The 57,671-nt window shown below is 35.2% G+C and carries 45 protein-coding genes (2 of these 45 running past the window's edge); 17 read left to right on the forward strand and 28 right to left on the reverse strand.

Translation table 11 applies throughout. The features are described 5' to 3' along the window. Together ACQUQZ_RS04290 and ACQUQZ_RS04295 are read left to right on the forward strand one after the other, a co-directional pair. On the forward strand, positions 1-1,635 hold the 3' portion of the coding sequence (locus ACQUQZ_RS04290) for an NPCBM/NEW2 domain-containing protein (RefSeq protein WP_435353517.1). The gene continues 1,578 nt to the left of window position 1, outside the view; only the last 1,635 of its 3,213 coding nucleotides appear in the window; its start codon lies off the left edge, out of view; it ends in the stop codon at positions 1,633-1,635. Between the two features lie 52 nt (positions 1,636-1,687). Continuing rightward, complete coding sequence (locus tag ACQUQZ_RS04295) at positions 1,688-2,557, forward strand: hypothetical protein (RefSeq protein ID WP_435353518.1); 870 nt, start codon at positions 1,688-1,690, stop codon at positions 2,555-2,557. A gap of 65 nt (positions 2,558-2,622) precedes the next feature. On the opposite strand, the gene ACQUQZ_RS04300 is transcribed toward ACQUQZ_RS04295, so the two are convergent. Continuing rightward, positions 2,623-3,096 carry a flavin reductase family protein gene (locus ACQUQZ_RS04300; RefSeq protein ID WP_435353519.1) on the reverse strand — a complete coding sequence of 158 codons (474 nt, stop codon included), beginning with the start codon at positions 3,094-3,096 and terminating at the stop codon, positions 2,623-2,625. Between the two features lie 169 nt (positions 3,097-3,265). On the opposite strand from ACQUQZ_RS04300, the gene ACQUQZ_RS04305 reads away from it, so the two are divergent. Continuing rightward, positions 3,266-3,625, forward strand: a complete 360-nt coding sequence (locus ACQUQZ_RS04305; RefSeq protein WP_435353520.1) for a DoxX family protein — start codon at positions 3,266-3,268, stop codon at positions 3,623-3,625. A 238-nt stretch (positions 3,626-3,863) separates the two neighbouring features. Here ACQUQZ_RS04305 and ACQUQZ_RS04310 read toward each other — a convergent pair whose 3' ends face one another. The 6 genes from ACQUQZ_RS04310 to ACQUQZ_RS04335 form a co-directional block, all read right to left on the reverse strand. Next, positions 3,864-4,691 carry a hypothetical protein gene (locus tag ACQUQZ_RS04310; RefSeq protein WP_435353521.1) on the reverse strand — a complete coding sequence of 276 codons (828 nt, stop codon included), beginning with the start codon at positions 4,689-4,691 and terminating at the stop codon, positions 3,864-3,866. Positions 4,692-4,765: 74 nt separating this feature from the next. Beyond that, positions 4,766-5,623 carry a hypothetical protein gene (locus tag ACQUQZ_RS04315; protein ID WP_435353522.1) on the reverse strand — a complete coding sequence of 286 codons (858 nt, stop codon included), beginning with the start codon at positions 5,621-5,623 and terminating at the stop codon, positions 4,766-4,768. A 43-nt stretch (positions 5,624-5,666) separates the two neighbouring features. Beyond that, on the reverse strand, positions 5,667-6,500 hold the full coding sequence (locus ACQUQZ_RS04320) for a HEAT repeat domain-containing protein (protein WP_435353523.1): 834 nt from the start codon (positions 6,498-6,500) through the stop codon (positions 5,667-5,669). Then, positions 6,478-7,020 (reverse strand): RNA polymerase sigma factor, encoded by a 543-nt coding sequence (locus ACQUQZ_RS04325; protein WP_435353524.1) that lies wholly within the window; start codon positions 7,018-7,020, stop codon positions 6,478-6,480. Before ACQUQZ_RS04325 ends, ACQUQZ_RS04320 begins: the two co-directional genes overlap by 23 nt. Positions 7,021-7,208: 188 nt before the next feature. Next, positions 7,209-8,027 (reverse strand): anti-sigma factor, encoded by an 819-nt coding sequence (locus ACQUQZ_RS04330; protein WP_435353525.1) that lies wholly within the window; start codon positions 8,025-8,027, stop codon positions 7,209-7,211. Between the two features lie 63 nt (positions 8,028-8,090). Continuing rightward, positions 8,091-8,669: an RNA polymerase sigma factor gene (locus tag ACQUQZ_RS04335; RefSeq protein ID WP_435353526.1), complete on the reverse strand. Its 579-nt coding sequence runs from the start codon at positions 8,667-8,669 to the stop codon at positions 8,091-8,093. A 282-nt stretch (positions 8,670-8,951) separates the two neighbouring features. Between ACQUQZ_RS04335 and ACQUQZ_RS04340 the strand changes: the two genes are divergently transcribed. The 5 genes from ACQUQZ_RS04340 to ACQUQZ_RS04360 all read left to right on the forward strand — a co-directional run bounded on the left by ACQUQZ_RS04340 (position 8,952) and on the right by ACQUQZ_RS04360 (position 15,547). After that, complete coding sequence (locus tag ACQUQZ_RS04340) at positions 8,952-9,992, forward strand: agmatine deiminase family protein (RefSeq protein ID WP_435353527.1); 1,041 nt, start codon at positions 8,952-8,954, stop codon at positions 9,990-9,992. Positions 9,993-10,041: 49 nt separating this feature from the next. After that, positions 10,042-10,398 carry a n-acetylglutamate synthase gene (locus tag ACQUQZ_RS04345; protein WP_435353528.1) on the forward strand — a complete coding sequence of 119 codons (357 nt, stop codon included), beginning with the start codon at positions 10,042-10,044 and terminating at the stop codon, positions 10,396-10,398. A gap of 232 nt (positions 10,399-10,630) precedes the next feature. Continuing rightward, the gene (locus ACQUQZ_RS04350) at positions 10,631-13,036 is read left to right on the forward strand and encodes a peptidylprolyl isomerase (RefSeq protein WP_435353529.1); all 2,406 of its coding nucleotides are present in this window, start codon (positions 10,631-10,633) and stop codon (positions 13,034-13,036) included. A 141-nt stretch (positions 13,037-13,177) separates the two neighbouring features. Further along, entirely contained in the window at positions 13,178-14,515 is a 1,338-nt protein-coding gene (locus tag ACQUQZ_RS04355; protein ID WP_435353530.1) for a foldase protein PrsA, read from the forward strand. Positions 14,516-14,575: 60 nt separating this feature from the next. Then, on the forward strand, positions 14,576-15,547 hold the full coding sequence (locus ACQUQZ_RS04360; RefSeq protein ID WP_435353531.1) for an AAA family ATPase: 972 nt from the start codon (positions 14,576-14,578) through the stop codon (positions 15,545-15,547). Positions 15,548-15,622: 75 nt separating this feature from the next. On the opposite strand, the gene ACQUQZ_RS04365 is transcribed toward ACQUQZ_RS04360, so the two are convergent. Both ACQUQZ_RS04365 and ACQUQZ_RS04370 read right to left on the reverse strand, forming a co-directional pair. Further along, complete coding sequence (locus tag ACQUQZ_RS04365; protein ID WP_435353532.1) at positions 15,623-16,504, reverse strand: Ppx/GppA phosphatase family protein; 882 nt, start codon at positions 16,502-16,504, stop codon at positions 15,623-15,625. Between the two features lie 181 nt (positions 16,505-16,685). Further along, positions 16,686-18,305: a sodium:solute symporter family transporter gene (locus ACQUQZ_RS04370; protein WP_435353533.1), complete on the reverse strand. Its 1,620-nt coding sequence runs from the start codon at positions 18,303-18,305 to the stop codon at positions 16,686-16,688. A gap of 368 nt (positions 18,306-18,673) precedes the next feature. Here ACQUQZ_RS04370 and ACQUQZ_RS04375 point away from each other — a divergent pair, with 368 nt between their 5' ends. Together ACQUQZ_RS04375 and ACQUQZ_RS04380 are read left to right on the forward strand one after the other, a co-directional pair. Continuing rightward, on the forward strand, positions 18,674-19,924 hold the full coding sequence (locus tag ACQUQZ_RS04375; RefSeq protein WP_435353534.1) for a sensor histidine kinase: 1,251 nt from the start codon (positions 18,674-18,676) through the stop codon (positions 19,922-19,924). A gap of 145 nt (positions 19,925-20,069) precedes the next feature. Beyond that, the gene (locus tag ACQUQZ_RS04380; protein WP_435353535.1) at positions 20,070-20,750 is read left to right on the forward strand and encodes a response regulator transcription factor; all 681 of its coding nucleotides are present in this window, start codon (positions 20,070-20,072) and stop codon (positions 20,748-20,750) included. Between the two features lie 76 nt (positions 20,751-20,826). On the opposite strand, the gene ACQUQZ_RS04385 is transcribed toward ACQUQZ_RS04380, so the two are convergent. Next, complete coding sequence (locus tag ACQUQZ_RS04385; protein ID WP_435353536.1) at positions 20,827-21,285, reverse strand: Lrp/AsnC family transcriptional regulator; 459 nt, start codon at positions 21,283-21,285, stop codon at positions 20,827-20,829. Positions 21,286-21,561: 276 nt separating this feature from the next. On the opposite strand from ACQUQZ_RS04385, the gene ald reads away from it, so the two are divergent. From ald to ACQUQZ_RS04420, 7 genes are all read left to right on the forward strand, one after another. After that, positions 21,562-22,674, forward strand: coding sequence for an alanine dehydrogenase (gene ald, locus ACQUQZ_RS04390; RefSeq protein ID WP_435353537.1), 1,113 nt, complete (start codon positions 21,562-21,564; stop codon positions 22,672-22,674). 118 nt (positions 22,675-22,792) lie between these two features. Continuing rightward, on the forward strand, positions 22,793-23,422 hold the full coding sequence (locus ACQUQZ_RS04395; protein WP_435353538.1) for a ribonuclease H1 domain-containing protein: 630 nt from the start codon (positions 22,793-22,795) through the stop codon (positions 23,420-23,422). 87 nt (positions 23,423-23,509) lie between these two features. Further along, positions 23,510-24,220, forward strand: a complete 711-nt coding sequence (locus ACQUQZ_RS04400) for a tRNA1(Val) (adenine(37)-N6)-methyltransferase (RefSeq protein WP_435353539.1) — start codon at positions 23,510-23,512, stop codon at positions 24,218-24,220. 108 nt (positions 24,221-24,328) lie between these two features. After that, positions 24,329-25,288, forward strand: coding sequence for a glycosyltransferase family 2 protein (locus tag ACQUQZ_RS04405; RefSeq protein WP_435353540.1), 960 nt, complete (start codon positions 24,329-24,331; stop codon positions 25,286-25,288). Between the two features lie 150 nt (positions 25,289-25,438). After that, positions 25,439-27,757, forward strand: coding sequence for a penicillin-binding protein 1A (locus ACQUQZ_RS04410; protein ID WP_435353541.1), 2,319 nt, complete (start codon positions 25,439-25,441; stop codon positions 27,755-27,757). 3 nt (positions 27,758-27,760) lie between these two features. Then, complete coding sequence (locus ACQUQZ_RS04415; protein WP_435353542.1) at positions 27,761-28,942, forward strand: MFS transporter; 1,182 nt, start codon at positions 27,761-27,763, stop codon at positions 28,940-28,942. A gap of 64 nt (positions 28,943-29,006) precedes the next feature. Next, positions 29,007-29,918 carry a YihY/virulence factor BrkB family protein gene (locus ACQUQZ_RS04420; protein ID WP_435353543.1) on the forward strand — a complete coding sequence of 304 codons (912 nt, stop codon included), beginning with the start codon at positions 29,007-29,009 and terminating at the stop codon, positions 29,916-29,918. A 158-nt stretch (positions 29,919-30,076) separates the two neighbouring features. Here the strand turns inward: ACQUQZ_RS04420 and dapA are convergent, their stop codons facing one another. From dapA to ACQUQZ_RS04510, 18 genes are all read right to left on the reverse strand, one after another. Continuing rightward, positions 30,077-30,961, reverse strand: a complete 885-nt coding sequence (dapA, locus tag ACQUQZ_RS04425) for a 4-hydroxy-tetrahydrodipicolinate synthase (RefSeq protein WP_435353544.1) — start codon at positions 30,959-30,961, stop codon at positions 30,077-30,079. 153 nt (positions 30,962-31,114) lie between these two features. After that, positions 31,115-32,389 carry a serine hydrolase domain-containing protein gene (locus ACQUQZ_RS04430; protein ID WP_435353545.1) on the reverse strand — a complete coding sequence of 425 codons (1,275 nt, stop codon included), beginning with the start codon at positions 32,387-32,389 and terminating at the stop codon, positions 31,115-31,117. Positions 32,390-32,528: 139 nt separating this feature from the next. Continuing rightward, complete coding sequence (locus tag ACQUQZ_RS04435; protein ID WP_435353546.1) at positions 32,529-32,960, reverse strand: nuclear transport factor 2 family protein; 432 nt, start codon at positions 32,958-32,960, stop codon at positions 32,529-32,531. A 74-nt stretch (positions 32,961-33,034) separates the two neighbouring features. Beyond that, complete coding sequence (locus ACQUQZ_RS04440; RefSeq protein ID WP_435353547.1) at positions 33,035-34,327, reverse strand: MFS transporter; 1,293 nt, start codon at positions 34,325-34,327, stop codon at positions 33,035-33,037. A gap of 134 nt (positions 34,328-34,461) precedes the next feature. After that, positions 34,462-35,862 carry a glucuronate isomerase gene (uxaC, locus tag ACQUQZ_RS04445; RefSeq protein WP_435353548.1) on the reverse strand — a complete coding sequence of 467 codons (1,401 nt, stop codon included), beginning with the start codon at positions 35,860-35,862 and terminating at the stop codon, positions 34,462-34,464. Positions 35,863-36,132: 270 nt separating this feature from the next. Further along, entirely contained in the window at positions 36,133-38,052 is a 1,920-nt protein-coding gene (locus ACQUQZ_RS04450; protein WP_435353549.1) for a glycoside hydrolase family 88 protein, read from the reverse strand. Positions 38,053-38,164: 112 nt separating this feature from the next. Further along, on the reverse strand, positions 38,165-39,517 hold the full coding sequence (locus ACQUQZ_RS04455; RefSeq protein WP_435353550.1) for a glycoside hydrolase family 88/105 protein: 1,353 nt from the start codon (positions 39,515-39,517) through the stop codon (positions 38,165-38,167). Positions 39,518-39,528: 11 nt separating this feature from the next. Further along, positions 39,529-39,843: an L-rhamnose mutarotase gene (gene rhaM / locus ACQUQZ_RS04460; RefSeq protein WP_435353551.1), complete on the reverse strand. Its 315-nt coding sequence runs from the start codon at positions 39,841-39,843 to the stop codon at positions 39,529-39,531. An 82-nt stretch (positions 39,844-39,925) separates the two neighbouring features. Beyond that, positions 39,926-42,343 (reverse strand): hypothetical protein, encoded by a 2,418-nt coding sequence (locus ACQUQZ_RS04465; RefSeq protein WP_435353552.1) that lies wholly within the window; start codon positions 42,341-42,343, stop codon positions 39,926-39,928. Positions 42,344-42,350: 7 nt separating this feature from the next. Next, on the reverse strand, positions 42,351-43,520 hold the full coding sequence (locus tag ACQUQZ_RS04470) for a DUF4249 domain-containing protein (protein ID WP_435353553.1): 1,170 nt from the start codon (positions 43,518-43,520) through the stop codon (positions 42,351-42,353). Positions 43,521-43,524: 4 nt separating this feature from the next. Next, positions 43,525-46,296 (reverse strand): TonB-dependent receptor, encoded by a 2,772-nt coding sequence (locus ACQUQZ_RS04475; RefSeq protein WP_435353554.1) that lies wholly within the window; start codon positions 46,294-46,296, stop codon positions 43,525-43,527. A gap of 1 nt (position 46,297) precedes the next feature. Then, positions 46,298-47,065: a hypothetical protein gene (locus tag ACQUQZ_RS04480; RefSeq protein WP_435353555.1), complete on the reverse strand. Its 768-nt coding sequence runs from the start codon at positions 47,063-47,065 to the stop codon at positions 46,298-46,300. A 7-nt stretch (positions 47,066-47,072) separates the two neighbouring features. Next, on the reverse strand, positions 47,073-48,761 hold the full coding sequence (locus ACQUQZ_RS04485) for a GH39 family glycosyl hydrolase (RefSeq protein WP_435353556.1): 1,689 nt from the start codon (positions 48,759-48,761) through the stop codon (positions 47,073-47,075). A gap of 46 nt (positions 48,762-48,807) precedes the next feature. Further along, positions 48,808-49,269: an IS200/IS605 family transposase gene (gene tnpA / locus ACQUQZ_RS04490; RefSeq protein ID WP_435353557.1), complete on the reverse strand. Its 462-nt coding sequence runs from the start codon at positions 49,267-49,269 to the stop codon at positions 48,808-48,810. A 544-nt stretch (positions 49,270-49,813) separates the two neighbouring features. Further along, the gene (locus tag ACQUQZ_RS04495) at positions 49,814-50,746 is read right to left on the reverse strand and encodes a glycoside hydrolase family 43 protein (RefSeq protein ID WP_435353558.1); all 933 of its coding nucleotides are present in this window, start codon (positions 50,744-50,746) and stop codon (positions 49,814-49,816) included. Between the two features lie 70 nt (positions 50,747-50,816). Next, on the reverse strand, positions 50,817-52,679 hold the full coding sequence (locus tag ACQUQZ_RS04500; protein ID WP_435353559.1) for a glycoside hydrolase family 44 protein: 1,863 nt from the start codon (positions 52,677-52,679) through the stop codon (positions 50,817-50,819). 226 nt (positions 52,680-52,905) lie between these two features. Next, positions 52,906-56,013 carry a VPS10 domain-containing protein gene (locus tag ACQUQZ_RS04505; RefSeq protein ID WP_435353560.1) on the reverse strand — a complete coding sequence of 1,036 codons (3,108 nt, stop codon included), beginning with the start codon at positions 56,011-56,013 and terminating at the stop codon, positions 52,906-52,908. 61 nt (positions 56,014-56,074) lie between these two features. Further along, on the reverse strand, positions 56,075-57,671 hold the 3' portion of the coding sequence (locus ACQUQZ_RS04510; RefSeq protein WP_435353561.1) for a S9 family peptidase. The gene runs 458 nt beyond the window's last position; only the last 1,597 of its 2,055 coding nucleotides appear in the window; the start codon falls outside the window, past its right edge — the gene reads right to left on this strand; it ends in the stop codon at positions 56,075-56,077.

Here is a 57,671-nt window from a genome sequence, read left to right on the forward strand (position 1 = left end):
CCTCAGATATATGAAGTTTTCTTGACTGTAACTGACCAAGAAGGACTGTCAAATACTACATCCACAGTTATTTCTTTAAATAATACCCCGCCGATTATTCACTCTACAAGCGTCGATAGTGTTAATGTTTTTTCTAATAATAATAATGATTTAATAAGTTTATCAGCACAAGTATCTGACAATGAAGAACTTACCAATCACCTTACTTATAGATGGATGGTTCGTTTATACCACGATGAACACTCGCATCCACAGCTAGATGTAACAAGAGCTACATCACAAGTAAGTCTTGGGCAAGTACCATGTGATGGACATTTATACTTTTATCGAGTTACATTAATTGTCTCAGATTCCTATGGTCTATCAGCTACTTATATAAAGGATATTTATCCTAATTGTAGTCCATCAGATACCATTCCTCCTGAAATTCCAATTTTAAAGTCTTTTGATAGTAAGATTAAGTCCTTCAAGTTATCATGGAACAATGTTTATGATAATGTTGGTGTGAATTCTTATGAAGTTTTTATTAATGGTATTTCTCAAGGGCTGCTGAATGCCCAAACATTATCTTATCAATATATTTCAGCAACGAGTATCATCAATAAAGTATTTGAATGTTATATAAAAGTACGAGACTTGGCAGGAAATATAAGTATAAGCTCTAAACTTAAATTTACCCATAGTAGTAGTTTTGAACGAGCAATCGTATATTTATCGGATCTGCTACCAAGTAGTATCATTAATGGTTTTGGACCAATAGAGATAGATCATAGCAATGGACAAGATGAGGTAAATGATGGTTCAATAATAACTTTAAATGGAGTTACTTATAGCAAAGGAATCGGGGTTCATGCTGGCTCTGAAATAATATATGATATACCAGCACATACATATAAAACCTTTAGTGTAAAAATTGGTATTGATGATGAGATAGCTGATGGAGATTGTGGAAGCGTTATATTTAAGGTATATAAAGATGATACATTAGCTTTTGCAAGTCCAACAATGTTCCCAAATTCAACAACAATTGACATTCAACTTGATATATCCAATACAGCTCAATTAAAACTTGTGGCCGAATTTTCTGGAGATGATTATTTTTGCGACCATGGTGATTGGGCTGATGCAAAACTGTTTAAGCTAAATGTTTCAACAGATACTTTACCACCAACAACACCAACAAAATTAAGCTATTTCAAACGAACGAATTATTTCCAAATTGATTGGGATGCCTCAAAAGATGAATCTGACGCAGATTTAGATTACGAAATAATCATTGATGATGAATTGTTTACTACAACAACGGCCTTAAAAAGTCCATTACCCGTATTGAGTCAAGGTATTCATACAGTTGCGATACAAGCAAAAGATGACGATAATAATAGAGCGATTAGTAATAGTATTCGAATAGATTATGGTTTGTGCCAACCAAGTATGGAGCTATTATTTTCTTCAGATAATTTTTTTAATAATACAATTATCTTGAAGACGTCAGAAATAATTACTGCAAATAATTCAGTTTTAGGAACTTCTAAAGTAACTTATCAAGCTGGCAATAAAATAGAACTTTTACCTGGTTTTAGTGCAACTTCGGGTAGTGTTTTTACTGCTCAAATTCAAGGATGCAATAATTAACTTTTTTATGTAGTTTTGTGCAAAATGATAACTAACTGTGACTAAAAAATCTATGAAAAAAAAATTACTTCTAAAAGTGATGACATTATTGTCATTAATATTTCTGCTTTCTTGCGAAGAGGATGACCTTATCAATGGAGGGAGTAGAAGTTCATCTAATCCAATAACTCCAACAACGGGTACTACGCCAAATTCAACAAAATGCTATATAAAAGATGTGCTGGAGGTAATTGATGGTGACAAATACAAGAGTTCTTTCACTTTTAATACTAAAAATTTACTTGAAAAAATTGATAATGATGGTGCAATCACTACTTATACTTATGATGCAGCTAATCATATCACAGGTATCTCAATCATTGATGGAAGTGCTAAAGAAACATTTACATATACTTATGATGCTAAAGGAAACATTAGTAATGTGAAGTATGATTCAAAAGATGCCCCCTACGATATTTTATTAAAAGAGTATATATTTACAACTAATGCAAGCGGACAGGTTTCAAAAGTGACAGCCATATCGTCTATTTCAAAAGATGCTAATGTTGAATATTTATTTGAATATGATACGAAAGGTAATCTCAAAAAATTGAATTTAAATACAGGTGGAACAATAGAAACAATCATTGAAAATCTTACTTTTGATGATAAACCAAATGTATATGCTAATGCGGGCTTAAATAAAGTATATATACCCTTAATTATAATTGGAGCTTTTTTTGGCGAAAATTTATCACATTTTATTAATACAAATAATATTTTGACCGATAAAAGTATCTCTTTCTTCAGTGCTGAATCCGCTACAACCACTTATAAGTATGAATATACAAAAGAAGGACAACCATCCAAAAAGACTTATGTAACACTCTCAGGCGTAAGTACAATTAATGGCAGTGAAACATACTCATATCTTTGTAATTAGTTTTTAATATAGCAAAATCCACTTAATTTTATCAATTGAGTGGATTTTGCTTGATAAGACTTCATTTACCCTCTAACTAATCCATTTTCACGCAAAAAATGATTGGTCATTACTTCTTTTTCAGGATTTAAAACTACTTGCTTTAAAACTTCACAAACAAAAAGCTCATGATCACCAGCATCTGTTGAGTGCAAAACTTTGCATTGGATATAACCGATTGCTTCTGTCAAATATGGAACTTTTCTTTCGTCAAAGTCATATTTTAGATTTTTAAATTTGTCCAAAATTCTTCCACTTTTTCTACCTAATTTAGTGATTAAATTTGTCTGTGCCTTAGCTAAAATGTTGATATTGAGTAGCTGTGAAGCTCTAACTAACTCAATTGTATAATCTACTTTATAGAGTGCTACACAAATCAATTTTCCACACATAGCTACTTGCATTACCCATGTTGCAATATTTGCATTCATCTTTCCCTCGTGGGCTGTAGTAATCGAGTGAACGTCATAGTTCTTATATTTTAATAAGGATTTTGGCATATACAAAAAGGCTTTTTTTTATTAGAACAGCCAAATATGTGATTTGTTTTTAGTAAGTAGAATTTCAATCACTCCAAGCAAAATAAATCAAATATTTCTTGGATTTATCCAATAAAAAACCTAGCTTTTCAAAGAAATCAATAAATTATTCACCTAAACTACTTTTAATATGAATACGATCGTCAAATATGGCCACTTTTTAATAGCTATACCGATTGCAGTATTCGGTATGTTTCATTTTTTGATTGCTAAAAATATGGTTGGGATGGTTCCAAGCTGGTTACCTGGAGGCGTTTTTTGGGTATATCTTACTGGAATTGCACACCTTTCGGCTGCTGTATCCATTATTATTGGAAAATATACTCGCTTGGCAGCTACTTTATTAGGGCTTATGCTTATTATTTTTGCTTTGACCGTTTACCTACCTAAGGTAACAGAGGGAGATCAAATGGCAATGTTTCAAGTACTAAAAGATTTGGTGATGGCAGGAGGATGTTGGGTTTATGCCAATACTCAACCCAAAGAATAGTTTTCTAAGAATTTATCTTAAAAACGCCATCGCTAAAAATCAGCGATGGCGTTTTGTATTTAAAAATAAATCAATGTATTGACATAAAATATTTTTAAACTCAATTTGTATTTATTTAATAATAAATGTAATTTTACAATTACAAATTAAACCCTAACCCTAAAATATTCTTACACCTACCCTAAACTAAAAACTGTATGCACCCGACCAATTTGGTTGGGTGCTTTTTATTAGTCCACTACTTCACTTTTCTGATGAAAATATCACCATTCATAGTTTTCATCATTACTTCCGCACCACCACCATTAATTTTTCCGTAAGTCCATTCATCTTTTTTGATTTTATAAAGACCTTTTTCTTTATCAATAGAATGATTGATTTTAGAAGTAGCTTTATCTACATCAATATCAAAATCAGTATAAACTTCGCCCATATCTGATTTTAGTTTTACATTGGCTTTGAGAGAAGCAGGGAATGTAACATCTACTGTACCATTGAGTGTTGTAAAAGCCATAGGCGTGTTGGGTGTAATTTCTGTGAGATTGACAATAATATCTTGATTGATGGTGTTGGCAACGACTGAACCCGCAACATTTTTCATTTTGATAAAACCATTGATATTGCTTATTTCAAGGTTACCATTGACATTCTCTACTGAAATATCTCCATTATTAACCGTACTGACTTTGAGAGAAAATCTATGAGGAACTTTTATAGTCAGATTGATAAGTGTATTTACTTTATCAACCCCAACATTTACAGTATTATTTTTCTCTTTGGCTGTGAGTTCAAAGCCATCATTGGCCGAGATTCTTCTCATACCATTGGCTGATTCTCTTTCAGACTTTTTGCTGTCCTTTTCAACCGAAATAGCATCAATCACTACCTCTTTTCCTGCATAACCAATGACCCTTATTGAACCTGTGACTAAACTCACATTTAATTTCCCTTCTTTTGTTGGGTCTGTCAAAGGGACTGTCAATTGTTCTCTATCTTGCCCTTGAACGAAATAAGAATTGGCTACTAAAAGCAATAGAACTGCGAATATTATTTTATTTGATTTCATTTTTTTAATTGTTTTATAGAGCAATTTAGAAAATTGCTTTTGTCTAATTTGTTAGTGCAATTTGAAAAATTGCGTTACGATTTTTTGATATAAATATTTCCGTTAAATGTTTCAAACTTGAGGTTTTTTCCACCATTTCCTATTCTGAAAGCACTTCCTTTGCTGAGTTTGAGTGTTGTTCCATTCTCATTTTCTTTGATAACTTTAACGACTTTTGAAGGTAGTTTCTCTACATTTTCAAAATCTGTAAAAAGTTCACCGTTAAAACTTTTATACTCACAATCTGCCGAAAGATTATTTGGGAAAATGGCAGTTAGCTTTCCATTGAGCGTATAATATTTGGAATTATCGGGTGGTAAAGTGGTATAATTGATGTTCACATCACCATTGATGGTATGGATTTCATTAGCTTTTTGGGCATTTTTTATATCAATACCACCATTAATATTTGATGCTTTCATAAAACCATAAACATCTGAAACAGCAATATCGCCATTATTGATAGTAGAAACCACCAGATTCATAGAATTGGGTACTTTTATTGTAAAATTGAGATTATGATGATACAGAATTTTTCTGTGGTCATTGTTCCATCTATCACGATTTCGGTTGGGTCTTGAGTCCCACGGCTCGGCAATATATACGATCACACTATCACCTTTTTGCTCAAATTCGAGTTTGAACTCTCTTTTTCCTTCTTCTAAAATCTCATTGGTTTTGCCAGAAATTGTTTTGTCAACATCAATTAAAACCTTATTTCCAGCATAACCTTCAACTTTAATAAAGCCATCAATGTTATACACTGCCAATACACTATTGGGTGAAACGGTGAATTCTTTTTTTATTTTTTCATTAAATTTTGTGTCTTGGGCGGGAGCTTTGGTACATGAGAATACCAGCCCCGCCAGAATCGGGATAATTAGCTTTTTCATAATTTTGTTTTGATTTTTTTGTTTAAAATTCTTTGAATCCTCGCTACGAAAGTACCTGAATCGTCTTTTCGATTTTGCCTTTTACAGCATTATTGAGGTTTTCTTTTTGAAGCATTTGTTTAAACTGTTTGACAGAGCGTTTTTCTTGCAATTTTACCATAGCATCTGCCAAAGCTACTTGCATTAAGGGCGATTCTTGTTTTAAAAGAGACTGTACCAAACCTTCTCTTACTTTTGGATTATCTGCCAACTGAATCAAAGCTTCAAGTGTGACGAGGCGTACGTTCTCGTTTGGGTCGAAATTTAGAGTTGTTAGCAAAGCATCTATCACTTGGTCATCAACATTTGTGAGTTCTTGTGTGTAACTCACAGCTTTGAGTCGCTCGGTTGCAGTCGGATTTTCGAGCATCGAAAGCATCATCATCTGTTTCATCTCTTGCATTTCAGAAGAAAATTTTTTGACTTCATTCTGACTTGCAACTATTTGATTATCAGGCTTTCCAATAAAAAATCCCGCCAACCCTGCAAAAGTTACCAATATCAAAGCATAAGCCCAATTATAGGCTGGTTTGTAAGTAAACAAGGTATTCAAATGAGCCAAAAGATTACTAAATACACTTTCCTCCTTTGCTTCAACTTCATTTTTATAAGTATCGAGCATCGAATAAAAACGTGTTTTTACATCGGAGCTTGGTAGAGGTGTATGCAATTTACCGAGCTGCTCCCATAATTCTTTTGTTGAATTAAATTCAGCATTTATCTCTACTGACGACGAAATCTTTTCTTCAATTTCCGACCGTTCTTGTTCACTGAGTTTGTTTTGCATTAACTCGATGAACTTTGCTTCCCATTCGTTATTTTCCAATGCTTGTCCCATGTTCGAGTTTTAAATAGATATTTTTTAATTCTTTCATTGCTCTGTGTACTTTCACCTTAATATTTCCTTCGGAAGTATTCAACACCTTCGCAATATCTTGGTACGATAATTCTTGAAAACGACTTAAAACTAAAACCTCTCGGTGTTCATCACTTAGTTTTGCTAATGCCTCGTGCAATGTTTCGGATGCTTGTTTTTTTTCAAGCTGAACATCTGCCGATGGCTCTGAATGATTTCTTTCACCTACAGTCGTTACATCTGCCTGATAAACCATTCGATGATTTTTCTTGATGGCATCGTTCAGCACATTTCTTGCCAAATGATACATCCAAGTTCTAAATTCACCTACTTCGGTGAATGTATGACGATATTTCAACATTCTATAAAAAACAGTTTGTACCAAATCTTCACTATGTGCCGACTGCCCTGTTGAATGATAAAGAAAAGCAAACAAAGCCCGATGGTAACGCTCAAAAAGCAAACCCATCTTGTCTAAATCGCCCGCTTTTACTTTGAGCATAAGGTAATTGTCTGTCAATGCTTCCAAACTTTTAAAGAATGTTGTTAGTGATTTGAAAGTGGAAACTAAGCAAAAAAAGAAAGGTTACAGAAAAATTGAAGTTTTTTATTTTGAGAGAAATTTTATTGAAAAAAAACGCAACATCATCAAGTAGATAATGTTGCGTTTTTGAAAAGACAATAATATTTTTAAATACCTATTACCTTAATATCAGAAGTAGGAACTGGGCTTCCTCCTCTCTTTTCGAGTGTTACAGCAAATGCTTTTGGTAATGGCACAGATTTGAGTTCTTGTGTATTATTTTTGATGTCAAAAACACCTGCATCCATAGGTTTGTCATTGACAATTGCCCAAAGTTGGTATTGCATACCGTCAGGTGGTGCAGGCAAATTTCCCCGAATCAAGTAAACTTTATTAGTTTTTGTGTCCCATGCAAGCATCACAGTGGCGTTTTCAGAGCTTTTTTGACTAACTAATTTACTCATTTTCATTTCAGGACTCATCAACATATTTACTTCATTTGGCATGATTGCTCCTTCTTGTGCTTTCATACTTTTTTGTAAGCCTATATTTTCATTGATGGCCAAAGAAAGATTTTCTTTACTTTCTTTCCATTGGGTACCCAAATAAATATTAGCTAAAATACTTCCAAGCAGTGCGATCGAAGCTGCGATACGAAGATAGCTACCAAAAAAGCCTGTGATTTTTGGTGCTTGTTGTTCATGGATGTCAATTTCCTGACCACTATCAAAGTCTATAACTTTTGTCGATTTTACTTCCGACTCTGCCGCTATTTTTTCCCAAATCTGACTTTTCAAATGAGCAGGAGGAGTTTCGGCATTGGCAAAAGCATAGCTTTCTAAGGCATTCTCGATAGCTCGAATCTCTGCCTTAATTTCAGGTGATTGTAAGGCCAAAGCTTCGATTTCAGCTATTTCTTTTTCATTAGCTAAACCAAGCACGTAGCTCTCCAAAATCCCCGACGCTATGTATTCTTGAATATTCATTTTTTTATTTAGTGAGTGATACTTTTCACTCTGGAATTCACTTTAAATTTTTCAGTATAATACTCAAAATAAGAAGTTTATGAGTAACCATAAACCACTAAGCATTGCTCGAAGGCTTCCAACAGCAGCTTTTATTCTGGTCTTTACAGTACCAAGAGGGATGCCAAATTCTTCCGAAACCTCCGCTTGTGTATAACCTTTATAATACACCAAATCAATCAACTGTTTATACTCTGGTCTTAATTTTTCTACTACCTTTTGTAAGCCTATTGCATCAATGTCTTGTACGGTCTGATATTCATTATCTATTTGATAGATAACATTATCTTCCATAGAAATATTTTGTGATGAATCTCGAAAATCGGCCGAGCGAACCCTATCAATGGCTAAGTTTCGAGCAATATTCATCATCCACGTAAAAATGCTACCCTTCGAGGCATCATAATAGTCAATGTTTCGCCAAATCTTTAAAAAAGTATCTTGAAGCAAATCATTGGCATCGTCATTGGATTGTACTATTTTATTGACTACACCAAATAACGCCCCTGAATAATTATTATACAGGATATTAAAGCCCTTTTGATCTTTGTTCTTCAACAAAGACACTAATTCTTCTTCTGCTATGCTAATGCGTCGTGCCAAACGGTTTGTTGATTTCAGGCTAAGTAAAAATATTTCTTCAAAGATGTCAGTTTCTTAACATTTTTCCAAAGCTTTTGTTTAAAAACAAGAGGCTTTAATTTTTAAAACCTCTTGTATAACCCTCAAACCCTAAATCCTTCAATTGATTATTAACCTTTCTCACTCATTTACGATATATCGGAAATTTTGGATTTATTGTTTTAGATTTTAGCCTTACCTTTGTGAATTCTAAGCTAATTGTTATTACTGATGGCTGAAAGCTGTTAACTGTTCACTGAAAATATGACTCCAAAACAACAAGGTTTTTTCTTTCCTGCCGAATGGCACCAACACCGAGCAACTTGGTTGAGCTTTCCACAAAGCTCTGATTCATGGGACTATGGCGACCGTTTGGAACGAATTTATCCAACCTATTTACAATTTATTAAAGCAATTGCCGAAAGTGAAAAAGTTTGTATCAATGCCACTAATGAAGCTCATAAAGCGTTGATAATTAGTTTATTGGATAAGTATGGGGTTGATAAAAATCAAGTAGAAATTCCTGTTCATGCCAATAATGATTCATGGTGTAGAGATCATGGACCTGCATTTTTGATAAATCCTGAAACCAAACAGCGAATGATTGTGGAGTGGGGTTATAATGCTTGGGGAGGAAAATACCCTCCTTTTGATGATGATGACCAAATTCCTATCAAAATAGCAAATTATTTAAATCTGCCTTATGTCGTTCCAGGCATTATTATGGAAGGTGGCTCGGTAGAATTCAATGGAAAAGGAACTGTGTTGACGAGCAAATCTTGTTTATTAAATCCTAATCGAAATCCGCATTTGAACCAAGCTCAAATTGAAGAATACGTTTGTAATTATTATGGCGTCGAGCAAGTGCTGTGGGTAACTGAAGGAATTGTAGGTGATGATACTGATGGGCATATTGATGATACAACTCGATTTGTGAATGAAGATACGGTGTTAACGGTAATTGAACATGATAAATCAGATGATAATTATGAGCCACTCAAGCAAAACTTGGAAGACTTAAAAAAAATGCGTTTGTTGAATGGTAAACAATTGACTATCAAAGAATTGCCAATGCCAAATGCCGTTTATGATAGTGGCGTTCGGCTACCAGCTTCTTATGCTAATTTCTTAATAACCAATGGTTCGGTTATTGTTCCAACTTACCGTTGTGAAAAAGATGATATTGCTTTAGATATTATTCAAGACTGTTTTCCTGAGCGAAAAATAGTAGGTATTGACGCTACTGAAATTATATGGGGATTGGGCAGTTTTCATTGCCTTTCTCAGCAAGAGCCAATTATATAATTTGTGGGACGAAATTTTATTTCGTCAGTAGAAAATAAAATCTAAAGTAATGGTCATCAATTACCATAACAAAACTTTCAAATCAATCACTAATACTGCTAATGGCGAAGTAGGTAGCGAAACACTTTTTCATTATCAACAAAAAGAAGATGTAGTTTGGGCAGAATATAGTGGCGGAGCTATCGTAAAAGGTTTTTTAATAGCCAAAGTCTTGGAAAATGATATTTTAGATATGCGTTATGAACACATCAATAATAAGGGTGAATTGATGACAGGTGTTTGTCTATCAACACCAGAAGTATTGCCAAATGGATTGTTACGATTATATGAAAAATGGCGTTGGACAAGTGGTGATTTTTCAATAGGAGAATCAATTATTGAAGAATTTATTGTAAAAACTTCGTAAAACGAAGATTTTTCGTTTAATTTTGAACTTTTTAGAAAGCTATTAGCTGTTTGCGATTGGCAATTAGCTTTTAAAAAGAGATTTTTTATTGTATAATTTTTCTTTTTGTCAATAGCTAAACGCTAATAGCCAATAGCTAAAAGTCTTTTATTACCCAAACAAAGTTTATATTCATCACAATAAATTTTAACCTTCAGAGTTTTTTATTGTAGATGATTCATCGGTGCCTTTTATGAAGAGATTTAAAACATTATTATATATATCATTAACCCTATCTCAGTTTGCTTGCCAGATTTCGAAGAAACCTACTCCACAAAGACAGGTCGTTCAGCAATCTGCTCCTAAGCAAGCTACCGATGTTTTTGCATTACCTCAAGCACCTGCTCCTGCAGTTGTAGCACAGCCATTTGAAGAACCTAAACCTATTGCTTTGACTGTTGGTGTGAACGAGGTAAAAACTTCAGATTTAATATTGGAAGTTGAAAAACGAATGCTTGATGATTCAATTTCACCTAAAAGTGCTTTAGATGAAGTGATCTATGATCAGCGTGTCATTGCCGATGCTAAGAAAAGAGGCTATGATAAAAGTGAAGACTTCAAGGGCGAAATGGAAACCTATCGTGGGATTTTAGCTGAAGCATACTTGACAGATAGCACCACTATCAAGTATTTGATGAAAGAAACATACAACTGGATGAAGGAAGAAATTAGGGCGGCTCATATTATGTACCAAATTTCTGAATTTGCTGAACCATCTGACACGGTAGCTATTTATCAAAAACTATTAGATATTCGCACTAAAGCTATTGCAGGCGAAGACTTTGGAGCTTTAGCTCAACAATTTTCGCAAGATAAAAAAACGAGTATTACTGGTGGAGATTTAGGCTGGTTCAAGGCTCTACAATTTGTTTATCCTATTGAAAAGGCGGCATATAATACACCAGTAGGCCAGGTGTCGATGCCATTTCGTAGTAAAGGGGGCTATCATATTGTAAAGGTTTTAGAACGCCGTCCGTTTAGTGGTAATGTGAGAGTACAGCATATTTTAAAAATGGTTGCTCCTAATGCACCTGATTCGGTCAATGTTAAAATAAAAGCAAAAATTGATTCCTTATATACCCAATTGAATAAAGGTGTTTCATTTGAAGAAATTTGCAAAAACTATTCGGATGATTATAAAACTAAAAACTACGGTGGATTTCTGCCTGCATTTGGAATAGGAACAAGAGAAGAAACCGCTTTTGAACAAGCAGCGTTTGCACTTCAAGAAGGAGCTATTTCCCAACCTGTTCGTACATCTGCTGGCTGGCATATTATCAAACTTGCTCAGAAACTACCTTTAGAATCTTTTGAAGCAATTTATCCAAAAATAAAGGAAAAAATCGTTACTGATTCAAGAGGAGATGTGGTAAAAGAAAATGCGTTGAAGCGATTGAAAAAGGAAATGCAGTTTGTTGAGAACGAGGACGTTATCAAAAAAGCAATTGCCGCCGCCGATACTAATTTATTGCGAAAAAAATGGAATTATGCTTTAAATGATGAAAATACTAATCAAACGATTTTTAGCATTAAAAATACCAATTATCCAACCAAGTTATTTTATGATTTTGCTGTAGATAGACAAACTTTTGAACGTATTCCTGCTGGTTTTACACCTTCAATGGCTATGAGAAGCTTTTATAAAAAGTTTGTTGAAAATACTGTTAAAACTTATGCTGAAGAACATTTAGAAGATATAAATGCTGAATTTAAGCTTTTATTGAACGAATATTCAACCAGTTTGTTGAAAATGCAGTTGCTCAATGATTTAGTGTATGAAAAATCCACTGAGGATACAACGGGTCAACGGATTTTCTATGAAAAAAATATAGAAAAATATCGTATGCCTGAGCGAGCTTTGGCAACGGTAATTGCTTCGAAAGACGCAAAAACTGTTTATTTAGCAAAAGAAATTTTCACTAAAGGAACACCCTATAACCTAAAACGAGCTTATAGTTCACCTTTATTATTCGCTAAAAATTTGAGTGATATAACACCTGAACATAAACATATTTTGGTTTCAGTACTTGAAATTATGCGTCGAAATAAGGGTTATGTACTCGAAATAGGTGGACATATCGACCAAAATGAAGGAGACAATGTTTCGGCTGAGCGTATAGAAAAAGTGAAGGCCTTTTTATTAGCAAATGGCTTGACAATCGAGCGAATCATAGAAAATGATTATGCCAAAACCAGTCCTAATCTTACTAATAAGTTTGATTGGACAAAAAACCAAAGAGTGACATTTCGGTTTTATAGTAATTCGAAGAAAGATGTTGAGAAAATTTTCAATGCTAAAGAACCCAATATTGTCATTATTGAGGAAGGTTATTTCAAAAAAGGTGAAAATAAATATGTTGATGCTGCAAAATGGGAAGTCGGTACACAATCAATTGTAAAAGATGCTAAATTTGCAGATGTAATTATCGAAAAAGTTGAGCCAACACGCTATAAAAGCCTTCGTGAAGCACGTGGTCAAGTATTATCAGATTATCAAAAGTTCTTGGAAAAGCAATTCAATGATGATTTGATTAATAAGTATCCTGTAAAATTGAATAACGAAGAGGTTCAAAAGGCTATAAATACAAAAAAACAATAAATTAAGTGATTAGCTATTGGCGGTTAGCTATTAGCGAAAAGTGTTTTAAAAAATTACATTACAGTTTCGATCTTTTTTGGCTAATAGTCGGACCGCCGAAGCGGCTAACCGCTAATAGCTAAAAGCTAAAATTAAATACAAATGTTAAAGAAATTATTGCTGTTGATTTGCCTACCGATATTGGCATTTTCGCAAAATGCTCCTATCAATATTGACCGCATAGTCGCAAAAGTTGACAATTACATTATCCTTCGGTCTGAAGTAGAACAGCTTTACCTTCGGTCTGTTCAACAACAACAACCTGTTAGTAAATGCCAAGCATTAGAAAGCATGGTTGTGAATAAGTTATTAGTGGCTAAAGCTGAAATTGACTCCGTTATTGTTGAAGATAAACAAGTGGATGATCAATTAACCGCTCGTATGCAACAAATGATACAATTGTATGGCAATGAAAAAAATATTGTTGAGCAATTTGGTAAATCTTTGGAAACATTGAAAAGTGAAGTGCGTTCGCAAGTGAGAGAGCAATTAACTGCTCAAAAGATGCAGTCCAAGATCACCGAAAACTTGAAAGTGACGCCTAATGAAGTAAAGAAGTTTTTTAATCAAATTCCAAAAGATAGTATCCCTGAAATACCTACCGAAGTAGAAATTGGGCATATTGTGCGTTTGGCGAAAGTAACTAAAGCTCAAAAAGAAGAACTATCACAAAGACTTTTAGATTATAAACGCCGCATCTTGGCTGGTGAAAAATTTGAAGATTTAGCAAAAGAATATTCAGAAGATCCAGGCTCTCGTCAGTACGGTGGAGATTTGAGCTGGTCGAAACGTGGAGCAATGGTGCCTCAGTTTGAAGCCGCTGCTATGAAACTGAAACCTAATGAAATGTCTGATGTTGTAGAATCCGACTTTGGTTTGCACTTAATTCAAACACTTGAAATACGTGGACAAGAATTTCATGCTCGACATATCTTATTGCGTCCTGATTATAATAGATTGGACGTTACTGAACCAACCCATTTTTTAGATAGTATTCGTGTTGAAATTGTGAAGGATAGTATCAAATTTGAAAAGGCTGCTAAAGATTTTTCAGACGATAAAGCTACACAAGATGGGGGAGGAATGTTATTAGATCCCCAGACAGGTTCTTCAAAAATGCCATTAGATGCTTCAATGGAACCTACGCTCTATTTTACAATTGATAGCATGAAAGTTGGCACGATTACTGTACCTTTGCCTTACAGAAGTGAGGATGGAAAAACAGGTGTTAGAATCCTTTATTACAAAGCCAAACATCCTCCTCATAAAGCTAGTTTGAAAGAGGATTTTGAAAAGCTGAAGGAATATGCCTTGATGGAAAAACGTAATAAAGAGATTGAAAATTGGTTCAAAAAGGCAACAGCCGATGTTTATATCAAGATAGACCCAGAGTTTGAAGCGTGCCAAATTTTTGGAAAAACACATGCTTCGACCGAATAAAACAGATTCCCTTTTTAATTTAAAGATGATTCGCAACAACGAACTATTTTAATCAGATAAATGAGCAAAGTTAAATTTACTTCGGATGTGGAAGCAGCAGATGCCCTAAAAGTTGCCTTTCACAATTTACAAAATGAAATCGGACAAGTAATTGTCGGTCAAGACGAAACGGTTCGTTTGTTGTTAACAGCTATTTTTTGTCAAGGTCATTGCCTTTTGGTGGGTGTACCTGGTTTGGCAAAAACCTTGTTGATTCAAACCATTGCTTCAGCTCTAGATTTAGATTTCAACCGTATTCAGTTTACTCCCGATTTGATGCCGTCTGATATTTTAGGTTCTGAAACACTAGATAATGAGCGTAATTTCCGTTTCATCAAAGGCCCTGTTTTCGCTAATATTATTTTGGCCGATGAAATTAACCGTACTCCTCCCAAAACTCAATCAGCTTTGCTCGAAGCTATGCAAGAGTTTGCTGTAACTGTTGCAGGAAAAAAACATAGTATTGGCCGTCCATTTTTTGTATTGGCTACTCAAAACCCAATTGAGCAAGAGGGGACTTATCCTTTACCAGAAGCACAGCTCGACCGCTTTATGTTTATGGTAAATTTAGATTATCCATCTTACAAACAAGAGGTTGACATTGTAAAAAATACTACCTCTGACCGCAAATCAACAGTCAATAAAGTACTTTCGGGCGAAGAAATTTTGTATTTCCAACACTTAGTTCGCCGCGTGCCAGTACCCGATAATGTAGTCGAATATGCAGTGGGTTTGGTACATAAAACTCGTCCAAATACTGAAATGGCGTCAGCAGAAACCAATAAATATTTGGAATGGGGAGCAGGCCCAAGAGCTTCCCAAAACTTGATTTTAGGTGCCAAATGTAATGCCCTTATCAACGGAAAATATTCGCCCGATATTGAAGATGTGAAAGCCGTAGCAGTTTCGGTCTTACGTCATCGTTTGGTAAGAAACTTCAAAGCAGAAGCCGAAAATATTTCAGTAGAAGATATTATTAAGAAAATGTTGTAGTAATACAAAGTTTATATAAAAAAGCTCAATGATTTTGGTCATTGAGCTTTTTTAGTATTTCAGTAAGTCAATCTTCTACTCTTCATTCATCAAAGTCTCATAAACTAACAATAAAATCCCATCTTTTAAACCTAAATCAGGCACAATGATTTCGGTAGCACCTGCCCATTTCATTGCTGAAATATAAATTTCAGAAGCAGGGACAATAACATCAGCACGATCGGCATTGAGTTGGAGTTTATTGATGCGGTCTTCTAAGCTGAATTTTTCAATGTAGTTTTTCATTTTTTCTACATCTTTCAAAGTAGCTTTATTTTCCTTCTTATTTTCAATCATATTGAAAAGCTTCGATATGTTTCCACCAGTTCCTACGGCAGTGACTTCTACATGCGTTGGTACATTTTCTCTTACCCAAGCTTGCATTTTTTTCCAAACATCAGGAGCTTCTTTATGCTCAAGCAGGCGAACAGAGCCAATTTTGAAAGATTTTGCTGCAATTTTTTGCTGTCCTTGATAAATATTTAGCTCGGTACTTCCACCACCGACATCAATATGTAGATAAGTTTTATCACTTTCAAGCACCACTACAATCACATTATTGATTAATTCGGCTTCTTTTTCGCCTTCAATCAAGTGGATTTCCATGCCCAATTCATTCTTGATTCGCTCTACAATATTTTCTCCATTATCGGCCTCTCGCATGGCACTTGTAGCACAAATCATATAGGCATCTACCTCATGGAGTTCCATTAAAAGTTGGTAGGCTTGTAATAATTTTTTGATTCGAGCCTCGCTTCCAGACGAAATTTTTCCAGTATTGAATACATCCATACCCAAGCGGAGAGCAAAACGTACATATTCAACTTTCTTGAAGCTAATACTTTTTTTATTAGTCAATACTGACGAAATCTGCATTCTGGCAGCATTTGAACCAATATCAATGGCGGCAATTTTCATAGAGATAAAACCCCCAAACGAAATTTTTACTCGTCTATAAGGGCGATTTTTTTTACTTAGATTAAAGATTTGCAAAAGTAAGCAATTCGTATTAAAATAATTTGATAAATAAAAAAGGTACTGCAATTTCTTGCAATACCTTCTTGTATGTGGAACATCACCCGTACCAATTTCGCACTATTTACCAAAAATAAGTATAAAGAGAAATAATAATAAGGATAACGATCGTTGCTCCAATTGTAAAGCCAGTAGATGGTTTGAACATAGAAGCATCCACTTCTAAGCCTTTTTTCTCATCAGGTAGGACTAAACTCAAAATAAACATGACCGTAATACATATTACAAATACCCAGCCCATACGATCTAAAAATGGTACTTGAGTCCAATCTGCACCTGGAAGCCAGTTGTTGTGCATTGATAAAGCAATTAAAAACCCGCCTACAATTGCAAAAAATGCTCCTGCCGAATTGGTTCTTTTCCAGAAAAAGCCCATAATAAATGCAGCAAAAATACCAGGAGAAAGTAGCCCTGTCATTTCTTGAATAAATTGAAAACCACCTTTTTTCTCAATTCCCATAAAAGGAGAAATAACAATTGCTAATATCATGGCAATAATAATGACTACTCTACCTACCAATACTAATTGTTTTTCGCTCATATCTTTTGCAAAATAAGGCTTGAAAACATCTAAAGTAAAGATAGTTGAAATACTATTGGCTTTACCAGCCAAAGATGCCACCACTGCTGCTGTAAGAGCTGCAAATGAAAGTCCTTTAAGTCCGATTGGTAATAAGTTTAATAATACAGGATAGGCTCTGTCTTGGTTGAAAGTACCATCAACACCAAGCATTTCTTGTTGGAACATTCCTTTTTGATAGAGAGCATAAGCTGCAATACCTGGCAAAGTAACGATTACTGGCATCAGCAATTTAAGAAAAGCAGCAAACAATAGACCATTACGAGCAGTGTTGAGATCTGCACCCAAAGCACGTTGTGTGATGTATTGATTACAACCCCAATAATTTAAATTAACAATCCACATGCCACCAAAAAGTACCGTTAGCCCAGGGAGCGACATATAATTTGGATTTCCTTTTGGATAAATCATGTGGAAATGGTCATCATGGTTTTGAGTCATCATTTTGAAGCCATTGACAAGTCCGGTTAATTCGTATTTTGATGATACCAGTGTGACAGCCAAATAGGTAGCAGCCAAACCTCCAATAACTAAGAAAAATACTTGAATTACATCAGTATAACCAATAACTTTCATGCCACCGATGGTAATGATGATAGCAAAAATAGCTAAGAAAATCATACAAGTATAAAATTCTAAGCCAGAGATACCTGATACCGCTAATGCACCTAAATACAAAATAGAAGTAAGGTTTACCATTATATATAACAATAGCCAAAAGATAGCCATAATCAAACTCACCGTTTTATTATAACGTTGGCTCAAAAACTGTGGCATAGTTGAAATCTTGTTCTTCAAATAAATAGGCATAAAGAATACCGCTACGATAATTAAGGTAGCTGCTGCCATCCATTCGTAAGTCGAAATACCCAAGCCCATAGAAAAACCATTACCCGACATACCGATCATTTGTTCGGCTGATATATTTGATGCAATCAAAGATGCACCAATTGCCCACCAAGTAAGTGACCCTTCGGCCAAAAAGAAGTCTTTAGTAGAAGTTTGTGCCGATTTCTTTTTGTTGTAAATCCAGTAACCATATCCAGCCACAACAATAAAGTAAAAGAGAAAAACCAAATAATCAATTGTTTGTAATTTTTGCATAGTGCTTAGGGTTAATTATTAAGTGTCAAAAATACATTTTTAGTTTTATATTAACAAATTAAGGTAAAAAATTTGCTTTTTCAAAGAAAAATAATGGCTTTTACAAGAAATTAAGTATTCTTAGCGTTTGTTCATGATAGGATTGAGTATATTATTAGAATTGTTGATTTATAAAACCGACGTTGAGAATATAAATCATTATAAGTTTAAATAACTGCTTATCAATATTTTATCAATGAAATAAATATCAATCTAGACTTCTGAAAAAGAACAAAAGAGCTATAATTAACAAGGTATTTAGTAACAAATTTTAAAATTCTTGATATTCAAAGTTCTTTTTTATAATTTTACAAAAAAACTGTCCCGTTTTGAACAGAAATACAATCAGGCTCCTGATTTTGCTGGGTACGCTTTCGATTACGGGGATTCTTGCTGTGCAAGCCTACTGGGTCAAAAGTGCTTTCGACCTTAAAGAACAACAATTTCGTCAAACAGTAATGATTTCATTGCGAAATGTGGCGAACAGGATTTCTACGCTCTATAAACTATCAAAATTTGAGAATCCAGTAAGCCAACTTTCTTCCGACTATTATGTCGTAAACCTGCGTATTCCTTTACAAGAGGATATATTGGAGCATTACTTAAAAGATGAATTTAAGAAACAAAATCTAAATACAGACTTTGAATTCGGTATTTATGACTGCAATACTGAAAAAATTGTCTATGGCTCCTATATTAAATCAAATTTTGAAGAAGGCGGAGTGACAAGCAAGCCATTGCCTAAAACCGATAAATATCTTAATTATTTTGGTGTACGCTTCCCAAGCAAAACCAGCTATTTGGCAAGTCGCTTGGATATTTGGTTAATTTCTTCATTGATTACATTGGTTGTTACAGTTTTCTTTGGCTATGCTATGTTTGTGATTTTGCATCAAAAACGTTTAAGTGAAGTGCAAAGAGATTTTGTAAACAATATGACACATGAATTTCAAACACCTATTTCGACGATTCGAATCGCCACTGATGTATTAAGCCAAGCGAAAATAATAGAGCAACCCGAACGTTTGAAAAAATATGTCCAGATTATTCGTCAAGAGAATAATCGTTTGAAAACTCAGGTAGAAACGGTGCTAAATACCGCCAAACTGGAGCGAGGTAAGATGAATTTGGATATCCAATTGCAAGAATTGCATAGTTTGATTAATGAGGTTACTGAAGGCGTTCAGGCAGAGTTGGAAGATCACCTAAAAATCGAACTAAATGCTTCAAAATCAAGTATTTACGCCGACCGTACACAATTATTAAGCCTAATCAGAAATTTACTCGAAAATGCGATAAAATATTCAAAGAAACCACCAAATATTTGTATGAAAACAGAAAATATTGGAGAAACCCTTGTTTTTTCTGTGAGCGACTGTGGCATTGGTATTCCGAAAGAAAGTATAGATAAAATTTTTAAAAAATTCTACCGAGTTCCTACTGGTAATTTGCATAATGTAAAAGGTTTTGGCTTGGGTTTGAGTTATGTGAATGAGATTATTAAAGCTCATAAATGGCAAATAAGTGTAGAAAGTGAAGTAGGAAAAGGAAGTACATTTAAAGTTACAATGCCACTTTGATTGACGAATTACGATTTATGAATGACGAATTTTATCTCACTAACCGTAATTCTTACTTATTGGATTGTAATATATTTTAAAGGATATTATTGTAATAAAAATTCGTAAATCGTTATTCGTCACTCATTATTCATAAATTGAACTAATGCCTAAAATTTTGTACGTAGAAGATGACCCAAATTTGGGTTTCGTGACTAAAGATAATCTCGAACTCGAAGGTTATGAAATCGTTCATTTTCAAGATGGAAAAGATGCGTGGAAAAGTTTTAGCAAAGAAAAATACGACCTTTGTTTATTAGACGTAATGCTTCCCGAATTAGACGGTTTTTCGTTGGCAGAAAAGATAAGAAAACAAAACCTACAAGTTCCGATTATTTTCTTGACGGCTAAAACCATGCAAGAAGACCGCATTACAGGACTTAAAATAGGTGGAGATGATTATGTTACAAAACCTTTTAGTATTGAAGAACTGAGTTTGAGAATTAAAATATTTTTGAAACGTAAAGAAGTAAGCAAAGTAGTTGGTGGAGTAGGTAATTGGAAAATTGGAACTTATACATTTGATTATCAGCAACTTTCACTTCAATCTACTACCAAAACAGAACAATTAACACATCGTGAGGCTGAAGTATTGAAATTTCTGTGCGAAAGAAAAAACCAAGTTATCAAGCGAGATGAGATTTTAACGGCCATTTGGGGGCGTGATGATTATTTCTTGGGCAGAAGTCTTGATGTTTTTGTGACTCGTCTAAGAAAAATGCTTGCCGATGATGCTTCTATAAAAATTGAAAATGTACACGGAATAGGTTTTCGATTTGCATGCTGAAAATAAATGCGTAAATGAAAAACAAGTTTTTTATCTAACGGAAAATTTCTAAGACCTAAGTCCTAAAACCTAATCCCTAAATAGGCAACACTGTTGTACTTTTCACCTCTGACATGACAAAAAAACTATGAATCAGTGAGATACTGGGCAAAACTGAAAGTTTTAATTGGTGAAACTGATGATAACTTTCCATGTCTGGCACTACTATTTTGAGCATATAATCAAAACTTCCTGATACAAAATTACACTCTACTACTTCGGGTAAATCTAAAATTAGTTGATTAAAACCCTCTGCCGTATCATGTGTTTGTTTAATAAGTGTCACTTGGCAATAAACTGTCAAGTTTTTTCCCAATTTCTTTTTATTCAAAATCGTTACATATTTTTCAATAATTCCTTCTTGTTCTAAACGTTTCACACGGTCATGGACTGGTGTGAGCGAAAGATTGATTTGCTTGGCAATATCTTTCAGTGTTGCATGGGCATCTTCTTGTAAGAGGCGTAAGATTTTTTTATCGGTTTCGTCGAGAATCATGTAATGTTGAATGATAGATTGATTGAATGTTAGAATATTTTTTCAGAATATTTTTCTTTCTACAAATATAAAAAACTTTAATAAAAGAAATTGTTTCTATAAAAATAATAATTTAAAATAATTATTTCTTATTTTATTAAATATAGCCATAATATTTTCTTAATACATTAATTTTGTGGTGCAATTACACTTCATATAAAATATTAAATCTCCGTTACGTACCATCTGTCTGTCGTAGCGGAGAACAATTACACTTCATCAAATAAACTTTAAGAAATGATAATCGGCGTACCAAAAGAAATCAAAAACAACGAAAATCGTGTTGCTCTCACACCAGCAGGTGTTGCAGAATTGAAAAAGCATGGACACAAAGTATACGTTCAAGCAAGTGCAGGAGAAAGTAGCGGTTTTAATGATGACGAATATGTAAATGCAGGTGCTGAAACTTTGCCAACCATTGAGGATATATATGGCATTGCAGAAATGATCATAAAAGTAAAAGAACCTATTGCTTCTGAGTATCCACTCATCAAGAAAGACCAATTATTATTTACTTATTTTCATTTTGCTTCTTCAGAACCATTGACTCATGCCATGATTGAGCGTGGAGCAGTTTGTTTAGCTTATGAAACAGTTGAGAAGTCAGATCGTAGCTTGCCATTATTGGTACCAATGTCGGAAGTAGCGGGGCGTATGGCGATTCAGGAAGGTGCTAAATATTTAGAAAAACCATCGGGTGGCAAAGGTATTTTATTAGGAGGTGTTCCAGGGGTTCCGCCAGCAAAAGTGTTGGTTTTAGGCGGTGGAATCGTAGGAACACAAGCAGCTAAAATGGCAGCTGGCTTAGGGGCAAGAGTAGTGATCATGGATGTAAGTTTGCCTCGTTTGCGTTATTTGTCTGACATCATGCCACCAAATGTTACGACAATCATGTCGAATCATTATAATATTAGTGCCGCCATAGCAGAAGCGGATTTGGTTGTTGGTGCGGTATTGATTCCAGGTGCTAAAGCTCCTCACCTCATTACAAGAGATATGTTGAAATTGATGCGTCCAGGAACAGTTGTAGTTGACGTAGCTGTTGACCAAGGTGGCTGTATTGAAACATGTACACCAACGACACACGAAAACCCTACATTTGTGATTGATGGCATCGTGCATTACTGTGTAGCTAATATGCCAGGTGCAGTACCATATACTTCTACATTGGCATTGACCAATGCTACTCTACCTTATGCTTTACAATTAGCAAATAAAGGTTGGAAAAAAGCTTGTAATGAAAATGAAGAATTGAAGAAAGGACTTAATGTGGCGAATGGCAAGATAGTTTACAAAGGAGTTGCCGATGCGTGGGGCTTAGAATTGAGCGAAGTTGATGCAATTTTATAATACACTTCACCACCAAAAATACGAAACCTTTTCTCTTGATTGAGAAAGGGTTTTTTGTTTTTTGAAAAAAACGCCAAAATCTTCATTCAAAAACAACAAATTTCTGCAATTTTGCAAAATGGCGAAAAAACAAAAATTTTATACCGTTTGGGAAGGTCGAAAAAAAGGAGTTTATGACTCATGGGATGACTGTAAAAAACAGGTTGAAGGTGTTCAAGGAGCAAAGTACAAGGCTTTCGATTCAAAAAGCGAAGCAGAAAAGGCTTTGGAAGAAAATTACTGGAAACATGTTCAGAAAGCAGAACAAAAACAAACAAAACTTCCAAAATCGGCATTTCCTCCTCCGAATGTAGAGTCAGTTGTAGTTGACGCAGCTTGGAATTCAGTAAAAAAAGATATGGAATACCAAGGGTTTTATTTGAAAACCAAGGAACGACTTTTTCATAAAGGACCATTTCCACAAGCTACCAATAATATTGGTGAATTTTTGGCGATCGTTCATGCTTTAGCTCACTTGAAAAAACACAATTCTTCCTTACCGATTTATTCGGATTCTCGAACAGCAATCAGTTGGGTAAAAAATAAAAAAGCCAATACAAAATTAGAAGAAGGAGCAGGAAATTCAGAAGTTTTTGAATTATTGGAACGTGCAGTAAAGTGGTTGCAGGAAAATACATATCCCAATAAAGTACTAAAATGGGAAACTGATTATTGGGGCGAAAATCCTGCTGATTTTGGTAGGAAGTAAGTTTCAGTGAACTGTTATCAGTGAACAAATTTATCAATGTTTGACTTTTCACTCATTCATTAATTCGGTCATTCACTCGTTGAATTTATGCCAAAAAACTTTTTTACATTCAAACATTTCACGATTCACCAAGACCGTTGTGCGATGAAGGTTTGCACGGATGCGTGTATTTTGGGAGCTTCGACTGATGTTGATCATGTGAAAAATATTTTGGATATTGGAACAGGCACAGGGCTTTTATCTTTAATGCTGGCTCAAAGAAGTGAAGCTAAAATTGATGCAGTTGAAATTGATGGAGATGCTTATAGTCAGGCTATTAGCAATGTTTCAGAAAGTAGTTTTGGTGATAAAATTAGCGTTTTTCACGAAGATATTAAATTATTTGATTCTCTGAATAGTTATGATTTAATCATTTCTAATCCACCTTTTTATCAAAAATCATTGAAGTCGGCTGATGTAAGAGCAAACAAAGCACATCATGCAGTTGAACTGAGTTTAGAGGCATTAATTGATGCAGTTGCACGTTTATTGAAACCTAAGGGTAGGTTTGTGGTACTTTTGCCACCTTTCGAAGTAGAAAAATTGATACAATTAGCACGAAAAAAAGAATTATATTTGTCAAAAAAAATTTTGATTCAGCATGATGAATCAAAACCAATTTTTCGAGTAATTGCTACTTTTCAAAACATACAAACACTTGATTATCAAGAAGAAATGTTAGTAATTCACGAAAAAGATAGCAAAACTTATTCCGAAAAGTTTAGAATATTATTGAAAGATTATTATTTGATATTTTGAGCTGTTAGTGTTTAGCATATAGCTATTAGCTTAAAAAAACTTATATAAGACCAAACCCATTTTGCTAAAAGCTAATCGCTAACGGCTAATAGCTAAAGTTGCTTTCCTATGAACCAACCACTTCAAATATCAATTGTTATACCGCTTTATAATGAAGCTGAATCGATACCCGAACTCCATGATTGGATTGTGAAGGTAATGAAACAGCATCAGTTTTCTTACGAAATTTTGTTTGTTGATGATGGAAGTAGTGATGAATCATGGGAAGTAATTAAGACAATATCAGCTAATAATCAAGCAGTTAGAGGATTTAAGTTTGTTCGTAATTATGGAAAAACGGCAGCCCTTCAAACCGCTTTTGTACAGACAAAAGGTGAGGTGGTGATCACGATGGATGCTGATTTACAAGATAGTCCAGATGAGATTCCAGAACTTTATCGCATGATAAAAGAAGATGGTTTTGATTTGGTTTCTGGTTGGAAAAAAAAGCGGTATGACCCATTGACAAAAACACTTCCGACTAAGCTTTTCAATGGTATTTCACGTTGGGTTTCGGGGGTACAATTGCATGATTTTAATTGTGGATTGAAGGCGTATAAATCAAGAGTTGTGAAAAGTATTACGATTTATGGCGAAATGCACCGCAACATTCCGATTATTGCGAAGTGGAATGGCTTTAAAAAAATTGGTGAAAAAGTAGTACAACACCAAGCTCGTAAATACGGAACAACAAAATTTGGACTTGAACGTTTTATTTTCGGTTTTCTTGATTTACTAACGGTAGCTTTTGTCAATAAATTTGGTCGTCGGCCGATGCACTTTTTTGGTACGATGGGCGTGCTTTCATTTATCATTGGGAGTTGTTTGGCAATCTATTTACTTTTCGAGAAACTATACAATATTAGCCAAGGTTTACGCTATCGAAATGTTACTGATAATCCTCTATATTTTCTTGCTTTAGTAGCAATTATTATCGGGACACAGTTGTTTTTAGCAGGATTTATTGGCGAATTATTTGTCAAACAAAACTTCAAGAAAGATGAATATTTGATTGAGGAAGAAGTATAAAAGTTCTGAATGCTGAGTTCTGACGGGGTCGCCCGTGCGATTTTGAGTTGAAAACTCAATTTTCATAAAAACAAATGTTAAATGTAGATGACAGCATTCTTAATTCTACATTCGTAGTTCTAAATTCGTAATTGTTTTGACCTAATAAAAATGAAAGTATCCCTTCCTGAATTAGAAAAAGGTAAGTACCACAACATCATTTCCAAATTTTGGAAATTTACCAAATATGGCTCTATTGCCTTCATTATTTATTTGATTGCTGTCAACTTCAATCTTTTTTGGCTATTTGGGAAAATGCCAAGTTTGGAAGATATTGAAAATCCGAAAAGTGATGTTGCTACCGAAATTATTTCTTCAGATGGTAAAGTTCTCGCTAAATTTTTCTACGAAAACCGTAGCCCAATTGATTTTAATGAGCTTTCTCCTAATGTGGTTAATGCCCTTATTGCGACCGAAGATGTGCGTTTTACTGTTCACTCGGGCATTGATGCACGTAGTACCTTGCGAGCGATTACGGGTGTATTAACAGGCCAAAGTAAAGGAGGAGGGAGTACAATTTCACAGCAATTAGCCAAAAACTTATTCAAGCTTCGTGAAACAGATTTCTATAAAGGGCCACTTTATTATGTGCCAGGTTTACGCCAATTGCTCATTAAAACCAAAGAGTGGATTACGGCCATTAAGTTGGAGCGACGTTATACCAAGCAAGAAATCATGGAAAAATATCTAAATACTGTTGAATTTAGCAGTAACGCTTTAGGTATAAAATCGGCGGCAAAAACATACTTCAAGAAAGACCCAAGCGATTTGAATCAAGAAGAAGCTGCCATGTTGGTTGGAATGTGTCAAAATCCTTCAAGATTTAATCCTCAACTTCATCCCGTAGCAGCAAGAACTCGTCGCAATATTGTATTTGATCAAATGGTCAAATACAACAAAATTTCGCTTGAACAAGGCGAAATGTTGAAAAAGAAGCCAATTATACTAAGTTACTCGCCCGAAAGTCATAATTCTGGACCGGCTCCATATTTCCGACAGTTCTTGAAAGATTGGTTAAAAAAAGAAGGTTATAGTGAAAGTGAAATTAATACAAAAGGCTATAAGATTTATACGACCATCGACTCGCACATGCAGGCTTATGCTGAAGAGTCTTTGCGAGAAAATATGAAAGATCAGCAAAAGAAATTTTATGCTCACTGGAAAGGGAAAGGAAATCCTTGGGTTTTAGAATCTAAAACAAAAGAGGGGAGATATGTCGAAATACCTAATTTCATAGAGAATATTGCCAAAACTACACCCCGTTTTCGTGAGTTAAAAGAAGCATTTGATGGTGATTTGGACAAGGTTTGGCGAGAAATGAATAAACCTGCGAAAATGCGAGTCTTTACTTGGCAAGGAGAACGTGATACTGTGCTTTCATCAATGGATTCAATTCGACATTATAAATATTTCTTGCATTCGAGTTTCTTAGCGATGGATCCTCGAAATGGACATATCAAGGCTTGGGCTGGAGGTATAAACTACAAATATTTCAAATACGACCATGTTTATCAAGGTAAACGTCAACCAGGTTCGACTTTCAAGCCATTTGTGTATGTAACTGCCATTGATAATGGATTTTCGACTTGTGAACAAGTGGTTGACCAACCTATCACTATCCCAATTCCTGGAGGTAGTTGGACTCCCAAAAACTCTGATGGAAAATATTCGTATCGTTCGCTTACGCTGCGTCAGGCTTTGGGACAATCAATCAATACTGTGAGTGCTTTCCTAATCAATCAATTTAAAGCATCTAATGTTATCAAATATGCCCATAGATTAGGAATTAAGAGTGATTTGCCTGAAGTACCAGCAATATGCTTAGGCATTGGCGATGTTTCGTTATATGAGTTGATGTCGGGGTATTGTGTTTTTGCCAATCAGGGGAAATATACTGAACCAATATTTGTGACCAGAATAGAAGATAAAAATGGAGAAATAATTAAAGAATATTATTCTGATAGCAAAGAAGTAATCAGTCAAGAAACTGCTTATAAGATGATTCACTTGATGCGTGGAGCAACCATGCCAGGAGGTACTGCGGCAGGATTGGGAAGATATGGGGTATTGGATGGTAATGAAATTGCCGCCAAAACGGGTACTACTTCAAACTTCTCAGATGGTTGGTTTATGGGTATTACTCCAACGCTCGTAGCAGGCGGCTGGACAGGTGGTGACGACCCAACTATTCACTTTAGAGATATTAATTTAGGACAAGGTGCAAGACTTTCGATGCCAACTTGGGGAATGTTTTTCCAGAAGGTTTATGCCGATAAAACCTTAGATTATAAAAAAGGTAGTTTCTTGAAGCCCTCAACTGTTTCGATTTCTGGTGATTGTGTATTTACTGCGGGCGAAGGAGCTTATATTGATTCAACTCAAAAATATACACCACCAACGGCAAAACCTGCTGATGATGATCAGTTGTAGGGAATGAATGCGATTGAAAAACGACCTTCTTATTTCTTAATAGTCTTGGTTTTTGCACAATTTGCAGGAACTACGCTTTGGCTTTCAGGTAATGCAATAGCGGGACAAATTGAAGCAGAATTGGGTGTAAAATTAGGTGGATGGTTGACATCAACTGTTCAATTAGGATTTATAATTGGCACATTGCTCAATGCTATTTTAGCTGTCCCTGAGCGAGTTTTAAGCACAAGGCTTTTTCTAATTTGTGCAGTTTTTGGAGCTATCTCCAATCTGAGTATGACTTTTTTGCCTCTTAACCCATTTTTTGTTTTATCAAGTCGTTTTCTTACTGGGCTTTTTTTGGCAGGAATTTACCCAATCGGGATGAAAATTGCTGCCGATTGGTATGGCAAAGATTTAGGTCGAGCAATGGGCTATTTGGTTGGAGCTTTGGTACTTGGTAAGTCATTTCCTTATCTGTTGAAGGGTATTAGTTTTGAAATACCTTGGAAAGAATTTCTATTTTGGATAAGTCTCGTTTCACTCATTGGAGGACTTTTACTTTGGTCACTTTCACCCGATAAAGCACTGCCTTTACAACGAAATCAATTTTCAATAAAGGCATTAACTGCAATTTTTAGACTTCCCGAACTTCGTGCTGCCGCTTTTGGTTACTTCGGTCATATGTGGGAATTATATACATTTTGGGCATTTTTACCTGCAATTTGGAAGATTTATGCTCACTTTCACCAAGAATATGTTATAAATATACCATTGACAACTTTTGTGACCATTGTTGTTGGATTTCTCGGTTGTTGGGGTGGTGGAATCCTTTCACTGAAATTTGGTAGTGGAAAAGTCGCTTTAATTCAACTTTTAATTTCAGGAATTTGTTGCTTGATTTTACCTTTTTGTGTTGACTTTTCTTTGTTTGCTTTTTCTACGCTTATGGGTATTTGGGGCATTACAGTTGTGGGAGATTCTCCTCAATTTTCTACATTAGTTTCACGTTTTGCTTTGCCCGAGCGGCGTGGAAGCATTATTACACTTGTGACGAGCATTGGCTTTGCGATTACAATTGTTTCTATTCAATTGATGGATTTTGTATTGGGAAAATTTCCTGAAAACCTGACTGTATTTTGGCTACTAAGCTTTGGCTCTTTGATAGGTTTATGGGCGAGTGGAAAGAGAATTTATAAGCAATAAATAGATTTTTCTACCAAATTTCCCTAAAAATCACCATCTTTGTCAATCAACATTTGATTTTTCATTGAAACGAGTCATTAAATTCCTCCAAAGTATTTATCTCTGGGACACTACCGTGTCACTGTATCATGTGCTAAAAATCCTTTGGCAAAAGCTTATTGTATTTGATATTGACCAACGAGCAGCCGCAGTTTCATATAGTTTTTTATTAGCAGTTTTTCCTGGGGTTATCTTTTTATTTACGCTAATTCCTTATATACCAATCGAACATCTCGACCGCTTAATTATGGAGTTTTTGGGTAATGTGATGCCAAAGGGGATTTATGAAAATACATCTTACACTATTCAAGATATTGTAAGTCGTAAGCGAAGTGATATACTTTCATTTGGTTTTTTCTTTACTGTTTTTGCGGCAACCAATGGCATGATGTCGTTGATGGGAGCTTTTAATATGGCCTTAAAAGTACGTGAAAAAAGAACTTACTTTAGGGCAAGAATGATAGCATTATTTTTGACAGTTTTATTAATTGTAGTCTTGATTTGTGCAATTTTGATATTAGTTATAGGCACGATTCTGATTGATTTCCTCTTTGACAAAGGACTTTTGAATGAAAATTTCAACTTTTATCTGCTTCAAATTGTTCGCTTCGGAGGAACATTCGTAATTTTTTATTTAGGAATTTGTATGATTTATTATTTTGCCCCCGCTGTGCATAAAAGACTAAAGTTTTTTAGTTTTGGTGCATTAGTAGCTTCTGTCTTAGGTATTTTGGTAACAAATCTTTTTTCATTTTATTTAGCTAATTTTAGCTCCTATAATAAACTTTACGGCTCTATCGGAACACTTATTGCACTGATGGTTTGGCTTTATTTAGTTGCTTTGATTTTGATTTTGGGTTTTGAAATAAATATTTCTGTAAGAGATGCTTTAATGGTGCATGGTGCATTAGATGATGATAAGAAGTTAAGAAATTAATAGTTTAAATAGCTTTTAGATTTTATTAGAAAAAGGCTATTAGCCTCTTAGCGATACAATTTACTCATTTTTTATATTTAGTTTTTGAACACGTTTTCATAAAAAAATCCATAAGCTGTTGCTTACGGATTTTTTTATGAAAAATATTTTACAATCATTTATTTCCAAAAACTTTCGTCATTCATTGCTTTTGTTAGCTTTTTGCCAAGTTCGTCAGAGGCTTTTACTAATGGCAATCTGACTTCTGAGCTACAAATACCTTTTATTTCGCAACATTTTTTAATACCAACTGGATTTGATTCAGTATATAATAATGTATCAAAATCTACAAAGCGATGTTGAAGAGAAGCGGCTTTATCAAAATCGCCTTTTAAGGCAGCCCAAGTCATTTCTCCAAATTCTTTTGGGAAAGCATTGGCAATTACCGAAATAACACCACTAAAACCAATACTTATTGAGGCCGTAACGAGATTGTCATCGCCTGACAATAACAAGAAATCTTTTGGACAACGTTTGGCCAATTCAATCGCATTTTCAATGCTTCCAGCATCTTTGATCCCTATAATATTGGGGTGTTTAGCTAACTCCACAACCGTTGGAATTTGTATGTGTGTCACTGTACGTCCAGGTACATTATACAATAATACTGGAACTGGCGATGCGTCAGCAATAGCTGTAAAGTGAGCAATTAAACCTGCTTGAGAAGGCTTATTGTAATATGGGCAAACTGATAAAATGGCTGTGACACCAGTTAAATCTGTATTTTTGATGGTTTCGAGTACTACTCTGGTATTGTTTCCCCCTAAACCGTAAACAATTGGGAGATTCTTAGTATTATTATCTTTTGTAAACTTCAATAAATCAGCTTTTTCTTGCGAAGTAGTAGTTGAAGTTTCACCTGTTGTTCCTTGTACAACGAAATAATCTACACCACCTCCACTTGTAAATTCAAGTAGCCGACGAAAACCATCGTAATCAATTTCATGATTTTGGTCAAATGGTGTAATAAGAGCGACACCAACGCCCATCAATGGATGTTCCATTATATTATTGTTATTTTTTCGAGTCGTAAAATTCGGTAGAAAATTGTATTAAAGAAAGATTCTTGCTTGAAAAGTTTCTATAAAATATTAATTTAGCACGAATCGAAAGATTTATTAGATGAATAAGATTTTAATTTTTGCTTAGACAAATTCTTAAAACATTGCTTGATAAACCAAAATCCTGAATTTACGTACAATTTCGGAATAATGTGCATAAGGATGAACATTGGTAAAAACCAACATAATGGTTTCTTCTTTTGGGTCGATGGTATATTCTGAGCAGTACATTCCGCCCCAAGTGAGTGAACCAGCAGTGGCATTATCTCCGTAGTGAGATTCTGGGGTAATAATTTGTAAACCTAAGCCAAATTTATCTTGCCTGTCCCATACAAAACTTTCCCCAATCTGGTTACGCCCCATGATTTCTACCGTCGAACGACTCAATAATCTTTTTCCATTAAACTCTCCTTTGTTTAATATAAATTGACACATTTTTGCATAATCTTCAATTGTACTTAGCAGTCCCGCTCCACCTGAAAAATAGCTTTTTGCACCCGAAATAGCATATTTTCGATAAGATTCGTTTTCATGGACACTCAATTTGTCATTTACATTACCTTTTGAATAAAGTTCTACTAAACGTGAAGCTTTAGCATCAGGAAGATAGAAGTAAGTATCATTCATTCCTAATGGGTCAAGCACTTTTTTGCGTAAATATTCATCAAAGGACATTCCTGAAAGCACTTCGATAAGGCGACCAAGTACATCAGTATTAAGACCATAAACAAATTGGGTTCCTGGATCAGCAACGAGTGGGCGAGCTGCAATTTTATCAACTACATCCTTCAATAAATCTTTTTCTGTTGAGCAGAAAAATGGCACTTTAAATTCTGGCAAATCTTGCAAAGCGTGTTCATAAGGAATACCCGCCGAATGGCTCAATAATTGTCGAATGGTGATTTCTGATTTTGCTGGACGAGTGATGTATTTGCTATGATCTTTTTCATCAAAACTGACCAAAATCTTTGGGTTTTTGAAGGCAGGAATATATTTTGAAATGGGTTCATCTAAAAAGAACTTGCCTTGTTCAAAAAGCATTAAAAGCCCAACTGTTGTAATGAGTTTTGATTGGGAAGCAATTCTGAAAATATCATCTTTTTTTAAAGCTGTTTTTGATTCAAGATTATTGTAGCCAAAAGCTTTGTAATGAACTATTTTGCCTTTTTTTGCTATAAAAGTAACAATGTTTGGTGCTATTCCTTTATCAATTATCTCTTGAAAATGCGTGTCTAATCGTTGTAAACGTTCGCTCGAAAAGCCTACTTCTTCAGGTGTTTTTGCAAACGTGAGTGTTTGTGGTAATTGAGCTTTTACGCCCGTGAGAAGGAATAGAAATAGGAAGGAGATTAAAATAGATAGTTTTTTCATGATGATTTTGTTTTCACAAATATAATAAAAAAGTTGCCTGTGGAGACACAGGCAACGGCAGTAGTTAAAAGACAAAAGATGTTAAAATCTTATATCTCTTGTCTTATGACTAATTCCTCTTGTTTAAATCGAAATCAATTTACAGCAATTTAGTTGATTGCCAAGTGTTGACTTGCCATCCTTTTTTGCCATTTTTAGCATATACTACCGTGTAGCGTAAATTTAGGATATTTGGTTTGCCATCAGTTGAACCAAGCTCAATTAAAGCTCTACCATTGACAACTGCGATTTTTCCATAATCCCTCACACTAATTTCTTGTAAATCCACGCTTTTATACACACTTTTCCCTTCTTTGATGGAAGCAATGTAAGAAACTTTGTTATCGACCTTTGCATTGGAGTGCGTATAAACTAAATCATCAGCAAAGATTTTTTCAAGAAAATCAAAATCTTTTGATACTTGTGCTGCAAAACGTTTGTGTTCAAGAGCTTCAATATCAGCTTTGAGATTTTGGGCATTGGCTGCTTGACCAATGATGAGCGATAATACTAAAATTAATATATTTTTCATAGTTTTATAGAGTTAAAACCTGTAAGGTCTGGGCGACCCATCTGAAAAAGAACTTACAGGTTTTTTGAAAGTGATTAAATATCAACTTTATTCATTCTTGGTACTAATAAGTGCATGATGAGCCATGCCAATAGATAAGCTCCTGCACAAATGGCGAACATAATATAATAAGCCGTTTCGATTTGATTGATACTGCGATAATAAACAAACATATTTTTTTGTACAGCCCAAGTTAGTAAGATACCTCCCAAGCCACCTGCCATTCCGCCGATACCTACTACTGAAGCCGTAGCTTTTTTAGGGAACATATCTGATACGGTTGTGAAGATATTAGCACTCCAAGCTTGGTGTGCTGCCGCTGCAATACCAATGACTAAAACAGCTAACCACATATTCACTTTTCCTGCTAATTGTGAGAAAATAACTGGTAAAACAAACAAAGCAAAAATCAACATTGAAGTTTTACGTGCTTTGAAAACAGGCATATTTTTATTGATAAATGCCAATGGTAAATACCCACCACCAATACTTCCAACAGTAGAAATGATATAAACTACTGCAACGGGAAATGAGATTTCAATCAATGAAAGTTTATATTCGCTTTGTAGAAAATCAGGTAACCAGAAAAGATAAAACCACCAAACTGGGTCGGTCAAGAATTTCCCTAAAGCAAAGGCCCATGTTTGACGAAAGCCTAAAAGCTGGATCCAAGGCACTTTTTCTTCGTTTTTAATATTTTCCTCTTCTTCTTTGTCAGAATGGATATAATCGTATTCAGCTTTGCTGAGTTTTTTAGAATCTTTTGGTGAAGTATAATAAATTTGCCACAAAACCAACCAAATAAAACCAATCAAACCTGTGATAATAAATGCCCATTGCCATCCCCAATAAACTGCAATTAATGGAACTGTTAAAGGTGCAACAATTGCTCCGATATTAGTCCCAGAGTTAAAAATACCAGTGGCCAATGCCCTTTCTTTTTTAGGGAACCATTCTGCCGTTGATTTGATGGCTGCGGGGAAATTTCCTGCTTCTGTAAGTCCTAAACCTGCACGAGCAATCATAAAGCCAAAAGCCGAATTGGCAAAAGCATGTCCAATGGCAGCCAAACTCCACAATCCAGTTGCCCAAGCATAGCCCTTTTTAGTTCCAAGCTTATCAACAATATTGCCCGCAATGAGCATACCAAATGAATAAAAGATTTTGAATGTAATTTCGATATTGGCATAGTCGCCATCATCCCATTTTAAGTCTTTTGATAAAACAGATTTTAGAAGACTAATTACCTGCCTATCAAGGTAGTTGACTGTGGTTGCAAAAAAGACCAGACTACAAATGGTCCAGCGATACTTTCCGATTTTTTCCATATATTTTTTAGGGTTGAATAATCTTAGCTGTTAGCTATTGGCGATTAGCTTTTAGCCTTAAAAAAGAAACTTAAAAATGTTCAATTCTTTAGCTAAAAGCTAAGTGCTAATCGCTAATCGCTAAAAGCCAGTGTTTAAAATCCAAAATAATCTTTGGCGTTGTTATAGCAGATATTTTGAACGATTTGACCTGTCCATTTAATATCGTTCGGAATTTCACCATTTTCTATATCATTTCCAAGAATATTACACAAAATTCGACGAAAATACTCATGGCGTGGGAATGATAAGAAGCTTCTTGAATCGGTTAGCATTCCAATGAATCTACTCAATAAACCCATGTTGGAAAGTGCATTGATTTGTCGTTCCATGCCATCTTTTTGATCAAGAAACCACCAACCTGAGCCAAATTGTACTTTCCCAGCGATCGAACCATCGTTGAAATTCCCAATCATCGTTGCAATGATTTCATTATCGGCTGGATTGAGATTATAAATAATGGTTTTAGCTAATTGGTCGTGTTCGTCAAGTCTGCCCAAAAACTTAGAAAGAGCGATGGCTTGCGAATAATCTCCGATAGAATCCCAACCTGTATCAGGCCCTAAAACTCGCAAAGCACGAGTATTATTGTTGCGTAAAGCTCCCAAATGGAATTGTTGTGTCCAACCTAATTCATGGTACATTACGCCCAAAGCATGAAGAATAGCTGATTTGAAAACTAAAGCATCTTCTGAGCTAAGTGTTTTGCCCGAAATAGCTTTTTGAAAAGCTGCATTTGCCAATTCTTGAGTAAAATCAGCAGCATATAATTGCTCCAAACCGTGGTCGCATAATTGACAGCCAACACTCGCAAAGAAATCTGCACGAGTACGGAGTGCTTTTAATAAATCTTCATAAGTATTGATTTCAAAATTGACGATTGCACCTAATTTCTGAATGTAAGTTGCGAAATTAGGGTTTTCTATCAAAATAAATTTATCAGGACGGAAGGCAGGTAACATTCTTACATTGGTGCCTTCTTGCTTGTTATATGCTTGGTGAAACTCAAGTGAATCAAGTGGGTCATCGGTTGTACACACCACTTTAACATTCATTTTTCCTAACAAATTTCTTACAGAATAGTCAGGTGTTTGAATTTTTGCTGTACAATCTTCGTAAATCCTTTTTGCACTTTCAGGATTCAATACTTCTTTCACATCGAAATAGCGTTGTAGCTCCAAATGTGTCCAATGGTACAAAGGATTACGGAGTGTATAAGGTACTGTTTCTGCCCATTTTTCAAACTTTTCGTAGTCAGACGCAGCTCCTGTGCAGTATTTTTCATTGATACCGTTGGTTCGCATGGCTCTCCATTTGTAGTGGTCGCCATAAAGCCAAACTTGGGTAATATTCTCAAAAACCTTATCGCCCAAAATTTGGTCAGGTGGTAGGTGATTGTGATAATCAATGATAGGCATTTCCTTCGCATACTCATGATAAAGTGTACGAGCAGTTTTGGTTTGTAATAAAAAATCTTCGTCTAAAAACGGTTTCATATCTCTAAGGCTGTTTGCAATTCACTTAAATATATAGTGTAAAAAACTATCGTCTTTGGTCTGTGGACTATCGACTTTATTCGATTAGCAAAACTATTGAGTTTATTTTATTTATTTTGCTATAATATTTCTTTTTTTAATACTATTTTGATAAAGACCTTCTCTAAGTGTGATTTTTTCATCATTTTTTTAATAGATGCTCAATTTTAAGGAAACATAGATTTGACAACTTTTATAAAAGTTGTCAAATCTTATAGAATCTTAATAAAATTATTTCACTCCTAAAGCCCACTTTGCTAAATCTTTGGCAGCACTAAAGTTTTCATAAATGATTGGAATTCTTCGGCCATCGGTGTATTCGTTGTAAAGCCACGGATCGCCTACGATGAATACACTTCCTTTACCAACTTTGGCAGTAGCAATAATATTGTCGCCACCTTCGCTCAAAATTGATTTTGCTGGAGCGTGTACATTAAGTGTTACCAATTCTTTGATATAAACAGTTTTTGTATTTTTAAAAACAGGGTTTCCTGCTGGAATATCTACACGACCTTGTTCCCATTGTGTACCTTGTACCATATTTCGACTCTTGTTGGTAAATTCAACACCAAATGCTTTTGCTAACTCATTGAAATGTGGAATTTCACAATTAGCAGTATCATTTGCCATCATTATTAATGTACCACCTGCTTTTACCCAATTGCTAATTACTTGAATATCAGACTTTTCTACAAAATTTGGTTTAGCTGTTTCTTTCTTTGTATCAGGGTCAACGATGATGTAAACATCAATACCTTTGAGATTTTGTGCGGTTGGAGCGGCTGAAATAGTAGCAGTTTTTGCTCCTAACTCATTGAAAATCTGCCCCCATACCCAAAATCCAGAATGCAAACGGTCTTCCCAAGTATAATGAAAAGGCTCTTGGTTGCCATTCAAATCTTTTCTAAATTCATGATTGAAGTAATTATCAACGGCAACAGTTTTACCTTTGCCCAATGAATTTTCTGAAGCGATTTCCATTTCTACACTTGCAAAAATAAATGGACCAACACCTTTCAAATCATTCTTCTTAATTGGTTCACTCAAATAATATTCATAGCTACCATCACGATAAGGCGTTCCGCCCAAACCGCCTACACTTACGGTTTTATTAAAGCTGATAGTGCCATTGGCTTCTTTTTCTACAAATTCTTTCAACATTCCTGCGTAACCTTTTTTAGCAGCGGCTAAATAAGTAGCAGGTAAATAGCCCTTGCGAACACCTTTGGCAAGTGTATAAACAAACATTGCCGAACCCGATGCTTCAAAATAATTGCCTTTGCGATTACCTTGTGAAGTCATTTGATACCAAACACCAGACTTTGCATCTTGGTATTTGACCAAAGCAGGAGCGAGGCGTTGTAGGTATTTAATAAGATTGGCTCTTTCTGGATGGTTTTCTGGAAAATAATCAAGCACATCGACTAATGCCATAGCGTACCAACCAATCGCTCGACTCCAAAAATGTGGTGAAAGCCCTGTTTTTTTATCTGCCCATTTTTGTTCTTTACTTTCATCATAACCATGATAAACTAAGCCTGTTTTGGCATCAACAGCATATTTTTCAATCAAAGCAAATTGTTTAGCAATGTCATTGAAATGCTCAGGTTTATTGAAAATCTTGCTATATTCTGCCGCAAAAGGTTCGCACATGAAAAGTCCATCCAACCACATTTGGTAAGGATAACGTTTTTTGTGCCAATAACCACCTTCATTCGTTTTAGGTTGATTTTCGATTTGTTTCCAAAGTAAATCGGCAGCTTTTTGGTATTTTTCTTTATCTGGCTGAGATTGTTGAGCCAGCATCAATAAAGCACGACCCGTTGGAATATTATCTAAATTATAATCATCGTACTTGAAGGTACGGATACTACCATCTTTCTGCACATAGCGATCTAAATCATGGCGGATATACTCAAAATATTTGCCATCACCTGTGCGATACCAAACTTTTTCGAGGGCTTTTAGCATTAAACCTTGTTCATAGTCCCAAGCAGCAGGTTTACCTTCTTTCACAGCAATAGAATCTTTGTGCCATGTCATAAAAGATTCTGCCATTTGAACAGAATAGGGTTTTTGGGCGAAAGCTCCCTCTGAAGGCAAGTTTAAAATAAGGACAGTTAAACAGAGAAGTAGTTTTTTAGCGTTCATTTTTGATGGAATTTTGGTAATCGAATTGTTAATTTACCCAACCAACCCTCCCTGAAAATGGGGAGGGCTATATATTCACCTCCCTTTTTGGGGAGAGGTTAGGGGAGGGGTTTTATTTACTCAACATTATCGCACTATCATTTAAAGCGAATTTTTTGTTTTTGATTAAATTAATAATTTCTGCACCAGCAAATAATACGGGTCCATAACCATGAGCAGCAAAAACATTAACTGGACGATAGTAATAAAAAGCTGGTTCAAAACCCATTCCAGTACCTACACATACACCTTCAACTTGCCCTTTTTCAGTAACTTTGGTTGCAACAGCGTTCCACGCTAATAAAACCATTGGCCCATAAGTGGAAGCATCGAGCCAGCCTTCGTTGATACCTTTTGCAATACAATAAGTATAAATTGCCGTTGCCGAAGTTTCTAAATAAGTGTCATTTTTATCAAGCAATTGATGCCAGAAACCTGTGCCAGTTTGTTGAGCGGCCAATCCTTTGGCGTGTGCTTTGTAAAGAGCTAATATTTCGGCACGACCTTTATAATCTTTTGGTAATACATCCAACACTTCAGTCATTGTCAAGATTGCCCAGCCATTGGCTCTACCCCAGTGAAATTCTGGATGAGTTTCCATGCTTTCTACCCAACCATGCATAAAAATTCCTAAGTCTTTATTGAACATTCGTTTAGAAAACTGCAAAATTTGCTTCACGGCTTCGTCATAATATTTTTTATCTCCTGTGAGTTTTCCCATTTGTGCTAAAGCAGGCACGCCCATAAACATATCATCGAGCCAGAGGGTATTTTTTAGTGGACGATTACGTGCCAATGTACCATCTGTCAAACGGTATTCTTTGGTATAAATATAATTGAGGTAATTATTAATCAAAGGACGAACATTTTCTTTTACCAAACCATCACGCAAAGCCTTAATCATCGATACAGACATTGCTCCGCAGTCATCCAATGCGTGTGGAGCAATGATTTGACGTAGCGGCATACCTGAACTAATTGGAAATTTAGCTTTGATGATTGGCGTAAGTTCTGCTAAAAAATTAAGACGTTGAGTCGTATATTGTGCAAAACGTGGGTCGCCTGTTGCTTTTCCAGCTGCCAACATTGCTGCATAAGTTACACCCCATTCATAGCTTGTCAAACTAAAATCTCCACGGTAAACCGTTGCATTTGTATCAATTTTCGAGAAATCTGTAATTTCTTCCTTCGTGATTTTATTGATAACCTTTGTGGGTGTTACTGCATCTAAATAACTACGTACTCGACCTAAAACTTGTGTAACCTCTTCAACTTTTGGGTTTCCATAAGGCGTAGGATAATCGGGTTTTGCTGTATGCAATGTTTCAGAATGTAAAGTAGAAGCAGGAGCTTGTACTTGAGCAAAAGCTAAATTTATGCTACAAAATGCAGCAAAAATGAGTGGTTTTTGAATTAATTTAATCATTAGGGTAATATTTAAGCTAAATAAAAAACATCTTTTAAATCTTTGCTAACTGGTGAATTATCAGCATTCGCATCCATAATGTCGGCCATGTATGCCCACCAACGTTTGGTAACTGGATTATGTGGAATTTGGTTGAATTTATCCAAATCTTCAACTTTCAAAGTGCCAAAGAGAATATTGGTTTCAACATCCAAAAAAATGGAATAATCGCTTACAGTGGCGTTCTTTAAAACTTGACCAAGCTCTGGCCATAATTCGTCATGGCGACGTTTGTATTCTTCTGCTTGTCCAGCATGAAGTTTCATTTTAAATCCTAAACGGTGCATATATTTGATGGTTGAATGTTTTTTATTTTTTACTATCTAAAATGATCAATTAGTATATCTTTCCCAATAGATTAATTAAAGGTTACTGATGCTGCTTTTTTACTTCAAATGGTATTATTTTGCTCCCTGTTTTGCCGTCTTTTGTAAGACCTTGTACGACTGCTACAAATTTGCCTACGAGGTCTGAACTATAAAAAGTTAGGTCTTGTGTTCCGTTTTCGTTGGTTATAATGGTTGGTGACCAGTATAAAACATTTCTAAAATCAGGTAATCTATTTTCAAGTTTTTGCTGAGTATCGTATATAGGCGAATAAAAATCTCGCTGCCTTTGCAAGCCTTCGTAATCTATAATAGTTGTTTGTGGGTCAAGATGATAATTAGGCAGCGTGCCTGTGTAAGTAACGAAATTTAGAATGCCATCGAATGACATATTACCAAAATGATATTGCCGAGAAATAATATCTAACTTTTTTATTTTGAGAGGATTATAGCTCATGAGTTTATCAGTATTAAAAATCGGCATTCCATCTAAAATCACTAAAGGTTCAGAATCGAAAAACTTACTTTTCAATAAATCATAGCCATATAAGTGGAATCGGTCATTTCTTTTTCTTACCAAAACAGGTGTTACATATTCTCTTAATACTTCCTCTATGGTTGGAAATCTTACATAATTATCGAGGAGGTATGTCTCGTCAGGCTTAGTGTAAAATGCGGTAGTATCAATGTTTGGTATAGTAAATTGATTGAGTTGTTTGTTGCTATAAACATTTTGAATTTGTACGCCAATAGTATGGTTGAGTAAATCTCGTTCATTTATTCGACTGAGTGAGAAATTAGGAAGCAAATGTTTTGTGTATTTTTCAGAAAATGGACTCGCTATCTCTATGTTGTATAAACTGTCTTTTTGGTTGTTGACCTGAACGATGATTTCTCCATTATTATAAAAGTCTTTCATATCAAACTTTATATGTCCATTTGTATCGCTCAATGCTATACGAAGTTGCGTACGAGTGCCAGCTACCGACAGAAATCCTTCGATGCCTTTTGCTGGCAAATCAGTACGTGTTTCTATAATTTTTCCATTGATGATATGACCCACATATTCTGGCGTAAACTCAAATGTTGGTTTTGGGTTTAGTAATATTTCTTCCCAGCGGAACCTTCTCCAACCATGCGTTAGCATTAAGTTATCAATGGCTTCCTCTTTACCTATTCCTGCATTGCTGAAATAATAGGCAGGAGATTCGATTTTTCCTGTCAAATCGGAGCTTAGCCACAAATAATTATTGATGTCGAGTTCATCGATTGTTTGCAGCGAATCAATTTGATAGACTGCCATTGATAAATTTGCTGATGCAGGTTTTTCGTCCTGATTTTTTGCTTTTATGTGGAGATTTATGCTTTTTCTGGTTTCATAAATTTGTTTATCTAAAGCTAAATCTAGGTTAAATTGTTGTTTAGGATATTTAAAATAGAGCCTTTCGCAAACAGCTTGATGCTTGGCATTAAAAACCGTCAAATGAGAAATGCCATCACCCAATATATTTTTATCAATTAAAAAGCTGGCATTTCCATTTTGAATGAGGGCACTTTGGACTGATTTTGTAACACCTCTCGTGTGCGTAAAAAGATAAATAGTTTCACTTTTTTTTGCCCGAACCGTGATGTTGACTTGATTATTATTGGCTTCCGAAAGCTGCATGACATAGCCGTCGGCGAATGCAATGGGCAAATCTTGGCTTATTTTTGTGCCATTATCTAATAAAAATACTGCTTTATAATTTTGTCCTGAATTTGGTGTAAAAATGAAGTTTCCAAGACCAAACTTTAAGCTCGAAAATCGAGTAAGTGTATCTGATTTTTTATTAAGAATAATACCATTGCACGGCACACCTTTTCCATTTTGTAATACTTGAAAAGCAATTTTGCTCTGTAATCCGTTGACAAGGTTGCCACCCTCAGGAAAAAAAACAATTTCGACCTTATCATTTTGTGGCGAGCTATCTCCTTCATAAATCAGCTTTGAATTAATGATGGTTAAGGTTTTCTCGAAAAAAAAGTCGGCACTAAAGTTTTTCATCCAATTGGTGTAGGCTCGTAATTTGTATTTACCCGAACTTAAAAATGGAGAAATTTTTAGTGAACCATTGCCAAAACCGTCTTCTAAAGGTACTTTTTCTTGCAAAATGGCTTTGTTGTTTTTATCAAGAATTTCTACATAAACTATTTTACTAATGGCGAGTGGTTGATGAAAAAAGGCATCTACACAATAGACCTTAAACCAACATATTTCGTCATTTAGATAAAAATCTTTGTCGGTATGAATGAAGATTTTTTCTTGTAGAGTATTTGTCTGATAAGTGTTAAACTGATTTTTTAGTGAGTCTTGTACCAAGCTTTGTGCATCACAAGCCATTCCAATATTTATAAACAGCCCTAAAAAAACTGTAAAGATTGGTTTGCTTTTGATTATATTTAAAAGATGTTTCTCAAACATGTTTTTATCAATTTGGCCAAAAGGCAGGTTTAATATTCGTGCCACTTAACCTACAATCAACGCATTCTGGTGGAGCTGCAAAGTAGGATACAATTGTCGGAAAAGGAGCTAATAATGGTACCACATTGGTAGGTATAAAACCTAAAGCTTGGTCTCGAATGACAATACTATTATTCCTAAAAGTGGTTTCTTTGCAGTTAGAATTATAATGCCAATTAGGGACTTGTTTTGGGTTGATAAAAATTCTTTTTTCTTGAATTGAACAAATAGAAACATAACCAATGACGGGTTCATTTGGATCACTTATGCTGTGAATATTACCATACAAAATCGAAGGTTGTGCATCGAAAATGGTACCTGTCATTTCAGTATTTTTTCGCATTAAATCTAAAAATTCGTAAGCTTCTTTAGTTAAACTTTGTTGCCTAACATTGATGCTATAAAGGGCATTCAATTTGACAGAAGTTTGCGGAATAAAAGTAATCGGAAGATTGATCGCATCTTGACTTAACTTGATAGAAGTACCAATCAATAGTTGAGCAGAGGTGAAGTTTTGCCAGCAAAAATACATGCTACTATCGAAATAGTTGTTGTTGTCGGGATTCCGATAAACAACCTTATAGGTTTTATTATTTGATGGTCCACTCACTTCATATTTTATATATGACTTATAATCAGCTTGATGCTCCCATGTTTCGGTATATTCCCAAAGGTAATAGCGGGTATTTCCGGTGTTGTCATGTGTATTTACAAATAAATGCACACCATCGTCTTCACGATTCCAACTGATGCTGTCTATCGGAGGATTGTTTTTTACAGCAACGAAATCAGAAAGGTATTCTTTACCACTTTTTGTTTTTATATAAAGTCTGTATTTTTTGTTAATATTTAAATTTAAGTTGTTGGCAAGATAATGTCCCTCTTTTTTCTCTGATAATAAATTGAAAGTTTTGTCTTCGGCTTCTACTTTTACAATTGCACCGAGTTCATGTAATGTTTGCCGACTATCTAATTGCGTGGTTCGACTCAAAGATATGTCAGTAGTGCCAGAGCCACTGTTTATCGCTCCTTCTACTACCAAATACCCTGTTTCTGGTGAAATAACTGGTGAATTGTATTTTTCTTTACAAGCCACTATTATTGCCAAAATGAGTATAAAAAAAAGTATTTTATTCATATATCTAAAACCTAATATTGTAATTGATAAATGGTATGGCACTTCCAAATATGGAAAGCTTATACCCATTGGTTTGACCATTTTCTGAAATGTAATAGACCGAATATGGATTTTTTCGACCCGTAATATTATAAACTCCGAGTGTCCACGAATTATGTGTTTTTTGGTGTATTTTATGATTTCCTTCAAGATTCATCGAAAAATCTGTACGAAAATAATCGGGTATTCGGTAAGCATTTCGTTCTAAATATAAGGTACGAATTGCTCCTGCATAATTATATACTCCAGCAGGGAGCGTAAGTGGGCGACCTGTGCTATAAGTAGTATTGAGTGAAACACTAAAACGATGACTAAAACGATAATTTCCCACGAGCGTTACATCATGTGGTTTATCATAATTGGCAGGATAAAATTTGCCTTTATTTATCAATTCTCCAGCCAAAGGGTCGTCTTGTTTTAAGAGAATTCTTGAATAAGTATAACCTACCCATCCGTTTAGTTTACCTTTTACTTTTTTAATCAAAAATTCAATGCCGTATGCCTTTCCTTTGGTAGCAATGACATCGGTTTCGATGTGGTGATTCATGATTAATTGAGCCCCACTTTTATAATCTAAGAAATTTTGGATATTTTTATAATAGACTTCTATCGAAGTTTCAATCGCATTAGATTTAAAATTATTATAAGCACCTAATGAAATCTGACTTCCGTGTTGCGGCTTAATATTGGTATCGCTTAATTTCCAAACATCAGTAGGGGCAATAGACGCAGTATTTGAAATAGAATGAATGTATTGTTGTTGTGTATTAAAGCCTGCTTTTAATGAAAAATGATCATTGAAAGTATATCTCATTGAAGCTCGGTATTCTGGAGCTGAGTATGTTTTGAGAACATTACTTTTTGAATCCGAAATGGTGTTAACCAAAGTGTTTTCAGTTCGGGGCAATCCTTCCGAATAAGTGTTTACATCATGTGGACCAAGATAATTGAACACGGAAAGCCTGATGCCAGCATCAAGGGTAAGAGCATCGTTGATGGTGTAAGAATCGCTGATATACAAAGCACTTTCAATGGCTTGTTCTGTAGCAATTATGTCGGGTTTTACCAAAGACTCATTGCCTGATGGTAGATACGAACCAGGATGTAATTGATAATGAAGCGAATTGAGTCCAAAATCAAGCGTGTGTTTTGGACTAAGATAATAATTGAAATGTGCTTTGAAAAAAGCTTGGTTGATGTCAAAACCAAGTGAATAAGCACTTAAAGGTAATTTTTGACTGTTTATTTGGTATTTATAATTGGTAAAGCCGCCTACGAAAGTGCTACTTAATTGATTATTATATGTATGTTTCCATTTTAAAGAAACATTTTTATTGCCATACCCAAAAAGTGTATCACTGTTAAGATTAAAGTGGTCTTGACTTAAATAAGTTGTCAGATAAATATTATTTTTTTTGTTGATTTCATGAGTAATGTCAAGGTTAATGTCGTAAAATGAAGCCTTACTGCCTTTATAAGGGTCGGGCAAAAGGTTTAAAAGCCAATTGGCGTAGGTTGTTCGTCCACCCAAAATAAACGAAGTTTTTCCTTTACTAAGTGGCCCTTCAATATTTAATCGGCTTGTAAGTAGGCCGATTCCAGCCGAACCAGTGATTTTTTCTTTATTGCCTTCTCGTGTATTGATATTTAGTACCGACGATAATCGACCGCCGTATCGTGCAGGAATACTGCTTTTGAAGAGTTCCACATCCTTTACTATTTCGGGGTTAAATGCCGAAAACATTCCAAAAAAGTGAGAAGGATTATAGATGGGTGAATCGTTGAATAAAATAAGATTTTGGTCGGCAGACCCACCTCTTACATTAAGTCCTGTACTGGCTTCGCCCGTTGTTTTTACACCTGGCAAAGTTGTGATAACTTTGAGAATATCGGCCTCTCCAAATACAACAGGTACTTGTTTGATAGCTTTTATATCTACTTTCTGCACACCCATTTGTGTGCTTTTTATATTGCTTTCTTTTTGAGCAGTAATCGTCACATTATTTAAAATGACAGCCGTTCCAGCCAAATCAATATTGAATTTGCCATTACCATAAATAAAAATTTGTCGCTTGGTATCTTTGATGCCTATGCTTCGGATTTGCAGTGTATGCCGACCTTTGGGCAAGTTGAGCGTATAATAACCATTTTGGTCGGTTGATATTCCGATGCGTGGCTCTTCGATAAAAACCGAAGCACCTATGACGGCTTCGCCATTGGCAGCGTCTTTAACAAAACCTGATATATTATAAGTTTTTTGAATGTTTTTTGTGGTTTTTTTGCCAATTTCATACAATTTGTTTTCCCAAATTGCCTTTTGTTGTGGTTCGAGATTATCAATGTTATTGGTATCGGACTGTATTTTCTTTGTTTTATTTTCATTTATACTAATAAAAAAATCAGTAGGAATTGATAAATTTAGGATACGCCCTTTGGTGAGAAAAATGCGTGATTCTTCATCAATGATATATTGAAAAGCTGTTTTTTCGAAAATTTGGTTTAATACTTTTCTTATGGGTTGCTGCCTCACTACAATGTCGATGGCGAGACTATCAAACTCCGAAATATCATAGTAGAAATACAAATTCGTTTGTTTTTCTACGTGCTTTACAAACTCATTTATATTCGCCTTTTTTAACTCTAAAGTAATAGGATACAATGAGTCTTTTTGTGCAAAAGATTGAATTTTACACAAAGAAAACATCACAAAAAGTAAATATATATAGTGTTGTTTCATGCTAATTGCTTAACTGGTCATGATAGGTACATACCTTTATGAGGAAATTAGTTCTTTCCTTTTTAAAGTTCAGTTTATTGCTTTTGATATATTGCTGAATTTCCTTTTTGTGGTCTTTAAAAATAGCTAAAACATCTTTTTTTCGATTGACTAAATAATATTGATTGTTATTTTTGATAGTATAATATTGTTCGGTTTTAATGAACCTTTGGATACCTTCAAATGAATTCAATACTTCATTGATAGTTTTGGTTTCTCGCTTAAATACAGAATTTATACTACCTTCATACAGTATATGATAAAAGCCTGACTTAATCATATTTGTAGGTTCTTTTGCAAGTTGAACAAAAGCATTGCTTCCAATTGTGAAGCGAGAAATCTTATTATTGATTAGTTGTATATAACGAACGCCATCTTTCAATATAAGCACATCGGCCACCTCATCATAAAGCAAATCAATATTGTAATAAAGCACTTGGTCATAAATAATAGAGCCTTTTGTATAATCTTTATAAAAATAGGGCTGACCGCCTTCTTTAAATGTAAATGAATAACCTACATATTGACTGCCATTATAAAGCCCCGATTGATCGCCCAATGATAGATGATACAATGCCACTGAATGATTTATAGCTTTTTGGAGAAAAATGCTATCGTTTGTTTTCAATTGTGCTATTAAACGATGGCTAAAAAAAGATAAAAGCCAAACCAAAACAAATGATTTCATACGCAAGATTCGTTGGTTTTGATGATTTTTTAAACGTAACATTTTTGAATTACCAATCAAATTTTAGTAAAGAAACACCTTGCCGAGGTAAGGAAACATTGAGTTTTAATTCACCATTTATTGTTTTTAGATAGCTTGGCGAAGTCAATAATGTTAGTTGTCCCGCCTTTTCCAAAATTGCAATTTGTTCATTTGTTGGATTCTCAGGAGAACCCATTTTCTTCCAAACTTCATAAGAGTTGCTATTTTCATTATCAATGCGATAATGATGAAAATTGACTGTTTTTGCTTGTAAACCTTTTAAGTTTACCTCAATATTGGCATTTTCTGTCATTAAATCATCGTCATGATAGTGCCAAAGCATGACCGCCGCCGAGCGGGCATCTTTGCTGGCAAGTGCATCAATATCGGCTTTTTTGCCTCTGACACTTGAGTCACGCACCATCGTAAAATTATAATTTTGATTGCCTTTGACTTCTACACGTTTACCCGACATCATACCAAACATTCGGAAAACATTCAGCACAGGTTTATCAATGCCGTTAGTCGCCATATCACGGAAACCGTAGAAATAAGGTTGGTTTTCAAACTCAAACGACCAACTTACTGCACCAAGCAAATTTGCTTTGTAAAAATCGGCAAGGGCATATTTTCTAGCAAAAGAAGCGGCAGTATAACTTGAATACATCGTGCCATTTCGATAGGCATTTTGTGGGTTGGTTTTCATGCCACAAGCGGCACAACCTTCTGGGTCGGACTCGCCAATGATAATTGGTAGGTTTTTGAATTTAGGAAAAGAGGTAACAATTTTGAAACCTTCGGAAATATCTCTTAGCTGCGTTCCCATGTTCATTTGCACATGCCCATCAACAATTTTTGGTGAACCTTTGGCATGAAAGCTTATGAAATCAAGTGGAGAACCGATTTTACCAGTAACATAGTTAGTGCCTGATAGACAGTGATTTAGAAAGGTTTTTAAATAATCACCTGCTTTCACCCAACTTGGGCCTGTAGTTTCTGGCCCACCCATTTTGATTGTGGGCAACGCTCTTTTAGCGGCATCGGCAGTATAATCGTATAATTTGCAATACTCTTGCACCGTTCCGCTCCAATAGCCAATGTTTGGTTCATTCCAAAGCTCCCAATACCAAGATTCAACTTCGGCTTTTCCATATCTTGCTACTGAGTGCTTGACCCATTCATAGACTAAATCTGCCCATTTTTTATAATCTTTTGGTGGATAAGTCCAGCCTGTATATACTTTATCATAAGGCATGCCAGGTTGCCAATGATGTTCATAAGGTTGAGGTTTAGTCGAGAGAGCTTCTGGCATAAAGCTAAATTGTGCCAAAGGTTTGATACCACGTTGTAGATAAGTATCAAAAATTTTATCAACGATAGTCCAATCATAGATGGGGTTTCCATTGGCATCTTCGGTATAAACATTAGTCGAACCCCATTTTAAATTAAGGGTATCATGCCCAGAAGTTAATAAATTATGAGCTCGAAAATACACGGGCACAGGACTCATAGCTGATAACTCTGAAAGAAGTTTTTTACCATCTTTCATATAAGCATAGTTTGGTTCGTCGGCTCCAAAAAATGCCCAAAAAGGATACATTTCGCCAATGTTTTTATTAAAATCAATATTGATTGTTGTTTTTTCAATGCTTAGTTTTTGAGCAAAACTTTGCAAGGAAATGAAAATAACCAGTAGGGGAAAGAGTATCTTTTTCAATGTAAATTTGGTTAAATATTTTTAAAATCGTTAGGCTTGGTATATATTAAATCAAAGCCTCAAAAATGTATCGTTCATCATCATTTACCTTAAATTTCTGCAAAAAACCTAAATATTCTTCATTAAATGTTCGTTTTTTATGATGTTCTTCTTGATTTTGAATGTATTTATAGACCTCATCCAATTGAGATTGACTGTATGAAAAGACACCATAGCCCTCTTGCCATTCAAAACGTTCTGGAGTTAAGAGATGGTCATTAATAAATTTAGAGGATTTTGCTTTTACAGATTTCATCAATTCTGAAACAGATATTACAGGTTTTAATCCAATTAAGCAATGAACGTGATCTTCTACACCATTGACTATTATTGTTTTACAACCTGTTTCATTTATTAAGTTTCCAATTACACCAAATAACTCATTTTGCCATGTTTTATCAATTATTGCTTTACGATATTTAACAGCAAAAACTGTTTGTATATATATTTGGTGGTAAGTATTTGCCATTTATGTGGGGATATTATATATGTCGAGCCGATGGCTCTACATTTGATTTATATTTTTATTTCAACGGATTAAAATCCGTTGCTACCAAATGGATTGTTCCTATCGGAACTTTTTAGACTCAATATTTAATTAAATTTATCAATTTTTTAAGAGCCTTTAGGCTTGAACAATATTGTGGTCGCTCTACATTTGATTTATATTTTTATTTCAACGGATTAAAATCCGTTGCTACCAAATGGATTGTTCCTATCGGAACTTTTTAGACTTAATGTTTAATTAAATTTATCAATTTTTTAAGAGCCTTTAGGCTTGAACAATATTGTGGTCGTTCTAAATTTGATTTATGTTTTTTATTTCAACGGATTAAAATCCGTTGCTACCAAATGGCTTGTTCCTATTGGAACTTTTTAGACTCAATATTTAATTAAATTTATCAATTTTTTAAAAGCCGTTAGGCTTGAACAATATTGTAGCCACGGATTTTAATCCGTGGGCATAGAATTATAGATTTTAATTTGAGAGCCGTAGGCTCGGCATATATAATTTACCTTTTTAATAGGCCCTCAAAAACAGCCTCCGAAACCTTGAAAACTGTTCCATGACGCAAGCCTTTTGGAAAACTAACCTTATCAGAAATATCTTCCCAAGTTTTCATGTCTTTTGAGCGAATCGCACCATATTTATGGTCAATATATTTATCGAAATACACATAAACATATTCACCGATTCTAATCGAAGTTGGTCCTTCTGCCCAATATTTCCCTGTAATAGGTTCTGAAACTTGATTAGTTGGAAATAAACTCGCTTTTTTAGATTTTACAATTCTGATATTCTTTTGTGGTGGATTTGGGTTTTCATTTTTAATAAACATATAATATGCTTTACCATCTTTCAAAATAGTAGCATCAATCGCACTGAAATCTGGATTGAAAAACATTTCTATTTTGCTAAATGTCTTGAAATCAGTAGTTTTTGTATAATAAATACGATGGTTTAGGCCTTTTTCTCTTTCTGAATCGGCCACATCGCCGTGTCTCCCTGGAATAGTTGTTGCCCAGAAAATAAGGTAATTTTTCTTTTTATCATCATAAAACACTTCAGGAGCCCACGAGTTTTTGGCGGTTGGTTCATGTTCCATTACTGGAATGGCTTGTTGTTCCGACCAATGAACCAAATCTTTTGAAGAAGCATAGCCAATGATTTGGTCGTGCCAACCACTCGTCCAAACCATTTGAAATGTGCCATTGGGCGATTGGATGATGCAAGGGTCACGCATCAATTTATCTTTGCCTATTTCGGGTTTTAGAAAAGATTTACCCTCGCTCAGCGTTTCCCAAGAAAGGCCGTCTTTACTGTAGGCAAAATGTAACCCATCTTGGCCATTATCGACAAAATAGGAGAATAGATATACGTCCTTTTGGGCAAACGCAAATGTTGGGAGAAAAAGAAAAATGAACCTAAATACTATTTTATTCATTGGAATGATATTGACTAAATAAATGCCGTTTATATTGGAAGATGATGGACTGATTATGAAATCCGTCCTACTAATTTTTTATAAATTTCTTGCTAAAAATTTCACCTTTTTTATTGGTGATTTTGATAAAATAAATGCCCTCTTGTAAATCGTTTATTTTTACTTTATTTCCTTCTTGGAAAACCTTTATTTCCTGGGATTTTACATTGAAAATTTGAGCTTTTCCTTCTATATTTATTTCTAAAAATTCTTGGCTTGGATTGGGGAAAATATTAAAAGTTTCACTTTCGTGCGTTTTTTCATTGGCCAAAACAATCGCTATATAATTCTCAACCTTCCCAGTTAGTTGTATTGAAGTGATCGACAAAGGAGGCAAGGAAACCGAAATTATATTATCTAAAACAGCCAAACTATTACTTGCCAAAGCATTTTGTGTATGCGAAACAAATGTTTCAGTTGTTGGTAAGTTTTTGATAGTCAGCGATTTGGCATTTTTATCACTGATAGTAAAATTATCAAAGTTTACAGTTGTGTTTTTTGTTGTAGTTGTAGAACGATTGACTAAAACGACCGTCATTGAATCTTTTTTTGCATTAATCGTAGGGTAAGCAGATACAAATTCTTCTTCAGAAGATTGTCCTTTGATGCTTATTTTTTTGTTATAACGGCTGAATAAATGAAGTGTTTCCCACATACCAACGCTCCAATTCCATGGTGTAAAAATCTCAACTTCATTTTTCATAAATTCACCTAAAGTAGAGGCGTACCAAACTGCTACTGCATTGGGGTCTGTGAGAGCGATTCCTGATTCTGTCAAACCTAATTTCACGCCATGATTTACTCCCAAATATTTTTCTAACCATTCATTACATCTTGCAAAAATATACTCTTTGGTTTGCCCTGTGTCGTAGCCTCCATTGATTGTACGCACACCATTTGCTTCAGGATAAACATAGTTCTTGTCAAAGAAAACTCGATGATATTGTACGACTTCTGTTGTAATTTTGCTGGATGGGTAATAATGAATATCTAAAACATCTAATAGCTTAATACCACTTGTTTTTTGCTCTTCGGCAATGCGTTTGATAAAATATTCAAGCCACGGGTAGGTTTTTCCATCGGCGGTTATATTTGCCGAACCCCATCTGTACCACTGCCACTCGTTGGCTGTGACAGGGCCAACTAATTTTATATTTGGATATGTAGTACGAGCTTTCTTGGCAACCGCAAAATATTTTTGCATAAAATCTTCAGCAGATGGCTGCGTTGAAAATAGGTCATCGTGCGTGCCACTCCAGATTTCGGGCTCATTGTCCATGTTCCAGTATTGCAATTTTGATTGATCAAGTGCTAAACTTCCAAACCAATTGTTTAAAATATCAACGGTAGAATCGGCAGGCCAATTTTCTAAATACAAATCTGTATTACCTTCTATTGCTGCTTTTGAACCTGTTTTGTTGAGTGATCCACCACCTGCTAAATTTTGGTTGACTCCTTCCCACCATTGTGATTTGTTATATCCCCAGTCATCAAAATTGGCAGCATTTGTTTTGGCAGCTTTACCAATTAGCTGAAATCCCCACATTCCTTGTGCCGAAGGCATATTTGCTTGAAGAGCTTTAGCTGCACTACTCCAGTCATTGGCATAAACATTATTATACCAATCTGGGTGGCTGGATAGTTTTCTTCGCCAATTATATTTGGTGGCATTATTTCCACCATTTTCTCTGAAGAAAGTTACACCTGCATCTTTCAATAATGTCCAATTAATGTTCAAAACTTTACCAGGGTCGGTGGAAAGTGAGTTGTTTCTCCCATATAAATAGGGAGACACACTTTTCTGTTCGGCATTTGGGTCGATTTTGATTGTTACTTGAGCGTAAGAGGTAAGTGATAAGCACAGAATAATGCCTATCACAAAGGTGTTTTTCATAGAATAAGGTTGAAAACTTCTTTAAAATAGATTTAAATCTACCCTAATTCTTACTTTTAATCAATTTTTTTCAAGACTTATTTTACGCAAACGTTATCGGGAACGTTCCCGAAATGGATTTTAGAAGAGATAAATTGTAAAAAAAAAAGAAATTGAATTAAAAAAAGCTTTGATAAGAAATGTCTCGTCAAAGCTTTTGAAGATTTATTTTTGAAAGTTTTAGATATTAATTTACAAAAAGAGTGCCTTTTTCTCTTGCCATTTGGTTGATTTTGATGAGGTTATTGTCAATACAGTTTCGGAGTTTACTTATTTCTTTGTCAGCTTCTTGCGTCAGTTTCTCTCGTACTTCTTCGCCTTGTTTGGTTGGACGGTAATCACCTTGTGCTTGTTCGTACATTAAATGGGCAAGTCGGTTATTGAGCTTGATACCATAGTTGAGCGGGTCTTGTACACTGCTATTTTTTGTTTGGTGAATATCATTTTCTATCGTCTTGAGTTCACTTTCAAACTTCTTGATAGCATCATTTATATCTTTATTTTTGGGGTCTTCCGCCATTTTTCCTTTCAAATAAGTTAAATCTTCCTTGATTTTGCGTATGTTGATAATGCCTTCATTGACTTCCGTTACCTTGTTGCGGACTTTCATCAAGAAATCAAATTGTGCTTGAAAATCTTCTTGTGTAGTTTTCAAACGTGGGTCTTTGATAATCTCAAATTCTTGGGTTTGTGATTGTCCATTTACAGTAAATCTCACTTGATATTTGCCAGGAACAGCTTTTGGCCCTTGATTAGGCGAGCCATAAAACACCATTCCAGGGAAAGTTTTATAACCTGTATAACGCATATCCCAAACAAAGCGACCACCGCCAGCTTTTGTGGTTAATAGATTTGCTTTTTCTTTCGCCTTGTTGCTAAAAGTGCGAATAGTATCGCCATCACTTTCTAAAATATCAATTTTAACTTCTGTTTTTTCATCATATTTTCTAATAAAATAATGAATCATTACGCCATTAGGATGATTTTCACCTTCCATATTCGCCTCTCTTCGGTTGCTTCCTGCCATGCGATAGGTGGTCATTGGTTTATATAAAATGTTCTCTTTTGAAGCAATTTCGTTGTTGAGTTGGTGTAATGGTGTAAGGTCATCAATGAGCCAAAAACTGCGTCCATGTGTAGCTGCGATAAGATTATCATTTTTTACAGCCAAGTCATGTATCGGTACAGGAGGTAAATTGAGTTGTAATTTCTGCCAGTTTTCGCCATCATCAAATGATACCCACATCCCTTTTTCGGTGCCTGCATAAAGCAAACCTTTACGCTTTGGGTCTGCTCTGACCACTCGTACAAATTCTTCTTTGGGAATATTTTTTGTAATCACAGTCCAAGTTTTGCCATAATCTAATGTTTTGTAGATGTAGGGTGTATAATCGCCGAATTTGTAGGATGTGGCGGCGATATAAGCCCCACCTTTCACAAATGGATTTACTTCTACGGCGTTAATCATATTAAACTTGGGCGAAGTAGGTGGTGTAACGTTTTTCCAAGTTTTGCCTCCATCAGTGGTTACATTAACTAAGCCATCGTCTGAACCAGTCCAGATTTCGCCTTCGGTATAAGGCGATTCGGTGGCGGCAAAAATATTGGCATAGTATTCTGCCCCAGTATTGTCTTGCGTAATAGGGCCGCCTGAAGATTTAATGGTTTCGGGTTCGCCCCTTGTCAAATCTGAACTAATGACTTCCCAACTTTCGCCTCCATTATAACTTACGTGCAAATAGTTTGAGCAAGCATATAATTTTTTAGGATTATGTGGACTAAAAAAAACGGGGTAATTCCAGTTAAATCTGTATTTCATCACCTCTGCACCAGAGCCAGCAGGAAGGTCAGGATAGACATTTGTTGAGCGTTCTTGTCCAGTGGCAATATCTTGCATGGTCATATAACCCTTGTAATCTCCACCAAAAACAACATCATCGTTGAGTGGATCGGGAGCTAAATGGGCACTTTCACCAATAGAGAGTGCATCCCAATCTTTTTCTGTAACCGCATTTCCACCTGTACGATGCGGAATTCTGACGCTTGTATTATCTTGTTGAGCCCCATAAATGCGGTAAGGGAAATGATTATCGGTTGAGACTCGGTAGAATTGTGCCGTTGGTTGATTGTGATAAGTTGTCCAGTTATTTCCACCATCATTCGATACTTGAGCTCCACCATCATCTCCTATAATCATTCGTTGGTTATTGTTAGGGTCAATCCAAAGGTCGTGATGGTCGCCGTGTGGAGCATTTTTTAACTCAAAGGTTTTTCCACCATCTTTCGAAATTCCATAGCTCACATTCATTACATAAACCAAATCTTCATTTTGAGAATCGGCATAAATGCGGCAATAATACCAAGCTCTTTGTAATAAAGCACGGTCTTGGTTGATTTTTGCCCAAGTTTTACCTGCATCATCTGAGCGATAAACACCACCTGCTTCTTGATTTTCTATAATTGCCCACACTCGATTTGAATTTTTTGGAGAAATCGTAACACCAATAATGCCATTGATACCTTTAGGCATGCCTTGTTTATCAGAAAGGTTTTCCCAAGTTTCTCCACCATCGGTACTTTTCCAAAGTTTAGAATCAGGCCCACCGCTATCCATACGATAGCCATTGCGGGACATATTCCATATACTGGCATACATGATGCGGGGATTGTTTGGGTCGAGCACTAAATCGGCCGCTCCTGCTTTGTCATTGATATATAAAATCTTCTTCCAAGTTTGTCCGCCATCACTGCTACGAAAAATACCTCTGGTTTCGTTAGGTTTCCACAAATTTCCCATGGCAGCTACATAAACCAAGTCAGGGTTTTTTGGGTGAATACGAATACGAGAAATATGCTTTGAGTCAGGCAAGCCAACATGTTTCCAAGTTGTGCCTGCATCAGTCGATTTCCAGATGCCTGAGCCAGCCGCAACATTATTACGTAAAGTTTGCTCGCCTTCACCTACAAAAATTACATTTGGATCACTTTCAGCAACAGCAATTGCACCAATAGTTCCACCAAAATAATTGTCAGAAATGTTTCCCCAAGTTTGACCTGCATCATTAGACCGCCAAACGCCTCCACCAACTGCACCAAAGTAATATAAATTGGGTTTGTCTTTTACACCTGTAACCGTACACGAACGTCCTCCTCGGAAAGGTCCTAATTCTCGCCATTTTATTCCTTCATAAATAGAAGGTTCAAACGATAAAGAGGTACTGGACTTCTGCTGTTGTGCAATAGAGATATTGCCACAGAGCAATAGTATAAGTAAATAATAAATATTCTTTTTCATTGGATGAAGGTTTTAGGATTCGTTTAGGTATTTGTCAATAAATAGTAAACTTTTGATAAGTTTATTCGGTAGGCACTTCAATATTCTCACCAAAAACATATTTACCAAACCATTGATAATTATGCCACAAAGCTGCTAATCGCTCTTTTGGTTTTGTGATGCCATGCCCAAAACCTTTATAAACAACCAATTGTGCTGGCACACCCACATCTTGTAAACCTTGTAATAATTCATACGCATTTGAAATCGGCACTCTTCTATCAAACTCCCCATGTTGAATCAAAGTTGGCGTTTTTGCATTTAAAATATTGGTCATTGGACTGGTTTTCTTATAAATTTCAGGGTCTTTCCAAGGATTTGCTTGTAAATATTGACGAGTAAATGGATGAATATCTGTGCTGACATAATAAGTAACCCAATTAGAAATACCTGCTCCCACCGAAATCGCTTTGAAACGGTTGGTATTGGTTGTTAAAAATGCTGAGATATAGCCTCCTTGACTCCAACCCATGCAACCCATTTTGTTTGAATCAACAAAGCCTTGTTTTTCCAAAAAATCAACACCCGACATGACATCTTCCATATCGCCCACGCCCAAATTTCTGACATTCAAAGACCTGAATTTTTCACCATATCCTGCCGAACCACGATAATTTGGTCTTAAAACTATTGCCCCTTTTTCTATCCATTCGATTATTGGATATACAGAGACAGGCACTGGTGTAGGAAAATCTATGCCAGTTGGCCCGCCATGAATAACCACCAATAATGGATATTTTTTGCTTGGGTCAAAGTTTCTTGGTTTATGTAAAACACCTTCAATCTCGGTACCATCTTTGCTTTTCCATTTGACAACTTCACTTACAGGGGTATTCCATGATTCGATTTGTTTATTAAAATTGGTAAGCTTTATCAACTTTCCATCGAGCGATTTATAAACTTCTTGCAAAGCAGTGGCAGTTCTGCCAGTAAATGCCAGTTTTTTTCCATCAAGGGTAAAACTGACAGAACCCATAAAATCAGGCAAGCCAGTTACTTGTACAAATTTATTGGTAGTTGGATTTAATTTGAACAATGAAATGCCAGAAGCTCTTTGCGTAGCTTGAAAGAAAATGCCTTCAGTATTCCAATCAATGGTATTTTTTTGTTCGTCAAAATTACTTGCTAATTCTTCCGCATTTCCTCCAACAATCGGTATTCTAAAAATTCGATTATTTTTGTAAAAGTTTGATAATGTATCAGTTACAGAGCTTTCATATAAAATTTCTTTAGAATCAGGCGACCATAGGCTGAAGAAATCATTCGCTGGATTTTTGACTAATACGTCAATCTTTTTTGAGGCTATATCTATGATTGAAATATCAGATTTTTTAGAAGAATTTATCAATGGATTGGGCTGATGATTAAATGCTATTTTGCTACCATCTGGCGACCAGCCAAAACTGGTGACAGTAAATTTCCCATCGGTCAGCCTTGTGGCTTTTGGTAAGCTGATACAATCTTTTTTCTTCAAAGAATCTTTTGAATCATAGCAAGGTTTTTCGTTGGGCGAGGGCATCATATCTGGTTGAAAATCAATCATCCATAGATGTGAAAGTGTAAATTCTTCATCATCGAATGCAAATCCACCATATCGTTCTTTGGTTGTTTTTAGCTTT

Origin of the sequence: Emticicia sp. SJ17W-69 (assembly GCF_051209875.1) — a bacterium.
GTDB lineage: Bacteria > Bacteroidota > Bacteroidia > Cytophagales > Spirosomataceae > Emticicia.

Bases quoted from the DNA above. Each gene is read 5' to 3' on its own strand.
- ald (WP_435353537.1), top strand. From the start codon at position 21,562: ATGATAATCGGCGTACCAAAAGAAATCAAAAACAACGAAAATCGTGTT.
- ACQUQZ_RS04380 (WP_435353535.1), top strand. From the start codon at position 20,070: ATGCCTAAAATTTTGTACGTAGAAGATGACCCAAATTTGGGTTTCGTG.
- ACQUQZ_RS04480 (WP_435353555.1), bottom strand. From the start codon at position 47,065: ATGTTACGTTTAAAAAATCATCAAAACCAACGAATCTTGCGTATGAAA.
- ACQUQZ_RS04325 (WP_435353524.1), bottom strand. From the start codon at position 7,020: ATGCTCAAAGTAAAAGCGGGCGATTTAGACAAGATGGGTTTGCTTTTT.
- ACQUQZ_RS04340 (WP_435353527.1), top strand. From the start codon at position 8,952: ATGACTCCAAAACAACAAGGTTTTTTCTTTCCTGCCGAATGGCACCAA.
- ACQUQZ_RS04435 (WP_435353546.1), bottom strand. From the start codon at position 32,960: ATGAAAAATATATTAATTTTAGTATTATCGCTCATCATTGGTCAAGCA.
- ACQUQZ_RS04415 (WP_435353542.1), top strand. From the start codon at position 27,761: ATGAATGCGATTGAAAAACGACCTTCTTATTTCTTAATAGTCTTGGTT.
- ACQUQZ_RS04310 (WP_435353521.1), bottom strand. From the start codon at position 4,691: ATGAAATCAAATAAAATAATATTCGCAGTTCTATTGCTTTTAGTAGCC.
- ACQUQZ_RS04405 (WP_435353540.1), top strand. From the start codon at position 24,329: ATGAACCAACCACTTCAAATATCAATTGTTATACCGCTTTATAATGAA.
- ACQUQZ_RS04300 (WP_435353519.1), bottom strand. From the start codon at position 3,096: ATGCCAAAATCCTTATTAAAATATAAGAACTATGACGTTCACTCGATT.
- ACQUQZ_RS04465 (WP_435353552.1), bottom strand. From the start codon at position 42,343: ATGTTTGAGAAACATCTTTTAAATATAATCAAAAGCAAACCAATCTTT.
- ACQUQZ_RS04355 (WP_435353530.1), top strand. From the start codon at position 13,178: ATGTTAAAGAAATTATTGCTGTTGATTTGCCTACCGATATTGGCATTT.
- tnpA (WP_435353557.1), bottom strand. From the start codon at position 49,269: ATGGCAAATACTTACCACCAAATATATATACAAACAGTTTTTGCTGTT.
- rhaM (WP_435353551.1), bottom strand. From the start codon at position 39,843: ATGCACCGTTTAGGATTTAAAATGAAACTTCATGCTGGACAAGCAGAA.
- ACQUQZ_RS04295 (WP_435353518.1), top strand. From the start codon at position 1,688: ATGAAAAAAAAATTACTTCTAAAAGTGATGACATTATTGTCATTAATA.
- ACQUQZ_RS04410 (WP_435353541.1), top strand. From the start codon at position 25,439: ATGAAAGTATCCCTTCCTGAATTAGAAAAAGGTAAGTACCACAACATC.
- ACQUQZ_RS04450 (WP_435353549.1), bottom strand. From the start codon at position 38,052: ATGAACGCTAAAAAACTACTTCTCTGTTTAACTGTCCTTATTTTAAAC.
- ACQUQZ_RS04370 (WP_435353533.1), bottom strand. From the start codon at position 18,305: ATGCAAAAATTACAAACAATTGATTATTTGGTTTTTCTCTTTTACTTT.
- ACQUQZ_RS04360 (WP_435353531.1), top strand. From the start codon at position 14,576: ATGAGCAAAGTTAAATTTACTTCGGATGTGGAAGCAGCAGATGCCCTA.
- ACQUQZ_RS04320 (WP_435353523.1), bottom strand. From the start codon at position 6,500: ATGGGACAAGCATTGGAAAATAACGAATGGGAAGCAAAGTTCATCGAG.
- ACQUQZ_RS04315 (WP_435353522.1), bottom strand. From the start codon at position 5,623: ATGAAAAAGCTAATTATCCCGATTCTGGCGGGGCTGGTATTCTCATGT.
- ACQUQZ_RS04385 (WP_435353536.1), bottom strand. From the start codon at position 21,285: ATGATTCTCGACGAAACCGATAAAAAAATCTTACGCCTCTTACAAGAA.
- ACQUQZ_RS04400 (WP_435353539.1), top strand. From the start codon at position 23,510: ATGCCAAAAAACTTTTTTACATTCAAACATTTCACGATTCACCAAGAC.
- ACQUQZ_RS04495 (WP_435353558.1), bottom strand. From the start codon at position 50,746: ATGAATAAAATAGTATTTAGGTTCATTTTTCTTTTTCTCCCAACATTT.
- ACQUQZ_RS04305 (WP_435353520.1), top strand. From the start codon at position 3,266: ATGAATACGATCGTCAAATATGGCCACTTTTTAATAGCTATACCGATT.
- ACQUQZ_RS04440 (WP_435353547.1), bottom strand. From the start codon at position 34,327: ATGGAAAAAATCGGAAAGTATCGCTGGACCATTTGTAGTCTGGTCTTT.
- ACQUQZ_RS04395 (WP_435353538.1), top strand. From the start codon at position 22,793: ATGGCGAAAAAACAAAAATTTTATACCGTTTGGGAAGGTCGAAAAAAA.
- ACQUQZ_RS04500 (WP_435353559.1), bottom strand. From the start codon at position 52,679: ATGAAAAACACCTTTGTGATAGGCATTATTCTGTGCTTATCACTTACC.
- ACQUQZ_RS04455 (WP_435353550.1), bottom strand. From the start codon at position 39,517: ATGATTAAATTAATTCAAAAACCACTCATTTTTGCTGCATTTTGTAGC.
- ACQUQZ_RS04470 (WP_435353553.1), bottom strand. From the start codon at position 43,520: ATGAATAAAATACTTTTTTTTATACTCATTTTGGCAATAATAGTGGCT.
- ACQUQZ_RS04350 (WP_435353529.1), top strand. From the start codon at position 10,631: ATGAAGAGATTTAAAACATTATTATATATATCATTAACCCTATCTCAG.
- dapA (WP_435353544.1), bottom strand. From the start codon at position 30,961: ATGGAACATCCATTGATGGGCGTTGGTGTCGCTCTTATTACACCATTT.
- ACQUQZ_RS04330 (WP_435353525.1), bottom strand. From the start codon at position 8,027: ATGAATATTCAAGAATACATAGCGTCGGGGATTTTGGAGAGCTACGTG.
- ACQUQZ_RS04475 (WP_435353554.1), bottom strand. From the start codon at position 46,296: ATGAAACAACACTATATATATTTACTTTTTGTGATGTTTTCTTTGTGT.
- ACQUQZ_RS04430 (WP_435353545.1), bottom strand. From the start codon at position 32,389: ATGAAAAAACTATCTATTTTAATCTCCTTCCTATTTCTATTCCTTCTC.
- ACQUQZ_RS04345 (WP_435353528.1), top strand. From the start codon at position 10,042: ATGGTCATCAATTACCATAACAAAACTTTCAAATCAATCACTAATACT.
- ACQUQZ_RS04505 (WP_435353560.1), bottom strand. From the start codon at position 56,013: ATGAAAAAGAATATTTATTATTTACTTATACTATTGCTCTGTGGCAAT.
- ACQUQZ_RS04365 (WP_435353532.1), bottom strand. From the start codon at position 16,504: ATGAAAATTGCCGCCATTGATATTGGTTCAAATGCTGCCAGAATGCAG.
- uxaC (WP_435353548.1), bottom strand. From the start codon at position 35,862: ATGAAACCGTTTTTAGACGAAGATTTTTTATTACAAACCAAAACTGCT.